This window comes from Micromonospora sp. NPDC002717, assembly GCF_040295705.1.
GTDB lineage: Bacteria > Actinomycetota > Actinomycetes > Mycobacteriales > Micromonosporaceae > Micromonospora.
In genome coordinates this window covers 1-42285 of the sequence record NZ_JBEOVW010000044.1, presented here as the reverse complement: position 1 = coordinate 42285, position 42285 = coordinate 1, and the positions used below count along the sequence as shown (strand labels likewise).

The window sequence follows — 42285 nt, the reverse complement described above, 5'->3', positions numbered from 1 at the left end:
ACCGGCCCGGCCAACGCCGCACCCACCCGCGACACCAACACCCCGAAACCCGGATCACCCGCCACATCCACCCGCAACACACCACCCGACGACAGGCCCACCACCACCTCACCCTGGGCCGTCCACCGCGCGAGAACCGCCACCAGCCCCGCCACCACCACCTCGCCGGTCGTCCCGGCAGGCAACGACGAGGACAACGCCCGGAACACCGACGCCGCCCGAGCCGGCCACACCGCCGGCCGACGCAGATCACCCACCAGCTCCAGAGCCCCGGCGTCCACCGCACCGGCCACGGCCTGTGCACGCTCGAACCCGACAGACATGAGCTCAACCTCCGATTGAAAAGGGGGGTGACCGGAAACACGTGGCCGGAGCGGCCGGTCAGCCGATGTGCCGTACGCCGGACGGCACGGTGTGACGCGCGGGTGCCGGGCGTCGTGGGACGCCGGTACCGCTCACGGCGACGCCCCAGCGGCGTCCGATCGGCCGGAGGTGTGGCCATGGCGCGGGAACAGCCGTGTGATCAGGGCGGGGTCACCGCCCGGCTCTCGGACCGCTGCCACGTCGCGGATCGGCGGGAGCAGGTCGGTGTCCGATCCGGTCACCCGCGCCTCCCGTCCATCTGGGCGCCGCGCACCCACGATCGTCCCCGATCCGTTGCGGTGGAAGGGAACGACGAACCAATGGGGCCCGACCCTACGAAGCCCTGTGGAGGGGAGTACACCCCTAGAGCTACGCCCCGTCGACCCCTAGTGCCTCAGCCGGAATTCGCGGCCAAGGCGGCCGGAGGTCTGTTCGGCGTGGCGGCGGCATCGGCGGGGGTGCGGTGCCGGCGCCGTCGAATCGGCCATTTGAGCTGGTCAGTGTGCGTCAGTCGTAGTTTGTCGGCGAAATTGCCCACGGCGACGTCCGTCCACCGTGGAGCATCGGTGGCGCGCGAAACGGTTGGTACGCGATCGTCCAGACGCAACTATGTGTGATCCCGTGGTCCTTCCGAATGCAGCTATTCGGTCAATCATCGGACGAGGGTCCCGCTCGGAGAGTCGGCGATCGCGGCGGCGAAAAGGGCCGCCGGTGCTCGGCTGACCGGCCCATCCCGAGGCAATGAGAACTGACTATGCTTTCTCGATCATGGCCCAGTCGGTGACTGGCATTCTCAGACACCGCCTGATGGTGTGCACCTCGCCAACGCAGCGCTGACCACAAGCCAGCCCGCTACCTGGCCGGTCCAGCCTGATACCCGTCCAGCCGGTGCACGCGGCACGCCCGACTCTCGTGGCCGAGCGGCCCCACCCCGACCCGGGAGCCTCCCGACGTCCACGTTCTCCGCTGTTCGTGGTCGTGTCGCACCCGGACTTCGTGCCACCCCGAGGCCCCACGTGGGCCGGCATGTCAGGAGATTCGATGGATGAGCCCATCCAGGTACAGGTGTTCGCTCCCGATGGCGTGTTGCTCGCCCGGCCACCGGATCCGGTGGCGACCGCCGGCAGCCGCTATCTCGCCGGCGCGGGAGCCGCGCTGTACAACGGCCTGGACATGATCACCGGACTCCACCTGACCCTGCCGCACCAGGCAGCGGCCATCTGCAGCACCGGATCGAGTGCGGACAAGTCGCTGCGCCTGCTCAGTCGGTGTGGTCTCAAGACGCCGACCGATCTGCGTGAATTCCGTTCCGGCGTGCAGGCGATGCAACTCGCCCGGGAAGCCGCCGATCGGGGCGAGGTGCTGGAGTTCCAATTCCCTCCGCACGATCCGCAGCTCCGGGAGGCGCGAGCCCGGGTGTCGCCGGATCTGCTGGCCCGCCTCAACAACAAGACCGTGCTGGAATCACTGATCGCACCGGAATACCTGCCCCGCCGCCAGGTCGCCACCCCCGCCGAGGTGCGGCGGATCGTGCAGCAGGACCGCCGACCGGCCGTCGTGAAACCGGCCGGTGTCGAGGTGTACAGCGGAATCGCCATCTTCACCAGGCGGTTGCAGGACCGGTTGAACCGGTCACTGTTCAACCAACTGGAACAGGTGAGCGATCGGTGGATCGTCGAGGAGGAGGTTCCCTTCCGGACGATCTGGGGACTCCAGTTCGGCGTGACGGAAAGCGGGTCGGTGCAGTACTTCGGCGCGTCCGTACACCTGCCGCAGCCCACCTCGACGTGGGTCGGCTGTGTGATGGACGACGACGACCAGCCACCGGCGGAGCTGATCGAAGCGCTGACCGTAGGGGTCCGGAAGGCCAGTGCGCTCGGATACCGGGGCTACTGCGCGTTCGACGCCGGCATCAGCCGGGACGGCGAACTGCGGGTCATCGACCCGAACTTCCGGGTCAGCGGAGCCACCGCATCCGTGCTGCACCGCAGCTCGCTGCTGGGCCAGCACCCGTGCGCGATGACCACGTTCTTCTCGCTCGCGCCCGGCCTCGACGCCGAGCCGATCCTCGCCCCATTCATCGATCGTGGGCAGTTCGTCGTGTTCATGCACCACGACCCGGCGGAGACGGACAACGGCGCGCAGCCGGCCACCATCGTCGGCATGGTCGGCGCCTCGGACCGGTACGCCTGCGGCGTGCTGGTCGCGCAGATCCAGCGCGCGCTGAGCGGTTGACGAGCCGCCCCCGGGTCGCGGAAGCGGCCCGGGGGCACCGTCACCTGTCCGGCCGACGACCGGTACGCCGGCCGGTCCGGACCTGACCCCGGCTTCCCGTCGTGGGGCGGCGACAGGGCGGCAGCGCGCTCTGCTCCTCGGCCGTCACATGCCGGTGAGGGCGGCGCGGACGGCGGCCTCGGGTACGTCGGCGACCAGATCGGGGCCGGCCGGGCCGTCCAGCACGAACGACAGGCCGGATGTGGCCTTCTTGTCCCGCCGCATCAGCGCGACCAGTTCGTCGTGGTCGACGCCGGCGGGCAGCGCCGTGTCGAGGCCGTAGTCCGCCACCACGTCCCGGTGCTCGGCCACCCGGTCGGACGGGATGCGGCCGAGGGCGCCGGCCAGCCGGCCCGCGAAGACCGTGCCGACGCCGACCGCCTCGCCGTGTCGCAGCCGGAAGTCGGTGGCCCGCTCCAGTGCGTGCCCCAGCGTGTGTCCGTAGTTGAGGATGTGCCGCAGCCCGGAGTCGCGTTCGTCGGCGGCCACCACCGACGCCTTCAGCGCGACGCAGGCGGCGATCTGCTCCGCCACGGGCCGGTCGCGCAGCTCGCCGGCGCCGATGAAGTGCGCCCGGGCGATCTCCCCGTACCCGTTGCGCCACTCCCGCTCCGGGAGCGTGCCGAGGTGCTCGGTGTCGCAGAGCACCGCCCGGGGCTGCCAGTACACCCCGACGAGGTTCTTGCCCTCCGGCAGGTTGACCGCGGTCTTTCCGCCGACGCTGGCGTCCACCTGGGCGAGCAGCGAGGTCGGCAGGTGGATCACCGCGACCCCCCGGTGGTAGAGCCCGGCGGCCAGCCCGACCACGTCCGTGGTGGTGCCGCCGCCGCAGGAGACCACCGCGTCGGCACGGGTCAGCCCGAAGTCGGCGAACGCCCGGCAGAGCTGCTCAACGGTGGCCAGGTTCTTGTCGTGCTCGCCGTCGCGGGCCGGCACCACCCGGTGCGGCACCCCCGGGTCGGGTGTCCACTCCGGCGGCCGGGCCGAGACCACCACGACCCGCCGCGCGCCGATCCGCGCCACCTCCGCCGGCAGCCGGTGGCGCACGCCAGGGCCGATCAGCACCGGGTACGCGCGCTCGCCGAGCGCCACCTCGATCCGGGCCGGGTCGGCGGGGGCGGGACGGTCAGGCGCGGGCGCGTGCATGCGGTTGCTGTCTCCTCTGGTGCGGGACGGGGGCCGGTGCTCCGACGGCGGGGCGGTCGCGGACCATCGACAGGCGCAGCGCCAGCGCCGCCAGCGAGTCGACGTCCGGCCCGATGCCCCACCGCTCGTGGGTGAGTTGCGCGTGGTGCGCGAGCAGGAAGCCGCGCGGCGCTGCCGGGTGCTCCCGGTCGACCACGTCGGCCACCCGGTCCAGGTAGAGCTGCCACGCGGCGGCGATCTCCCCGCTCAGCGGCAGGTCGCCGGCCGCCAGGACGATCTTCTCCGCCTCGGCGTCCGCCTGCGCGGCCAGGTCCCGCCGCTGCGCCCCGGTGAGCCGCTGGCTGCGGTCCTGCCAGTGCAGGAAGAGGAACGCCAGCCGGTCGGCGGGCGGCACCAGCCCGGTCAGGTGCCGCAGGTGTGCCACGGCCAGCGGCAGTTCGACACCGGCCAGCCAGGGGGCGTCCCCGCCGAGCAGGGCCAGGGCCAGGTCGCTGCCCGCGGACGCGAGCGGGCCGCCCCGGGCGGCGTCACGTACCGCGTCCGGTGCCGGGGCGAAGGACACCCGCGGGTCGTACGCGAGCAGCCGCGCCCGGACCGCGTCGAGCGCGGCCGGGGCACCGTGGAACCCGAGGCTGAGCCACCGCCCGGTGGACGTGTCGGGCAGGTCGAAGAACCAGCCCGTGCCCGGATCGGCGCGGCGGGCGGCGGTGACGAGGTCGGTCAGGACCGTGCCGACCAGCTCGGGCACCCGCGCGTCCGGGCGTCCGTCGGCCGGCACGGCCAGGCGGGCGAACAACCAGCAGCGTTCCAACGACGGCACCTCGGCTGACGGGCGGGTGGAGCACGGGGCTCGACGGTCTGCGGGGGTCGCCCCATCATCGGCCTGCGGTGCGTCCCGCCATCGGATCGGCGGCCGGATCTGGGGACGACTTAGGGGGTGACAGGGGTAGGTTGCCGGCGGGGCGCTGGGAAGACTTGGGCCGTTACGGCGAGCGAGGTCTACGCCGCGGACGAGGGAGTCTCGCCGACGGACGGAATGTGGTGACATGCTTCGGAGCGACCTGATCCAGCCGTTGCCCGATCTGCTCGCGGCCCATGCCGCCAGCTTCGGCGACAAGGTCGCGTTCCGCGACGACCGCAGAGCGGTCGGGTACGCCGACCTCTACGCGCGGACCCGCCGACTGGCCGGGCACCTCGCGGCGTCGGGCGTCGGGCGGGGCGACCGGGTGGCCTTCTGCCTCGGCAACCGGGTGGAGACGGTGGAGACGTGGCTGGCCGTCACGCGGGCCGCCGCGGTCGGCGTACCGCTGAACCCGCGCAGCACGGACGCGGAGCTGGCCCACCTGCTGGACGACTCCGGCGCGGTCCTGGTGGTCACCGACCCGCAGCACCTCGACCAGGTGCTGCGGCTGCACGTCGAGCGGCCGGACCTGCGGATGGTGGTCACCGGGGACGGCCCGATGCCCGACGGGGTCACCGCCTGGAACGAGCTGGTCGACACCGAGCCCGGTGCGGACGCCCGCGACGACCTGGGCCTCGACGAGGTCGCCTGGATGCTCTACACCTCCGGCACCACCGGTCGGCCCAAGGGCGTGCTCTCCACCCAGCGCACCTGCCTCTGGTCGGTCGCCTCCTGCTATGTGCCGATCCCCGGACTCACCGCCGCCGACCGGGTGGTCTGGCCGCTGCCGCTGTTCCACAGTCTCTCCCACATCGGGTGCGTGCTCAGCGTGACCGCGGTCGGCGCCACGGCCCGCCTCGTGGACGGCTTCTCCGCCGACGACGTGCTGCGCGCGGTCGACGAGGACGAGGCCACCGTGCTGGCCGGCGTGCCGGCCATGTACCACCACCTGGTCACCGCCGCCCGGGAGACCGGCTTCCGCGCCCCGGCCCTGCGGGTCTGCCTGGTCGGCGGGGCGATCACCACCGGCGCGCTGCGGCGGGCGTTCGAGGAGGTCTTCGACGCGCCGCTGCTCGACGCGTACGGCAGCACGGAGACCTGCGGTTCGATCGCCGTCACCCGGCCGGACCGGCCCCGCGTCGAGGGCTCCTGTGGGCTCGCGGTGCCGGGCGTCGACGTGCGCCTGGTCAGCCCGCAGACCGGCCTGGACGTGCCGACCGGCGCCGAGGGCGAGGTCTGGGTGCGCGGGCCGAGCCTCATGCTCGGCTACCACGGCCTGCCGGAACTCACCGCCGCCGCGCTGCGCGACGGCTGGTACCGCACCGGCGACCTGGCCCGGCGCGACGCCGACGGCAACATCTTCGTCACCGGGCGGCACCAGGAGCTGATCATCCGGGGCGGCGAGAAGATCCATCCCGCCGAGGTGGAGGAGGCGCTGCGCGCGGTGTCCGGCGTCGCCGACGTGGCGGTGACCGGCCGCCCGCACGACGTGCTGGGCGAGGTGCCGGTGGCGTTCGTGGTGCCGGAGCCCGACGGTTTCGACCCCCGGGCGGCGTACGCGGCCTGCCGGGAGAAGCTCTCCTATTACAAGGTCCCGGAGGCGCTGTACGAGATCGCGCGGGTGCCCCGCACGGCATCCGGCAAGGTCACCCGCCGGCTGCTGCTCGACGGGCCGGCCCGGCTGCGCGCGGTCAACGGCAGCCACCACGAGACGCTGAGCCGGCTCGCCTGGCAACCGCTGGACCTGACCGCCGTACCGCCGGTCGAGGCGCCCGTCCCGACGGCGGCCCTGGCCGCCGCCCCGGCCCGCCACTGGGCGGTCGTCGGGCCCTCGGGCGCGGCACTGGTGGAGGCGCTGCGCGCGGCGCCGACGGGGGACCGGTTCCGGTCCCACCCCGACCTCGCCGCCCTGCGCGCGGCCCCGGACGCGCCCGACGTGACCGTGCTGGCGGTCGACCCGGCCGACGCCGTCCCGGCGGACCTCGCCGACCGGCTGCGCGGCTGGCTCGACGACGACCGCTTCGCCGGCACCCGGCTGGTGCTGCTGACCGCCGCGTCCGCCGGGACCGACCCGACGGCCGGCGCGGTGCAGGCCCTCGGGCGCTGCCTCCAGGCCGCCCACCCGGACCGGATCGTGCTGGTCGACCACGACGCCGACGCGACCTCGATCGCCCTGCTGCCCGCCGTGGTGGACGCCGGCGCCGCGCAGGTCGCGCTCCGCGCCGGGGCCGCCCGGCACGCGGTCCTCGCGCCCGCCCCCGCGACCATGCCGGCGCGGCCGGCAGCGGTCGCCGACCCGGCCCACCCGGTCGTGGTCACCGGCGCCGACGGGCCGACCGGCGCGGCGCTGGCCCGACACCTCGTCGCCGCGTACGGCGTCCGCCGGCTGCGGCTGCCGCACGCGGGCGCCACGGCCGCGGCCGCGCTGGCGGACCTGGCCGCCGAGCTCACCGCCGCCGGCGCCGAGGCCGTCGCGCTGCCCGCCGACCGGGCGGGCGACGAGCCGGCCGGCGCGGTCTTCCTCTGCCCGTCGGAGGACGACCTGGCCGACGACGACGCCGCCGACCGGCTGCTCGGCCTCGCCGGGACGCTGGACGCCGGCACCCGGCACCCGGCCGCCGCGTTCACCGTCCTCGCCCCGTCCGCCCTGCTGCTGGGCGCCGCCGACCGGGAGCAGGCCGCGTCGGCCGTCGGCGCCCTGCACGCCCTGGCCGCCCGCCGCCGGGCCGCCGGCCTGCCGGCCCGGCTCGTCGGTACGACCGCGCGCGCCGACCGGGAGCCGTTGACGCCGCCCACCGCCGGGGAACCGACCGGTGACCTGCCGGCGGAGGTGCGCGCCGACCTCGCCGCGTTCGACGTGGCCCACGACGGCGACGAACTGGTCCTGCTCGCCCGTCCGGCGGGTCACGCCGACGCCGCGCACCCCGCCTTGCGTACGCCCGTCGGGGCCGACCAGGACGCCGTGGACGACCGGGAGGCCGCCGAGCTGCGCCGCCGGCTGGCCGGGCTGACCACCGCCGAGGGCGACCGGATCCTGCTCGACCTGGTCCGCGCCGCCACGGCGGAGGTGGCCAACCTGCCCGGACCGGCCGCGGTCCGCCCGGGCCGGGCCTTCAAGGAACTCGGCTTCACGTCGGTCAGCGCGGTCGCCCTGCGCGACCGGCTGGCCCGGGCCACCGGGGTACGGCTCTCCGCCACGGCCGCGTTCGACCAGCCCAGCCCGGAGGCCCTCGCCCGGCATCTCGCCGCCCGGCTGCGCGGGGCCAGCCCGGAGCCCGGCACGGTCCCTGAGCGGCCCGCGCCGTCGTCCACTGTCGACGACCCGGTGGTCGTCGTCGCCATGGCCTGCCGGCTGCCCGGCGGCGTCGGCTCTCCCGAGGAGCTGTGGGAGCTGGTCGACCAGGGGCGGGAGGGGCTCACGGAGTTCCCCGCCGACCGGGGCTGGGACCTGGCGCACCTGTTCTCCGACGACCCCGACCGGCCCGGCACGTCGTACGTGAGGGTGGGTGGCTTCCTCACCGACGCTGCCGACTTCGACGCCACCCTGTTCGCGATCAGCCCCCGCGAGGCGCTGGCCATGGACCCGCAGCAGCGGCTGCTGCTGGAGACGTCCTGGGAGCTGTTCGAGCGGGCCGGCATCGACCCGACCTCGCTGCGCGGCAGCGCCACCGGCGTCTTCACCGGCGTCATGCACCACGACTACGCGGCGAACCTGCGGCAGGCGCCGCCCGGCACCGAGGGCTACCTCGGCGTCGGCACCGCCGGCAGCGTCGTCTCCGGCCGGGTCGCGTACGCGCTGGGGCTGGAGGGGCCGGCGGTCACCGTCGACACGGCGTGTTCGTCGTCGTTGGTGGCGCTGCACCTGGCCGCCCAGGCGCTGCGCGCCGGGGACTGCTCCCTCGCGGTGGCCGGCGGCGTGGCCGTCATGGGGACCCCGCAGGCGTTCGTCGAGTTCAGCCGGCAGCGCGGGCTCGCCCCGGACGGCCGGTGCAAGGCGTTCGCCGAGGGCGCCGACGGCACCGGCTGGTCCGAGGGCGTCGCGGTGCTGCTGCTGGAACGGCTCTCCGACGCCCGCCGGCGCGGGCACCCCGTCCTCGCCGTGCTGTGCGGCTCGGCCGTCAACCAGGACGGCGCGTCCAACGGGCTGACCGCCCCCAACGGCCCCGCCCAGGAGCGGGTCATCCGCCGGGCGCTCGCCGCCGCCGGCCTCGCCGCCGCCGACGTGGACGTCGTCGAGGCGCACGGCACGGGCACCCGGCTCGGCGACCCGATCGAGGCGCAGGCGCTGCTCGCCACGTACGGCGCGGGCCGCGGCGACGCCGAGCCGCTGCGGCTGGGCTCGCTGAAGTCCAACCTCGGCCACACCCAGGCCGCCGCCGGCGCCGCCGGGGTGATCAAGATGGTGCTCGCCATGCGGCACGGGACGATGCCCCGCACCCTGCACGTGGACGCCCCGACGTCCGAGGTGGACTGGTCGGCCGGCGCCGTCGAGGTGCTCACCGAGGCCCGCCCGTGGCCCGACGTGCGGCGGCCCCGCCGGGCCGGCGTCTCGTCGTTCGGCATCAGCGGCACCAACGCCCACGTCATCGTCGAGGCGCCCCCCGCCGACCCGGCGACCGACGGGCCGCAGCCGCGGACCGGGTCCGCCGACGGCCCTCGGACGCCCGTGCCGTGGCTGCTCGCCGGCGCCTCCGACGAGGCGCTGCGGGACCAGGCGGCCCGGCTGCTGACCTGGCTCGACGGGCCCGGGGCGGACGCCGACCCGGCCGACGTCGGGCATGCGCTCGCCACCACCCGCGCCGCGCTGGAGCACCGGGCCGTGGTGCTGGCCGGCGACGCGGCCGCCGCCCGCGCCGGGCTGACCGCGCTGACCCGGGGCGAGCCGGATCCGGACGTCCCGGCGCTGCTGACCGGCCGGGTCGTCGACGGCCAGCTCGGCCTGCTCTTCGGCGGGCAGGGCGGCCAACGCCCCGGCATGGGCCGCGAACTGCACGCGGCGTACCCCGTCTTCGCCGACGCGTTCGACGCCGCCTGCGCCGAACTCGACCGTTGCCTCGCCGGCCACGCCCCGCACCCCGTCGCGGACGTGGTGTTCGCCCCCGAGGGCAGCGACCTGGCCGAGCAGCTCGACCAGACCCTCTACACCCAGCCGGGGCTGTTCGCCTTCGAGGTGGCCCTCTACCGCCTGCTGGAGTCCTGGGGCGTACGCCCCGACGCGGTGCTCGGGCACTCCGTCGGCGAGCTGGCCGCCGCGCACGTGGCCGGTGTGTTCCCGCTCGCCGACGCGGCGGCGCTCGTCGCCGCCCGGGCCCGGCTCATGCAGCAGTTGCCGGCCGGGGGCGCGATGGTCGCCGTCGAGGCCGACGAGGCCGAGGTGGCCGCCCAGCTGACCGACCGGGTGGGCCTCGCCGCCGTCAACGGCCCGACCAGCGTGGTCGTCTCCGGGGACACCGACGCCGTACTGGCCGTCGCGGCCACCCTGCGCGCCGCCGGGCGGCGGACCAGCCGGCTGCGGGTGTCGCACGCGTTCCACTCGCCGCGCATGGAGCCGATGCTCGACGCGTTCCGCGAGGTGGCGGCCGGCCTCACGTACCGCACCCCGCACCTGCCGGTGGTGTCCAACCTGACCGGCCACCCCGTCGACCCGGCGCGGCTCTGCTCGCCCGACTACTGGGTGGCGCACGTGCGGGGCACCGTCCGCTTCCACGACGGCGTGCGGGCCCTGCACCGGCAGGGGGTCACCACCTTCCTGGAGCTGGGCCCGGCCGGCGTGCTCACCGCCATGGCCCAGGACTGCCTCGCCGCCGACGCCGACGAGCTGGCCTTCGTGCCCGCCGTACGCGGCGGCTCCGACGAGCCGGCGGCGCTGCTCGCCGCAGTGGCGCGGCTGCACGTGCGGGGTGTCGCCGTGGACCGCGCCGCCCTCGCCGGCCCCGGCCCGCACCGCCCGGTCGACCTGCCCACGTACGCCTTCCAGCGCCGGCACTACTGGCTGCCCACCGGGGCCGCGGCCGGCGGCCCGGTCGGCGTCGGGCTGGCCGACGCCGGGCACCCGCTGCTCGGCGCGGTGCTGCCGGTCGCGGGCACCGGGGAGGTGGTCTGCACCGGCCAGGTCTCCGCGGCCACCCAGCCGTGGCTGGCCGTCCCCGGCGACGGCGCGCCGGCGCTGCTGCCCGCCACCGCGCTGCTGGACATGCTCACCCACCTCGGCGAGCAGCTCGGCACCCCGACCGTGGAGCGGCTGCGCGTCCCCGAGCCGGTGCCGCTGCCCGCCGAGCTGACCGTCGAGGTGCAGGTCGGCGTCTCCGCGCCCGACGAGCAGGGGCGCCGTACGGCGCGCTGCCACGTCCGGCCCGGCGACGGGCAGCCGTGGCGGGAGGTCGCCGAGGCGGTGCTCGGCCCGGTCGACGCCGAGAGCGGGCACAGCGTCCTCGCCCCGGCCTGGCCGCCTGCCGGGGCCCGGCCGGTGGACCTGACCACCCCGCGGTCCCGGGCGGTCGCCGGGGAGCTGACCCGGGCCGCGTGGGTCGCCGCCGACCGGCTCTTCGTCGACGTACGCCTGCCCGAGGACGCCCGGGACCCGGACGCCGAGCGGTACGGCGTGCACCCGCTGGTGCTGGACGCGGCCCTGCGCCTGATCCCGCTCGCCGACTTCGCGCCCGGCGCCGACGTCGCGCCCTCCGCCGACCCGGACGCCGTGCCCGACGGCGTTGAGGCCGCGCCCACCGTCCGGCTGGTGCCCACCGACTGGACGGGGGTACGCGTCCACGCCACCGGCGCGCACGCGCTGCGCGTCAGCCTGGCCCCCGCCGGGGCGGACGCGGTGACGCTGAGCGCCGTCGACGACGCCGGCGCACCCGTGCTCGACGCGGACCGGATCGTGCTGCGGTCCGTGGAGCTGCCGCCCGCCGACGCGCCGACGCCCGCGCCCGCCCCCGCCGGCCTGTACGCCGTCGACTGGCTGCCGGCGGCGTTCCCGGCGACGCCGGCGCCCTCCTGGACGCTTGCCGACGACACGCCCCCGGACGGGCCGCTGCCGCCGCTGCTGGTGCTGCGCGTCGGCGACGGCGAGCCGACCGCCCCGGTGCCCGACCGGGCGCACGCCGTCGGCCTCGCCGTCCTCGACGTGCTCCAGCGCTGGCTGGCCGACCCCCGCGCGGAGACCACCCGGCTGGCCGTGGCCGTCCGCGACGCCGACCCGGTGCACGCCCCGGTGGCCGGGCTGGTCCGGGTCGCCCAGGCCGAGCACCCCGACCGGTTCCTGCTGCTCAGTCTCGACGCCACCGACGACGCCACCGTCCGGGCGGCGCTGGCCGTCGCCGTGGACGAGCCCGAGGTCGCGGTCCGCGACGGGCGGGCGTCGCTGCCCCGGCTCCGCCCGGTCGAGCACCCGCCGGCCGGCACGCCGGCCCCGGCGCTGGCCGGCGGCACGGTGCTGGTGACCGGCGGCACGGGCGGGATCGGCCGGCACGTCGCCGCCCACCTCGCCACCGTGCACGGCGTCGCCGAGCTGGTGCTGCTCAGCCGTACCGGCCGGGCCGCCGACTGGACCGCCGACCTGGCCGACGCCGGCGTCACCGTCCGGGTGGTCGCGGTCGACGTGGCCGACCGGGCGGCCCTCGCCGAGGTCGTCGCTTCGCTGGCCGACCGGCTGGTCGCGGTGGTGCACGCCGCCGGGGCCACCGACGACGCGCTGCTCACCGACCTCGACCCGGCCCGCTGGGAGCGGACCCTGCGGTCCAAGGTGCACGGGGCCTGGCACCTGCACGAACTCACCGCCGGCCTGGACCTGGCCGCGTTCGTGCTGTTCTCCTCGGCCGCCGCCGTCTTCGGCAGCCCCGGCCAGGGCAACTACGCGGCCGGCAACGCGTTCCTCGACGCGCTCGCCGCGCACCGCCGCGCGCACGGACTGCCGGCGACCGCCCTGGCCTGGGGGCTGTGGGCCACCGAGGACGGGATGGCCGGCCGGCTCACCCCGGCCGACCTGGCCCGGCTCGCCCGGGGCGGCACCCGCCCCCTGGACACGGCCGCCGGCCTGGCGCTGCTCGACGCCGCGCTGCACGCCGACCGGCCGGCGCTGGTGCCGGTCGGGCTCGACCTGGCCGCCGTCCGGGCCTCCGGCGAGGTGCCCGCCCTGCTGCGGGCGCTGCTGCCCCCGCCACCCCGCCGGGCCGTCAACGCGGGCGCCGCGCCGGCCGCCGCCGCGGGCTTCGCCGACCGGCTGGCCGAGCTGGCCGAGCTCGACCGCGCCGCCCTGCTGCTGGAGCTGGTGCGCACCCGGTGCGCCACCGTGGTCGGGCACACCGGCCCGGAACAGGTCGAGCCGCGCCGCCCCTTCAAGGAACTCGGCTTCGACTCGCTGATGGCGGTGGAACTGAGCAACCGGATCACCGCCGTCACCGGCGTCCGGCTCGCCCCGCACGCCGTGTTCAACCACCCCACCCCGGAGCTGCTCGCCGCGCACCTGCACGCGCGGCTGCTCGGCACCGCCGCCGCCGAGGTCACCGACGCCACCACCGTCGCCCTGGACGAGCCGGTCGCCATCGTCGCCATGGCCTGCCGGTTCCCCGGCGGCATCGGCTCCCCCGAGGAGCTGTGGCGGCTGCTCGACGCCGGCGGGGACGTCATCGGCGACCTGCCGGGCGACCGGGGTTGGCCGCTGGCCGACCTCTACGACCCGGTGCCCGGCACGCCCGGCCGGACGTACGTGCGGGCCGGCGGGTTCCTCACCGGCATCGCCGACTTCGACGCCGAGTTCTTCGGCATCAGCCCCCGCGAGGCCCTCGCCATGGACCCGCAGCACCGGCTGCTGCTGGAGACCTCGTGGGAGGCGCTGGAGCGCGCCGGCATCGACCCGGTCACCCTGCACGGCAGCCGCACCGGCGTCTTCGCCGGCACCCACGGCCAGGACTACGCGGGCCAGGTCGCCCCGGGGGTCGCCTCCGACGACGGTGAGGTCACCGCCGATGAGGGACACCTGCTCACCGGCACGGCCGGCAGCGTCCTGTCCGGGCGGGTCGCGTACGCGCTCGGGCTGGAGGGGCCGGCGGTCACCGTGGACACCGCCTGTTCGGCGTCGCTGGTCGCGCTGCACCTGGCCGTCCAGGCGCTGCGCCAGGGCGACTGCGACCTGGCCCTGGCCGGCGGCGTGTCCGTGATGTCCAGCCCGGCCGGGCTGACGGGGTTCAGCCGCCAGCGTGGCCTCGCCGCCGACGGGCGGTGCAAGGCGTTCGCCGAGGACGCCGACGGCTTCGGCATGTCCGAGGGCGTCGGGATGCTGGTCGTGGAACGCCTCTCCGAGGCCCGCCGCCGGGGCCACCCGGTGCTCGCCGTGGTCCGCGGCTCGGCGGTCAACCAGGACGGCGCGTCCAACGGGCTGACCGCCCCGAACGGGCCGTCCCAGGAGCGGGTCATCCGGGCCGCGCTGGGCGCCGCCGGGCTGACCCCCGCCGACGTGGACGTGGTGGAGGCGCACGGCACCGGCACTTCGCTGGGCGACCCCATCGAGGCGGAGGCGATCCTCGCCACGTACGGGCAGCGCCCGGCCGACGCCGCGCCGGTGCTGCTGGGCTCGGTCAAGTCCAACCTCGGGCACACCCAGGCCGCGGCCGGCGTGGCCGGGGTGCTGAAGATGGTCCTCGCCATGCGGCACGGCCGGCTGCCCCGCACGCTGCACGCCGAGCGCCGCAGCTCCCGGGTCGACTGGGACGCCGGGTCGGTGGAGCTGCTCACCGAGGTGCGCCCCTGGCCCCGGGCGGACCGGCCGGCCCGCGCCGGCGTCTCGTCGTTCGGCATCAGCGGCACCAACGCCCACGTGATCGTCGAGGCCGTCGCCGACCCGGCACCGGCCGGGGAGGCCGCCGGGCCCGCCCCGGAGCCGCCCGTCCGGCCGACCACGGAGGCGGTGGCCGGGACGACGCCGGAAACCGCCGCCGGGACGCCCCGCGCGCTGCCGTGGCTGCTCTCGGCGCGTACCCCGGAGGCGCTGGCCGGGCAGGCCCGTCGGCTGCGGGCCCACCTCGCCGACCGGCCCGACCAGCACCCCCTCGACCTGGCCTGGTCGCTGGCCACCGGTCGGAGCACCTTCGACGCCCGGGCGGTGCTCGTCGGCGCCGACCCGGACCGGATCTCCGCCGCCCTCGACGCGCTCGCCGACGGCCGGCCCGACCCGGCCGTGGTACGCGGCGACGCCCGGCCCGCCGGCAGGTGCGTCTTCGTCTTCCCCGGCCAGGGCTCCCAGTGGCTCGGCATGGGGCTGGACCTGCTCGACCAGTCCCCGGTGTTCGCCGAGCGGATGGCGGCCTGCGACGCGGCCCTGCGGCCGCACCTGGACTGGTCGCTGCTGGACGTGCTGCGCCGGGCGCCCGGCGCGCCCGGCCTCGACGAGGTCGACGTGGTGCAGCCCGCCCTGTTCGCGATGATGGTGTCGCTCGCCGAGCTGTGGCGCTCGTACGGCGTCCAGCCGGCCGCCGTGGTCGGCCACTCCCAGGGCGAGATCGCCGCCGCCTGCGTCGCCGGGGTGCTCTCGCTGCCCGACGCCGCCCGGGTGGTGGCGCTGCGCAGCCGCGCACTGCGGGCGCTCGCCGGGCACGGGGCGATGGCCTCCGTCGCCCTGCCCGCCGACACGGTCCGGGACCGGATCGCCCGCTTCGGCGACCGGATCGCGGTGGCCGCCGTGAACGGCCCGGCCGCCGTGGTGGTCTCCGGCGAGCCGGCGGCGGTGGAGGAACTCCTCGCCGAACTGGCCGCCGAGCAGGCCCGGGTCCGCCGGATCGCGGTGGACTACGCCTCCCACTCGGCACACGTGGAACGCATCCGCGACGAGCTGGCCGAGGCGCTCGCCGGCATCGCCCCCGGCCCGGCGGCCGTGCCGCTGTTCTCCACCACCGACCTGCGCTGGCTCGACGGCGCGGAGATGGGCCCCGACTACTGGTACCGCAACCTGCGGCAGCCGGTCGAGCTGGAGCGGGCCGTCCGGTCGCTGGCCGACCAGGGGCACGACACGTACGTCGAGTGCAGCCCCCACCCGGTGCTCACCGTCGGGATCGAGGAGACCCTCGCCGACCACGACGGCGGGACCGTGGTGGTCGGCTCGGTGCAGCGTGACCAGGGCGGCCACGACCGGTTCCTGCTCTCCCTGGCCCAGCTGCACGTGGCCGGGGTGCCCGTCGACTGGCGGCCCGCGCTGGCCGGCGGCCGGCGGGTCGACCTGCCCACGTACGCCTTCGCCCACCGCCGCTACTGGCCCCGGCCGGTCGCCGGCCCCGGCGACGTCGGCGCCGCCGGCCTGGACGCCGCCGGGCACCCGCTGCTCGGGGCGTCGGTGGCGCTGGCCGAGGCGAAGGGACACCTGTTCACCGGGCGGCTGTCGACCGACGCCCAGCCGTGGCTCGCCGACCACCGGGTCACCGACAGCGTGCTGGTGCCCGGCACCGGCCTGGTGGAACTCTGCCTGCGCGTCGGCGACGAGATCGGCCACCCCGTCCTCGACGAGCTGGTCATCGAGGCCCCGCTGACCCTGCCCGCCAACGGCGCCACCCAGGTGCAGGTGGCGGTCGGCGCGGCCGGCGACGACGGACGCCGCCCGGTGACCCTGCACTCCCGGCCCGCCGACGGCCCGGCCGGCAGCCCGTGGACCCGGCACGCCAGCGCGACCCTCTCCGCCGCCCAGCCCACTTCGCCGCCGCAGCTCACCGCCTGGCCGCCGCGCGACGCCCGCCCCGTCGACCTGACCGGGTTCTACGCCGGCCTCGCCGCCGACGGGTACGCGTACGGGCCGGCGTTCCAGGGGCTGCGCGCGGTGTGGACCAGCGGCGACGAGGTCTACGCCGAGGTGGAGCTGCCGGCGGCCCAGCGGGTCGACGCCGACCGCTACGGCCTGCACCCGGCCCTGCTCGACGCCGCCCTGCACGCCGCCCACTTCGGCGGCCTGGCCGAGGCGGGGGCCGGCCGCCTGCTGCTGCCGTTCGCCTGGAACGGCGTCACCCTGCACGCCACCGGCGCGACCGCGCTGCGGGTCCAGCTCACCCAGGTCGGGCCGCACGCCATCGCGGTGACCGCCGCCGACCCGACCGGCGCCCCGGTCGCCGACGTGACCGCCCTGACGATGCGGCCGATCTCGGCCACGGAGCTGGCCGTCACCGACGACCGGGCCACCCGGGACGCCCTGTTCCGCGTCGACTGGACGCCCCTTCCGCCGGCCGACGGGGTCGCCCCGGTCGCGGCCGTGGCGGTCGCCCCCGGCCTCGACGGGTTCCCGCTCCACGCGGGGCTGGACGGGCTCGCGGCCGCCGTCGACGCGGGGCTGGACCTGCCCGGCGCCGTGCTCGTGCCGCTCGACACGGAGCCCGCGCAGCCGGCCCCCCGGGCGGCCCGCCGCGCCGCCGTCGCGGCCCTCGACCTGGTCCGGCGCTGGCTCACCGAACCCCGCTGGGCGGCCTCGCGGCTGCTGCTGGTGACCCGCGGCGCGGTGGCCGTGCACGGCGCCGGCGAGGTCACCGACCCGGCCGCCGCGGCGGCGTGGGGGCTGGTCCGCTCCGCCCAGTCGGAGAACCCGGACCAGGTGGTCGTCGTCGACGTCGACAGCGACGGGATCGACCCCGACCAGGTCGCCGCGCTGCTGGCCGCGGCCGAGCCGCAGGCCGCCGTCCGCGGCGGCGTCGCGTACGTACCGCGGCTGGCGCGGGCCGGCTCGGCGGGCGAACTCACCGCGCCGCCCGCCGCCGCGTGGCGGCTGGACGCGCCGGTGCGCGGCAGCCTGGAGAACCTCACCCTCAGCCCGACCGACGCCGCCGACGCCGTCCTCGGGCCCCGCGAGGTCCGCGTCCGCGTCCGCGCCGCCGGCCTGAACTTCCGCGACGTGCTCAACGCGCTCGGCCTCTACCCGGGCGACGCGGGGCCGCTCGGCGGCGAGGGCGCCGGCGAGGTCGTCGAGGTGGGCGCCGAGGTGACCGACCTGCGCCCCGGCGACCGGGTGTTCGGGGTGTTCGTGGGCTGCTTCGGGCCCGTCGCGGTCACCGACCGCCGGTTGCTGGCCCCGATGCCGGCCGGCTGGTCGTACGTGGCGGCCGCGTCCGTGCCGGTGGTCTTCCTGACCGCGTACCACGGCCTGGTCAACCTGGCCGGGCTCGGTCGGGGCGAGTCGGTGCTGGTGCACGCGGCGGCCGGCGGCGTCGGCATGGCCGCCGTGCAGCTCGCCCGGCACCTGGGCGCCGAGGTGTACGCCACCGCCAGCCCCGCCAAGTGGGACGCCCTGCGGGCGATGGGCATCGACGACGACCACCTGGCCTCGTCCCGCACCCTGGAGTTCGAGACCCGGTTCGCCGACGCCACCGGCGGCCGGGGCGTCGACGTGGTGCTGGACTCCCTGGCCCGCGAGTTCGTCGACGCCTCCCTGCGGCTGCTGCCGCGCGGCGGACGGTTCGTCGAGATGGGCAAGACGGATATCCGGGACGCCGCCCGGGTCGCCGCCGACCACCCGGGCGTCGACTACACCGCCTTCGACCTGACCCTCGAGGACCCCGACGAGGTGCAGCGCATGCTCGTCGTGCTGCTGGGGCTCTTCGAACGCGGCGCGCTCGCCCCGCTGCCCACCCAGGTGTGGGACGTGCGGCAGGCGCCGGAGGCGTTCCGCTACGTCAGCCAGGCCCGGCACGTCGGCAAGGTGGTGCTCACCATGCCCCGGGCCTGGGACCCCGACGGCACCGTGCTGCTCACCGGCGGCACCGGCACCCTGGGCCAACTGGTCGCCCGGCGACTGGTCGAGACACACGGCGTACGGCGGCTGCTGCTGGTCAGCCGCCGGGGCGACCAGGCCCCGGGCACGGCCGACGCGGTCGCCGAGCTGCGGGCCCTGGGCGCCGAGGCCACGGTGGTGGCGGCCGACGTGTCCGACCGGGACAGCCTGGCCCGGGTGCTGGCGGCCGTACCCGCGCGGTACCCGCTGACCGCGGTCGTGCACCTCGCCGGGGTGCTCGACGACGGGGTGGTCACCGCCCTGACCCCGCAGCGCGTCGACACGGTGTTCGCGCCGAAGCTCGACGCCGCGTGGCACCTGCACGAACTGACTCGGCACCTCGACCTCGCCGGATTCGTGCTGTTCTCCTCCGGCGCCGGCGTCTTCGGCGTACCCGGCCAGGCGAACTACGCGGCGGCCAACGCGTTCCTCGACGCGCTCGCGCTGGCGCGCCACGCCGAGGGGCTGCCGGGCCGGTCGCTTGCCTGGGGCCTCTGGGAGCAGGCCAGTGAGATGACCGCCAAGCTGGACCGGACCGACCCCCGGATCACCGCCCGGGACGGGCAGCTCGCGATCCCGTCCGACCTGGGCATGGCCCTGTTCGACGCGGGCCTGCGGGCGGCCGAGCCGGTGCTGGTGCCCACCAGGATCGACGTCGCCGCGCTCGGCCAGGTCGACCGGCCCCCGGCCCTGCTGCGCGGGCTGACCCGGCGGGAACGGCCCAGCGCCCGGTCGGCCGCCCCGGCCGCCGGCGGCCGTACCCTCGCCGACGAACTGGGGGCCCTGGCCGGTCCCGACCGGCACACCCTGCTGGTCGACCTGGTCCGCGAGCAGGCGGCCAGCGTGCTCGGGCACGGCAGCCGCGCGGCGGTCGCCCCCGGCCGGGCGTTCAGCCAGATCGGCTTCGACTCGCTGACCGCCGTCGAGCTGCGCAACCGGCTCACCACGGCGACCGGCCTGCGCCTGCCGGCCACGCTGATCTTCGACTACCCGGACCCGAACGCGCTGGCCGCGTTCCTGCTCGCCCAGCTCGCGCCGGACACCGGCCCCGACGTTCCGCCGGTCCTCACGGACCTGGAGAACCTGGAACGCTCGCTGACCGAAGCCAGCGTCGAGCCGGAGCTGCACGCCCAGATCGGCTCCCGGCTGGAGGTGCTCATCGCCAAGTGGCGGACGATGCGCGCCGGCTCGGGCGGCGACCCCGACCTCGACATCGACCTCGACCGGGCCAGCGACGACGAGATCTTCGACCTCATCGACGCCGAACTCGGCCTCTGACAGCCGCCCGGCCGCCCCGGACGGCGCAAGCCGTCCCCACGACACCGTGTCCGACCGACCCCGCGAGGAACCGATACCGATGCTGATGACCGACGTGCTGATCGTGGGCTACGGCCCGGTGGGTGAGATGCTCACGATCCTGCTGGCGCAGCGGGGCCTCACCGTCACGGCGGTCGAGCGGTGGGCCATCCCGTACAACTTCCCGCGCGCCGTGTCGTACGACGGCGAGGCGAGCCGGATCCTGGCCGCCGCCGGGGTCGCCGACCGGCTTGGCCCGGTGGTGGAGTCGTCGGGCGAGTACACCTTCAAGAACGGCTTCGGGCGGACCCTGCTGCACGTCAAGGTGACCGGCGAGGGCCCGATGGGCTGGCCCGACTCGGTCTCCTTCTACCAGCCCGGCCTGGAGGCGCTGCTCGCCGAGCGGGGAGCGGAACTGCCGGGCGTCACGGTGCTGCGCCCGTACCAGGTGACCGGCCTGGCCGAGCACGACGACCGGGTCGAGGTCACCATCGCCGGGCCGGACGGCGAGGAGGTCCGCGCCGCCCGCTGGGTGATCGGGTGCGACGGGGCCAACAGCTTCGTCCGGGAGCACCTGGGCAGCGGCGTCACCGACCTCGGCTTCACGTACGACTGGCTGGTCTGCGACGTGGTGCCGCACGAGGCCCGCGAGTTCAAGCCGAACAACCTCCAGGTCTGCGACCCGGCGCGCCCCCGCACCGCCGTGTCGGCCGGCCCCGGACACCGGCGGTGGGAGTTCATGCGGGTGCCGGGGGAGAGCCGGGAGGAGTTCGAGAGCGTCGAGAGCGTCTGGCGACTGCTCGGCCTCTTCGACATCACGCCCGCGAACGCCACCCTGGAGCGGTACGGCGTCTACACCACCCAGGCGTGCTCGGCCGACCGCTGGCGCTCCGGCCGGATCCTGATCGCCGGCGACGCGGCGCACGTCATGCCGCCGTTCATGGGGCAGGGAATGAGTTCCGGTTTTCGGGACGCGATCAACCTCGCCTGGAAGCTGGACCTGGTGCACCGCGGCCTGGCCGACGAGGCCCTGCTGGACACCTACCAGGAGGAGCGCTGCGCCCACGTGCAGCACGCCATCCGGATGTCCATGGACTCGGGCACGGTGATCTGCGAGACCGACCGCGCCGCCGCGGCCGGCCGGGACTCCGTCATGCTCGCCGAACTGCGCCGCCGCACCGCCCGCCCGCGTACCCGTTCCCTGCTGGAGCCGCTGGCGGGCGGGGTCCTGCACCACCGGGGCGACGAGGCCGGTGCCGGCGTACCGATGCCGCAGGGACGCGTCGAGGTCGACGGCCGCGCCGGGCTCTTCGACGACGTCGTCGGCACCGGCTTCGCCCTGCTCTGCGCCGAGGACCCGGACGGCCTGCTCGACGCGGACGCCCGGGCCTTCCTGGATTCGCTCGACGCCCGGGTCGTCCGGGTCGTTCCCGCCGGCGCGCCCGCCCCCGAATCCGGCGCCGCGCCGACCGCGTACGACCTCGACGACGTGTACCTGCCCCTCCTCAAGCGGTACGACGCCGTGGCGGTGCTCGTCCGGCCCGACTTCTACGTCTTCGGCACGGCCGCCGACCCGGCCGGTGTGCCCGCGCTCGTCGAGGACCTGCGTCGGCAGGTCCGGCGCGGCTGATCAGCATTCCACCCACCGGAAGGAACACCACATGTTCGAGAACCTGAAGATCGCCGGCCGGGCGATCCGCACGGTCTTCACCGCCGACCCGATCACCCGGGTCCGGCGCTTCTACGAGATCCAGTCACCCGACGTGGAGTTCGCGGCGCGCCGCACCCACTACATGAACGTCGGCTACTGGGAGGACGGGGTCACCGACCTCGACACGGCGGCCGAGGCGCTGGCCGACAAGCTGGCCGACGCCGCCGGGCTCAAGCCCGACGACACCGTCCTCGACGTCGGCTTCGGCTACGCCGACCAGGACTTCAAGTGGCTGCGCGAACGCCGGGTCGCCAAGGTGTACGGCCTCAACATCACCCCGCACCACGTCGAGGCCGCGCAGCGCCGGGCGCAGGAGGAGGGCTTCGCCGACCGGACCGACTTCCGGCTGGGCAGCGCCACCGAACTGCCCTTCGAGGACAACACCTTCGACCGGGTCGTGGCGCTGGAGTCCGCCTTCCACTTCTACCCGCGCAGCGCGTTCTTCGCCGAGGCGCTGCGGGTGCTCCGCCCGGGTGGCGTGCTGGCCACGGCCGACATCATCCCGGTCAGCGCCAACGTCGTCCGGGCGGCCATCCAGTCGGGCCCGCTGAGCTTCGTCAAGTTCAGCATCCCGAAGGAGAACTGGCACGACCGGGACACGTACCGGCAGGAGCTGGTCGAGGCCGGCTTCGCCAACCCGCAGGTCGAGTCGATCAAGGACCAGACCTGGGAGGGCTGGCGGGCGTACATGGCCGACCGGACCAACGACCCCGAGTTCCGCGCCGTCGTCAAGCCCGCCGTGCGCAAGAGCATGGCCGCGCACTGGAAGAACCAGGACCTGATGAAGCGCGAGCTGGCGCAGCTCGACTACGTGATCGCGGTGGGCCACAAGCGGTGACACCCCACACGGCCGAGGGGCCCGCCGACCGGTGGTGACACCGGTGGACGGGCCCCTCGGCCGGTCGGGATCAGATGGCCGGCGCCGCGGTCAGGGCCGTCGAGATGGCCCGTAGGACCGCCGCCTGGTGCTCGGCCAGGAAGAAGTGCCCGCCCGGGTAGACCTTCAGGTCGAACGGCCCGGTCGTGTGGGTCGACCAGGCGCGGGCCTCTTCGACCGTCGTCTTCGGGTCGTCGTCGCCCGTGAAGACGGTGATCGGGCAGCTCAGCGGCGGACCCGGCCGGTAGGTGTAGGTCTCCGCGGCCCGGTAGTCGCTGCGGATCGCCGGCAGCGCGGCCCGCAGCATCTCCTGGTCGCCGAGGACGGCCGGGTTGGTCCCGCTCAGCTTCCGGACGTCGGCCAGCAGGCCCTCGTCGTCGAGCAGGTGCACGGTCTCGTGCCGCGCCTGCGACGGCGCGCGGCGGCCGGAGGCGAACAGGTGCGCGGCCGCACCGCCGTCCTGCTCGATCAGCCGGGCCAGCTCGAAGCCGACGCTGGCGCCCATGCTGTGCCCGAAGATGGCCACCGGCTCGTCCAGCCAGGGCCGCAGCACGGTGAAGACCTCCCGCGCGAGCTGGTGGAGGTCACCGATGCACGCCTCGTGGCGCCGGTCCTGCCGGCCCGGGTACTGGATCGCCAGCACCTCGAAGCCGGGCGAGAGGCTGCGGGAGACGGGGAAGTAGAAGCTGGCCGACCCGCCGGCGTGGGGCAGGCAGACCAGCCGCCGGGCGCCGCCCGGCGCCGGGTGGAAACGTCGCACCCACAGGCCGTTGTCGGTATCTGGCGTGGTCATCCTCGGCGGTCCTTCCCGGCGGCTGGAGTTCCCGACCGGGCCGTACGCAGACCCGGTCGAGGCGACGCTAGTGCGACTGGTCGGCACCGGGACACCCCTAGCTGGCCGGACGCCTGGTTAGGGGTTGTCCGCGCTCGCGCACACCCAATAACTTCTCCCCGCAGATGGGGATCCTCGTGGCTCTCGGCCGAGCGAGCCGAACGACAGATACAGGTGTCGCCTGAGACTTCTGCGCATTCGTACCGTCGCTTACGTCGAGTCTCCGCCGTGCATCGCGATGGGCTGGGTTGATGGACACCGAAGACAAGCTCCGGGAGTACCTGAAGAGAGTCACTGCCGATCTGCGGCGGACCCGGCAACGGCTCCGTGACGTCGAGGCCGACGCGCAGCAGCCGATCGCGATCGTCGGCACCGGCTGCCGGTTCCCCGGCGGGGTGCGGACGGCCGAGGAGCTGTGGGACCTCGTCGCGGCCGGCGGGGACGCCATCGACTCCTTCCCCACCGACCGTGGCTGGGACCTGGACGCCCTCTACGACCCTGGGCGGTCCCGGCCGGGCACCTCCTCCGTGCGGGAGGGCGGCTTCCTGCCCGACGCCGCCGAGTTCGACCCCCGGCTGTTCGGGGTCTCGCCGCGTGAGGCCCTCGCCATGGACCCGCAGCAGCGGCTGCTGCTGGAGACGTCCTGGGAGGCGGTCGAGTCCGCGGGCATCGACCCCACCAGCCTGAAGGGCGCCCGCGTCGGCGTCTTCGCCGGCATGACCCACAACGGTTACGCCCACCCACCGGAGACGCCACCTGCGGGGGTGGAGGACTACCTGGGCCTCGGGAACGCCGGCAGCATCGCCTCCGGCCGGGTGGCGTACTCGTTCGGTTTCGAGGGGCCGGCGGTGACGGTGGACACGGCGTGTTCGTCGTCGCTGGTGGCGCTGCACCTGGCCGTGCAGGCGCTGCGGTCGGGCGAGTGCGACCTGGCGCTGGCCGGTGGCGTGACCGTGATGCCCACCCCGGCGGTGTTCGTCGACTTCACCCGGCAGGGCAACCTCTCGCCGGTGGCCCGGTGCCGGGCGTTCGCCGACGCGGCGGACGGCACGGCGCTCGCCGAGGGCGTGGGCGTGCTGCTGGTGCAGCGGTTGTCGGACGCGCGGCGGGACGGTCGTCGGGTGCTGGCGGTGGTGCGGGGTACGGCGGTGAACCAGGACGGTGCGTCGAACGGCCTGACCGCGCCGAACGGCCCGTCGCAGCAGCGGGTGATCCGGCAGGCGTTGGCGTCGGCGGGGTTGTCGGCGGGTGACGTGGATGTGGTGGAGGCGCACGGTACGGGCACCACGTTGGGTGATCCGATCGAGGCGCAGGCGTTGCTGGCGACGTACGGGCAGGGCCGGGACGAGCCGCTGCTGCTCGGATCGGTGAAGTCGAACATCGGCCACACGCAGGCCGCCGCCGGAGTCGCGGGCGTAATCAAGATGATCTCGGCGATGCGGGCGGGCGTGGTCCCGGCGACCCTGCACGTCGACGCGCCGTCGTCCCACGTGGACTGGTCGTCGGGTGCGGTCGAGCTGGTGACCGAGTCCCGGGCGTGGCCCAGTGTGGAGCGCCCACGGCGCGCGGGCGTGTCCTCGTTCGGCATCTCCGGCACGAACGCGCACGTGATCCTGGAGCAGCCGGAGCCCGACGCCGATCCCGAGGTCGCAGCGGAGCCGGGGTCCGTCCCGGCAGATGCCGGGCACGCGCTCGCGGGGTTGCCGGTGCCGTGGGTGGTGTCGGCGCGGTCGGAGCGGGGCCTGGCGGGTCAGGCGGCGCGGTTGGCGTCGTTCGTGGGGGGCCGGTCCGACCTCGCGGTGGCCGACGTGTCCTGGTCGTTGGCGACGTCGCGGGCGGCGTTGGAGCACCGGGCGGTGGTGTGGGGCTTGGACGCCGACGAGCTGGTGGCCGGCCTGTCGGCTGTGGCTGAGGGCCGGCCGGCGGTGTCGGGTGTGGTGTCGGCGGGTCGTCGGGCGGTGTTGTTCACGGGTCAGGGTTCGCAGCGCGTCGGCATGGGTCGTGAGTTGCACGACGTGTTTCCGGTGTTCGCGGCGTCTTTCGACGCGGTGTGTGGAGAGATCGATCCGCATCTGCCGCGTCCGTTGCGTGAGGTGGTGTTTGCCGAGCCGGGCAGTCCCGAGGCCGGTTTGTTGGATCAGACGGTGTTCGCGCAGGCGGGGTTGTTCGCGGTCGAGGTGGCGTTGTGGGAGTTGCTGTCGTCGTGGGGTGTGCGGGCGGACTTCCTGGCGGGTCACTCGATCGGTGAGGTGACGGCCGCGTATGTGGCGGGGATGCTTTCCCTGACCGATGCGTGTGTGTTGGTGGCGGCGCGGGGCAGGTTGATGCAGGCGTTGCCGGCCGGTGGGGTGATGGCGGCGGTCGGCGCGTCGGAGGGCCTCGTCGTCGAGCTGATCGATCTCACGGGTGCGGCGGTGGATGTCGCGGCGGTGAACGGTCCGGCGTCGGTGGTGGTGTCGGGTGCCGCCGGCGAGGTGGCGTCGGTGGTGGCGGCGTCTCGTGAGCGGGGGTGGCGGGTCAAGGAGTTGTCGGTCAGTCACGCGTTCCACTCGCGCCTGATGGATCCGATGCTGGACGAGTTCGCCTCGGTGGTGGCAGGGCTGGGCTGGCAGGCGCCGCGGATCCCGATCGTGTCGAACGTGACCGGGGCCGTGGCCGACGCCGGGGAGATCACCGATCCGGGTTACTGGGTGCGGCACGTACGCCAGCCGGTGCGCTTCGCCGACGCGGTGCGGACCCTCCACCAGCAGGACGTGACACAGTTCCTGGAGGTGGGCCCCGACGCCGTACTGACCGCGATGGCGCAGGACTGCGTCGACGCGACCGGCGACGTCCGGTTCACCGCCACGCTGCGCGCCGGTCACTCCGAGGCCGGCACGCTACGCACCGCCCTGGCCGAGCGGTACGTCACCGGCGGCCACGTCGACTGGGCCGGGTACCTCGCCGGCACCGGGGCCCGGCCCCGCACGGTCGACCTGCCCACGTACGCCTTCGACCACCAGCGCTACTGGCTCAACGCCACCACCAGCAACGGCGTGGGGGCACCCGGCCTCGGCGTCCGCGCCGTCGACCACGCGCTGCTCGGCGCCGCCGTACGCGTGGCCGACGACGACGCACGGGTCTTCGGCACCGAGCTGTCCGCGCGGACCCACCCGTGGCTCGCCGAACACGTCGTCTGGGACTCGGTGGTGGTGCCCGGCGCCGCCCTGGTCGAGATGGTCCTGCACGCGGGCACGCAGGTCGGCTGCGACGCGCTGGACGAGCTGACCCTGGAGGCGCCGCTGGCGCTCGCCGAGCAGGGTGCGCGGGCGGTGCAGGTGAAGCTGGGGACGGCGGACGACGAGGGACGCCGACCGGTCACCATCCACTCCCGCCCGGCGGCCGACCCCGACGGGGAGTGGGAGCGCCACGCGACGGGCGTCCTCGCACCCGCCGCACCGCAGCCCGACGCGTCCGATCCGGCGCCCTGGCCGCCCACCGCCGCCCACGGCGTCGCCGTCGACGCGATCTACACCGAGCTGTCCCGCCTCGGCGTCGAGTACGGCCCGCTCTTCCGCGGCCTGCGCGCGGTCTGGCGTACCGACGACGAGGTGTGCGCCGAGGTGGCGGTGCCCGACGGCACCGAGGTCACCGGCTTCGGCATCCACCCTGCCCTGCTCGACGCGGCGCTGCACGTCGTCGGCCTGCTCGACGAGGACGGGGAGGCGTCCGGCGTACGCCTGCCCTTCGCCTGGACCGGCGTCACCCTCGCGGCGGTCGGCGCGACCGCGCTGCGGGTGCGCGCCCGGCGCAGCGGCGGCGGGGTCACCCTGACCCTGGCCGATCCGGCCGGCGCCCCCGTCGCCCGGATCGGCTCGCTGGTCTCCCGCCCGGTGACCGCCGACCAGGTACGCGGGGCCGGCGCGGGCGTCGACTCGCTGTTCGACGTCGCCTGGCAGGCGGTGCCGCTCGGTGGCCCGGCGGCCGCCCGCGCGGTGCTCCTCGGCGACGCTCCGTCCGGCCCGGCCGGCCTCACCACGATCGGGCTCGCCGAGCTGGCCGAGGCGGTCGACTCCGGCCGGCTCGACCCGGACCTGGTGCTGCTTCCGGCGTACGCCGACGACGAGCGTGCCCCCGTCCCCGCCGCCACCCGCACGCGGCTCGCCGCCGTGCTGACCGCCGTCCAGGGCTGGCTCGCCGACGACCGGCTGGCGGACCGGCGGCTGGTCGTGCTGACCCGGGGCTCCGTCCCCGCCGACGACGCCGACCGGGCGACGGACCTGCCCGGCGCCGCGGTCTGGGGACTGCTGCGCTCGGCCCAGGCGGAGCACCCCGACCGTCTCGTGCTCGTCGACCTCGACGAGGCGCAGCGACCGGAGCCCAACGGGACTGCCGGCACGGTCGAGCTGGTGGCCCGTGCGGTCGCCACCGGCGAACCCCAGCTCGCGGTCCGGGGCGACCGGGTGCTGGCGCCCCGGCTCACGCCCGCCGTCCTCGACCCGGCGTTGGGCGCCGAACCCGACCCCGACGGTACGGTTCTGGTCACCGGCGCCACCGGCGCCCTCGGCGGCCTGCTGGCCCGACACCTGGTCGCCGCGCACAAGGTGCGCCACCTGCTGCTGGTCAGCCGTCGGGGGCCGGACGCCCCCGGCGCGGCCGAACTGCTGGCCGGGTTGGCCGCGCTGGGCGCGCAGGCCCGGCTGGTGGCCGGCGACGTGGCCGACCGGGACACGGTCGCCGCCCTGCTGGCCGACATCCCCGCCGAGCACCCGCTCACCGGGGTGGTCCACGCCGCCGGCGTCCTCGACGACGCGGTGGTGTCGGCGCTGACCCCGGAGCGGATGTCGACGGTGCTCGCCGCCAAGGCCGACGCCGCCTGGCACCTGCACGAGCTGACCCGGGGGCGGAACCTCCCGATGTTCGTCCTCTTCTCGTCCGTCGCCGGCGTCCTCGGCGGCCCCGGGCAGGGCAACTACGCTGCCGCGAACGCGTTCCTGGACGGCCTCGCCCACCACCGGCGCGCCTCCGGCCTCGCCGCCACCGCCCTGGCCTGGGGCCTCTGGGCCGCCGACAGCGGGATGACCGGCGCCCTCGACGCCGCCCAGCGGCAACGGATGAGCCGCAACGGCCTCAGCCCGCTCGACACCGACCAGGGGCTGCACCTGTTCGACGCCGCCCTGCGCGGCGGTCGCCCCCAGATGGTGCCGGCGCTGCTCGACCTCGCCGCGCTGCGCCGCCAGTCCGACACCGGTCAGCTTCCGGCGCCGCTGCGGGGCCTGGTCCGGGCCCGGCGGCGCGTCGTCGACGACGGTGGCGACGGCGGGCCGTCCTTCGCGCAACGCCTCGCCGGCACGCCGGAGGCCGAGCGCGGTCGGCTGGTGGAGGAACTGGTCAAGGCGCAGGTCATCGAGGTGCTCGGCTACCCGCCGGCCACCGTCATCCCGTCCGGGCAGACGTTCACCGGCCTCGGCTTCGACTCGCTGACCGCCGTGGAGCTGCGCAACCGGCTGACCGCCGCCACCGGGATCCGGCTGCCGGCGAGTCTGATCTTCGACTGCCCCACGCCCGCCGCGCTCGCCGACTTCCTGCTGGCCGACGCCGCGCCGCCCGCGCCCGCGTCGAGCCTGCTGGCCGAGCTGGACCGGCTGGAGGCCGCGTTCGCCGCGACCGGGCCGGACGAGCTGGAACGACTGGCCGGCGACGACGAGACGCGGACCGCCGTCGCGGTTCGCCTCCGGGCGCTGGTCACCAGGTGGAGCGACGCCACCGACCGCCCGGCCGACGTCAGCCAGGCCATCGACGATGCCTCGGACGACGAACTGTTCGACTTCATCGACCAGAAGTTCGGCCGATCCTGACCACGAGTCCGCCGCTTGCCCCTAGCGACAGGTGATCACCCCGATGGCGAACGAAGCCAAGCTCCGCGAGTACCTCAAGCGCGTCACCGCTGACCTGCACGAGACCAGCGAACGCCTGAGGGCCGTCGACGAGCAGAACCACGAGCCCATCGCGATCGTGGGGATGAGCTGTCGCTACCCGGGCGGGGTGCACAGCCCCGAGGCGCTGTGGCGGTTGGTCGAGTCCGGCGCCGACGCCGTCACGGAGTTCCCGGCCGACCGGGGCTGGGACGTGGAGAACCTCTACGACCCCGACCCGGACGCGCACGGCAAGTCGTACACCCGGGAGGGTGGCTTCCTGCACGACGCCGGCGAGTTCGACGGCGGTTTCTTCGGCATCTCCCCCCGCGAGGCCCTGGCGATGGACCCGCAGCAGCGCCTGCTGCTGGAGGTCGCCTGGGAGGCGGTCGAACGGGCCGGCATCGCCGCCGACTCGCTCAAGGGCAGCCGCACCGGCGTCTTCACCGGCGTCATGTACCACGACTACGTGTCCCGCCTGAACGGCGTGCCGGAGGAGGTCGAGGCCTTCGTCGGCACCGGCAACCACGGCAGCGTCGTCTCCGGCCGGATCGCCTACACGTTCGGGTTCGAGGGCCCGGCGGTGACGGTCGACACCGCCTGCTCGTCCTCCCTGGTGGCGCTGCACCTCGCCGTGCAGGCGCTGCGCTCCGGCGAGTGCACCCTCGCGCTGGCCGGCGGCGTCACCGTCATGTCCAGCCCCGACACGTTCATCGGGTTCAGCCGCCAGCGCGGCCTGTCCCCGGACGGGCGGTGCAAGTCCTTCGCCGCCGCCGCCGACGGCACCGGCTGGAGCGAGGGCGCCGGGCTGCTGCTGCTGGAACGGCTCTCCGACGCCCACCGCAACGGGCACCCCGTGCTCGCCGTGGTGCGCGGCACCGCGGTCAACCAGGACGGCGCCTCGAACGGCCTCACCGCGCCGCACGGCCCGTCGCAGCAGCGGGTGATCCGCCAGGCGCTGGCCAACGCGCGGCTCTCCCCGGCCGACGTGGACGCGGTGGAGGCCCACGGCACCGGCACCCGCCTCGGCGACCCCATCGAGGCGCAGGCGCTGCTCGCCACGTACGGCCGGGACCGGGCCGACGACCAGCCGCTGTGGCTCGGCTCGATCAAGTCCAACCTCGGGCACACCCAGGCCGCGGCCGGCGTCGCCGGCGTGATCAAGATGGTCATGGCGATGCGGCACGGCGTCCTGCCGAGGACCCTGCACGTCGACGAGCCGTCCCCGCACGTCGACTGGTCGGCCGGCGCGGTGAGCCTGCTCCGCGAGCCGCGCCCGTGGCCACGCGGGTCCCGGCCGATGCGCGCCGGCGTCTCCTCCTTCGGCGTCAGCGGCACGAACGCCCACGTCATCGTCGAGGCCGCCCCGCCCGCGCCGCAGCCGACCGCCGGCACCGACGCCGTCGCCGGACCCGACCCGCTGCCGTGGGTCGTCTCCGCGCGCAGCGCCGCCGGGCTCACCGCCCAGGCCGACCGGCTGCGCTCCTGGCTCGCCGACCACCCCGACGCCGCGCCGGCCGCGGTGGGCCGGGCCCTGGCCGCCGGACGGTCCACCCTCGAACACCGGGCCGTGCTGCTCGGGACCGACCGGGACGAGCTGGTCGCCGGGCTCGCCGCGCTGGCCGATGGCGTCCCGGCCGCGTCCGTGCGGCGCGGGGTCGCCAGCCCCACCCGCGTCGCGGTGCTCTGCACCGGCCAGGGCGCCCAGCGGGTCGGCATGGGCCGGCAGCTGTCCGCCGCCTTCCCGGTCTTCGCCGCGGCCTTCGACGCCGCCTGCGCGGAACTGGACCGGCACCTCGACCGGCCCCTGCGCGAGGTCCTCGACGGTCCCGCCGACGTGCTCGACCGCACCGGCTACGCCCAGGCGGCGCTGTTCGCCGTCGAGGTGGCCGCCTACCGGCTCGTCGAGTCCTGGGGCGTCGTGCCCGACTTCGTGGCCGGGCACTCGGTCGGCGAGGTGGCCGCCGCGCACGTCGCCGGCGTGCTGTCGCTGCCGGACGCCGCCCGCCTGGTCGCCGCCCGGGGCAGCCTGATGCAGGCGCTGCCCACCGGCGGCGCGATGGTGGCGGTCCGCGCCACCGAGGCCGAGGTGCGCCAGCACCTGGAGGCCGCCGACGAGGCGGCCGGGGCGGGGCTGGCCGCCGTCAACGGCCCGGAGTCCGTCGTCGTCTCCGGCGACGAGGACGCCGTGCTGGCGGTCGCCGAACACTTCGCGGCCCTCGGCCGGCAGACCAGGCGACTGCGGGTCAGCCACGCGTTCCACTCCGCCCGGATGGACCCGATGCTCGACGCGTTCGCCGACGTGCTCGGGCAGTTGACCTTCGCCGCCCCCCGGATCCCCGTGGTCTCCACCGTGACCGGCGGGGTGCTCACCCCGGACGAGGTCGGCTCGCCGGCGTACTGGCTGCGCAACGTCCGGGAGACGGTCCGCTTCGACGCGGCCGTGACCGCCCTGCGCGAGCTGGGCGTGGGCGCGTACGTCGAGGTGGGCCCCGGCGGGGTGCTCTCCGCGCTGACCCAGGAGATCGTCGGGTCGGACCAGGCGGTCTGCGCCCCGGTGCTGCGCGCCGACTCCGACGAGGCGGCGACCGCGCTGGCCGCCGCCGCCACCGTCTGGGCCCGGGGCGTGCCGGTGGACTGGGCCGCCCTGTTCGACGGCCCGCCCGTGCCGGTCGACCTGCCGACGTACGCGTTCCAGCGCCAGCGCTACTGGCTGCTGCCCCTGCCGCAGGCCGCCGACGTGACCGCCGCCGGGCTGACCCCGACCGGCCACCCGCTGCTCGGCGCGGTGTTCCGGTCGGCCGACGGCGACGAGGTGACGCTCACCGGCCGGCTGTCGGTGGAGAGCCAGCCCTGGCTGGCCGAGCACGCCGTACGCGACGTGGTGCTCTTCCCCGGCACCGGTGTCGTGGAGCTGGCGTTGCGGGCCGGCGCGGAGGTCGGCGCGGACCGGCTCGCCGAGCTGACCCTGGAGGCGCCGCTGGTGCTGCCGGAGACCGGCGGCGTCGACGTGCAGGTCGCCGCCGAACGGGCCGGCACCGACGCGTGGCAGCTCACCGTCCACGCCCGCCGCTCCGGCACCGACGACCTGTGGGTCCGGCACGCCACCGGCCTGCTCACCCCGGGACCGGGGGAGGACGCGACCCCGCTGACGGCGTGGCCGCCGGCCGGCGCCGCCGCCCTCGACGTGTCCGAGCTGACCGGCCGGGCGGCGGACGCCGGATTCGCGTACGGCCCGACCTTCTCCGGGCTGCGCGCCGCGTGGCGGCTCGGCGCCGACGTCTACGCCGAGGTCGCGCTGCCCGAGCCGGCGGCCGGCGAGGCCGGCGGGTACGGGCTGCACCCGGCGCTGCTCGACGCCGCCGTGCAGGCGGTCGGGCTGGGCATCGTCGACCCCGGCCAGGCCCGGCTGCCGTTCTCCTGGTCCGCCGTCACGCTGTCCGCCCACGGCGCCGACACGCTGCGGGTACGGCTCACCCCCACCGGCCCGGACACGGTGGCCATGCTGGTCGCGGACGCCGCCGGCGAGCCCGTCGCCCGGATCGGGTCCCTGGTGCTGCGGCCCCTGCCGGCCGGAGACCTGTCCTCCGGCGGGCCCTCCTGGCGTCGCTCGCTGTTCCGCCTCGACTGGCCCCGGCACGCCGGCAGCGCCGGCGCGCCCGACGACACGACCTGGGCCGTGCTCGGCGACCGCCCCGCGCCACTGCCGTCCGGCGTGGCCGCCGCCCGGCACCCCGACCTCGACGCGCTGGTCGACGCCGGGGTGCCCGACGTCGTGCTGTTCCCGGTGGCCGGTGCCGCCGCGACCGGCCCCGACCCGGTCCACGGCCTGCTCGCCGAGGTCCTCGGCGTGCTCCAGGGCTGGCTCGCCGCCGAGCCGCACACCGGCGGATCCCGGCTGGTCGTGCTCACCCGCGGTGCCGTCGCCGTGGACGACGCCGCCGAGGTGGAGGACCTGGCCGGCGCGGCCGTCTGGGGTCTGCTCCGCTCCGCGCAGGCCGAGCACCCCGGCCGGTTCCTGCTCGTCGACGTCGACGACCCGGACCGCTCCGCCGCCGCCCTCGCCGGCCTGCTGTCCGCCGAGGAACCGCAGGCGGCCGTGCGGAACGGCGTGGTCCGGGTGCCCCGGCTCGTCGCCGCCACCGAATCCGACGCCCCGGCCTCGTCGCCGGACCCGGACGGCACGGTCCTGGTCACCGGCGGCACCGGCGCCCTGGGCGCACTGACCGCCCGCCACCTGGTCACCCGGCACGGGGTCCGCCACCTGGTGCTCACCAGCCGGCGTGGGGCCGACGCGGACGGCGTCGCCGACCTGCTCGCCGAGCTGGCCGACCTGGGCGCGACCGCGACGGTCGAGGCGTGCGACGCCGCCGACCGGGACGCCCTGGCCGCGCTGCTGGACCGGATCGACCCCGCCCACCCGCTGACCGGCGTGGTGCACACCGCCGGCGTGCTCGCCGACCGCACCCTGACCTCGCTCACCGCCGAATCCCTCGCCGAGGTGCTCCGGCCCAAGGTGGACGCCGCCGCGCACCTGCACGAGCTGACCGCCGACCTGGACCTCGGCCTCTTCGTCACGTACTCCTCGGCGGCGGGCGTGACGGGCAGCCCCGGCCAGGCCAACTACGCCGCCGCCAACGCCTACCTCGACGCGCTCGCCCACCGGCGACGGGCCGCCGGCCGCCCGGCGCTCTCCCTGGCCTGGGGGCCGTGGGCCGAGTCGGGCGGCGGCATGACCGCCGGCCTCGACCGGGCCGACGCCGACCGGCTGGCCCGCGCGGGCGTGCGCCCCCTCCCGCAGGCGGACGGCCTCGCCCTCTTCGACGCCGCCCTGCTGACCGGCCGGCCGGTGGCGGTGCCGATGACGCTGGACGGCCCGGCGCTGCGCACCCAGGCCGAGGCGGGCACCCTGCCGCCCGTTCTGCGCGGGCTGGTCCGGGCGCCCCGCCGCCGCGCCGCGCGGACCGGCCCGGCCGGGACCGCCGCCCTCACCGGACAGCTGGCCGGGCTCGACCGCGAGGAGCGCGCCGCGGCCCTGCTGCGGCTCGTCCTCGACCAGGTCGCGGCGGTGCTGGGGTACGCCGACGCGTCCGCCGTCGAGGCCGCGCGTCCGTTCACCGACCTGGGCTTCGACTCGCTGACCGCCGTCGAGCTGCGTAACCGGCTGGGTGCGGTCACCGGCCTGCGGCTGCCGGCGACCCTGGTGTTCGACCACCCGACGCCGCTCGCCCTGGCCGACCACCTGGACGCCGAGACCGGCGCGGACGCCGACCCGCTGCCGGCGGCGGTCGCCACCGTCGCGGCGCTCGACGAGCCGATCGCGATCGTCGGGATGAGCTGCCGCTACCCCGGCGGCGTACGCTCCCCGGAGCAGCTGTGGGACCTCCTCGCCGCCGGTGGGGACGGCATCACCGACTTCCCCGCCGACCGGGGATGGGACCTCGACGAGCTGTACGACCCGTCCGGCACGCGCCGGGGCAGCAGCTACGCCCGCGAGGGCGGCTTCCTGGCCGACGCCGGTGACTTCGACGCCGACCTGTTCAAGATCTCGCCGCACGAGGCCCTCGCCATGGACCCGCAGCAGCGGCTGCTGCTGGAGACCTCGTGGGAGGCGATCGAGGACGCCCGGATCGACCCGCTCGCGCTGCGGGGCCGCCCCGTCGGCGTGTTCGCCGGCATGATGTACCACAACCACGCCGCCGGGCTGGCCGACGTGCCGGAGACCCTCGACGGCTACCTCGGCGTCGGCACGGCGAGCAGCGTGCTGTCGGGCCGGGTGGCGTACTCGTTCGGTTTCGAGGGGCCGGCGGTGACGGTGGACACGGCGTGTTCGTCGTCGTTGGTGGCGCTGCACCTGGCCGTGCAGGCGCTGCGGTCGGGCGAGTGCGACCTGGCCCTCGCCGGCGGCGTCACCGTCATGGCGACGCCCGAGACGTTCATCGACTTCTCCCGCCAGCGGGGCATGTCCCCCGACGGCCGGTGCAAGTCGTTCTCGGACGACGCGGACGGCACGGGCTGGTCCGAGGGCGTGGGCGTGCTGCTGGTGCAGCGGCTGTCGGATGCGCGGCGGGACGGCCGCCGGGTCCTGGCCGTGGTGCGTGGCACGGCGGTGAACCAGGACGGTGCGTCGAACGGTTTGACGGCGCCGAACGGTCCGTCGCAGCAGCGGGTGATCCGCCAAGCCCTCGCGAACGCCCGGCTGACCGTGGCGGACGTGGACGCGGTGGAGGCGCACGGCACGGGCACGACGTTGGGTGACCCGATCGAGGCGCAGGCGTTGCTCGCCACGTACGGGCAGGACCGGGACGACCACGACGCGCTGCTGCTGGGTTCGGTGAAGTCGAACATCGGTCACACGCAGGCGGCGGCCGGTGTGGCCGGCGTCATCAAGATGATCCTGTCGATGCGGCACGGGGTGGTCCCGGCGTCGCTGCACGTCGAAGAGCCGTCGTCGCACGTGGACTGGTCGTCGGGTGCGGTCGAGCTGGTGACGCGGGCGCGTGAGTGGCCGGCGGTGGGGCGTCCGCGCCGCGCGGGCGTGTCCTCGTTCGGCATCTCCGGCACCAACGCCCACGTGATCATCGAGCAGGGCGAGCCGGAGCCCGTCCGGGCGCCTGTCGTGCCGGTGAGGGTGCCGGTGCCGTGGGTGGTGTCGGCGCGGTCGGAGCGGGGCCTGGCGGGTCAGGCGGCGCGGTTGGCGTCGTTCGTGCGGGACCGGTCCGACCTCGCGGTGTCGGATGTGTCGTGGTCGTTGGCGACGTCGCGTGCGGCGTTGGAGCACCGTGCGGTGGTGTGGGGCTCGGACGTGGACGAGTTGATGGCGGGCCTGTCGGCTGTCGCCGAGGGCCGGTCGTCGGTGGCTTCGGGTGTGGTGTCGGCGGGTCGCCGGGCGGTGCTGTTCACGGGTCAGGGTTCGCAGCGGGCCGGCATGGGCCGTGAACTGTACGAGGCGTTCCCGGTCTTCGCGGCGTCCTTCGACGCGGTGTGCGCGGAGATCGATCGGCATCTGCCGCGTCCTCTGCGGGAGGTGGTGTTCGCCGAGCTGGGCACTGCGGACGCCGCTCTGCTGGATCAAACCTTCTTCGCGCAGGCGGGGTTGTTCGCGGTTGAGGTGGCGTTGTGGGAGTTGTTGTCGTCGTGGGGTGTGCGGGCGGATTTCCTGGCGGGTCATTCGATCGGTGAGGTGACCGCCGCGTACGTGGCGGGGATGCTGTCGCTGCCGGACGCGTGTGCCCTGGTGGCGGCGCGGGGTCGGTTGATGCAGGCGTTGCCGGCCGGTGGGGTGATGGCGGCGGTCGGCGCGGCCGAGGCTGCGGTGCGCGAGGTCATCGAGGCGTCGGGTGCGGCGGTGGACGTCGCGGCGGTGAACGGTCCTGCGGCGGTGGTCGTCTCGGGCGCCGCCGATGAGGTCGCCTCGGTGGTGGCGACCTCTCGTGAGCGGGGTTGGCGGGTCAAGGAGTTGTCGGTCAGTCACGCGTTCCACTCGCGGTTGATGGATCCGATGTTGGACGAGTTCGCGTCCGTCGTGGCGGGGCTGGGCTGGCAGCCGCCCCGGATCCCGATCGTGTCGAACGTGACCGGCGCGGTCGCGGACACGGCGGAGGTCACCGACCCGGGCTACTGGGTGCGGCACGTGCGGCAGGCGGTGCGGTTCGCCGACGGGGTGGCGGCGCTGCGGGAGCAGGGCGTCGACACGTTCCTGGAGGTCGGTCCGGACGCCGTCCTCACCGCCATGGTGGCGGAGATCGTCGCCGACGTGCGGCGGATCCCGACGTCGCGGCGGGACCAGGCGGAGGTCGACGCGCTGACCTCGGCCGTCGGGCAGCTCTGGGTCGCGGGTGCCGCGGTGGACTGGGCGGCGTACCACGGCCAGGCCGGTGCCCGGCCGCGCGTGGTCGACCTGCCCACGTACGCCTTCGATCATCGACGTTACTGGATCAATGCGGCGACGCGGTCCTACCGGCCCCCGGCCGCCGGGCGTACCGCTGCCGACGAGGACTTCTGGCGGGCCATTGAGGCGGAGGACGTCGCGAGTCTCGCCGAGAGCCTGGCCGTCGACGCCGACGCCCCGCTCGCGGCCGTGCTACCGGCGCTGTCCACCTGGCGACGTCGCCGGGACGCCGCGGCCGCCCTCGACTCGTGGCGCTACCGGGTGGCGTGGCAGCCGCTCACGGACGAGCCCGCCCGTGCCGAGGCGACCGAGTTCCTGCTCGTCGTACCGGCCGACGCGGGCGCGGCCGTGACGGACTGGGTGACCGCCCTCGGCGTCGACGGCGCGCGGGTCGTCGAGGTCGACGCCGCCTGCGACCGCAAGCGCATCGCCCACGACCTCGTCGAGGCGTCGGCCGGCCGCGACGGCGACCCGCTGCCCGTGCTCTCCCTCCTCGCGATCGACGATCGGCCGTACGCCGGGGCCGCTTCCGTTCCGGCCGGGCTCGCCGGCACCGTCGCGCTCGCCCAGGCGCTCGGGGACGCCGGGGTCGCCGCCCGACTCTGGATCGCCACCCGCGGCGCGGTCTCCGTCGGGTCCCGCGACCGGCACGTCGACCCCGTGCAGGCGATGGCGTGGGGCTTCGGCAGCGTGCTGCGGGCCGAGCACCCGCACCGCTGGGGTGGGCTCGTCGACCTGCCCGAGCAGCCGGACCAGGGTGTCGTACGCAGGCTCCGTACGCTGATCGGCGGCACCGGCCGGGAGGACGAGGTCGCCCTGCGCCAGGCCGGTGCCCACGCCCGCAGGCTGGTTCGCGCGACGGACCGCGACGCCGGCCCACACCGTTTCCGGACGCCGCGCGGCACCGTGCTGATCACCGGCGGCACCGGCGCCCTCGGCGGCCACGTCGCCCGTGCGCTGGCCGGCGATGGCGCCGAACACCTCCTGCTCGTCAGCCGGCGCGGTCCCGAGGCGCCCGGCGCCGCCGCCCTCGCCGAGGAACTCACCGCGCTCGGCAGCAGGATCACCGTCGCGTCCTGCGACGTCGCCGACCGGGCCGCGCTCGCGGTCCTGCTCGACTCGATCCCCGACGAGCTTCCGCTGACCGCGGTCGTGCACACCGCCGCCGCCCTCGACGACAACGTGGTCGACGCGGTGAGCGTCGACCAGCTCGCCACCGCGCTGCGGGCGAAGGTCGACGCCGCGCGCAACCTGGACGAGTTGACCCGGGGCAGGGACCTCTCCGCGTTCGTCCTCTTCTCCTCGCTCGCCGGTCTCCTGGGTGCCGCCGGCCAGGCCACCTACGCGCCCGGCAACGCCTTCCTCGACGCCCTGGCGCAGCGGCGTCGCGCGGAGGGGCTGCCGGGGACCTCGCTCGCCTGGGGCCTGTGGGCCGACGGCGGCGTGAGCGCCGGCGAGTTCGAGCAGCGGCTGAGCCGCACCGGGTTCGGCGCGATGGCGCCGGAAACGGCCGTGCGGGCCCTCACCCGGGCGCTCGACCGCGACGAGACGTACCTCGTGGTGGCCGACATCGACTGGGCCCGGGTGGCCGCCGCCGGCGGCCGACGGCACGCCCCGCTGGTCCGGGACCTGCTGGCCGCGGCCGGTCCGGCGGCAGCCCCCGACGCCCCCGCCCCGGCGGCCGACCTGCGCCTTCGCCTGTCCGGAATGTCCGGCACGGAGCAGATGCACGCGCTCCGCGAGCTCGTCCGTGCCGAGGTCGCCGCCGTGCTGGGCCACGAGTCCGCCGAGCGGGTGGCGCCGGATCGGGCGTTCCAGGACCTGGGCTTCACCTCGCTGGCGGCGGTCGAGCTGCGCAACCGGCTCGACGCGGCCACCGGCCTCGCGCTGCCGAGCACGCTCGCGTTCGACTACCCGAACTCGACCGTCCTCGCCGGGCACATCCACGCCGAGCTGCTCGGCGGGCAGGCCCTTCCCGGCGCCACCGCGTCGACCGGCCCCGTCGTGGGCGACGACCCGATCGTCATCGTCGGCATGGGCTGCCGGTTCCCCGCCGGAGCCGAGTCCCCGGACGGGCTCTGGGAGCTGCTGACGGCCGGCGTCGACGCGATGTCCGGATTCCCGACGAACCGGCACTGGGACCTGGAGTCGCTGGCCGACCCCGGCTCCGAGGGGAACGGCCACTCCTACGTCACCCGAGGAGCCTTCCTGGCCGACGCGGGCGGCTTCGACGCGGAGTTCTTCGGGATCTCGCCCCGTGAGGCCCTCGCCATGGACCCGCAGCAGCGGCTGCTGCTGGAGGTCACCTGGGAGGCGTTCGAGGACGCCCGGATCGAACCCCTCGCGCTGCGCGGCAGCCGCGTCGGGGTGTTCGCCGGCACCAACGGACAGGACTACGAGACCGTCGTGCGTCAGGCCGGCGAGTCCCTCGCCGGGTTCGGCGCGACCGGTGCCTCGGCGAGCGTGCTGTCGGGCCGGGTGGCGTACTCGTTCGGTTTCGAGGGGCCGGCGGTGACCGTGGACACCGCGTGTTCGTCGTCGTTGGTGGCGCTGCACCTGGCCGCGCAGGCGCTGCGGTCCGGCGAGTGCGACCTGGCGCTGGCCGGCGGTGTGACGGTGATGGCGACTCCCGGCGCCTTCATCGAGTTCTCCCGCCAGGGCGGGCTGTCGGCGGACGGCCGCTGCAAGGCGTTCGCCGAGTCGGCGGACGGCACCGCGTGGGGCGAGGGCGTCGGCGTCCTGGTCGTGCAGCGGCTGTCGGACGCGCGGCGGGACGGTCGTCGGGTGCTGGCGGTGGTGCGGGGTACGGCGGTGAACCAGGACGGTGCGTCGAACGGGTTGACGGCGCCGAACGGTCCGTCGCAGCAGCGGGTGATCCGGCAGGCGCTCGCGTCGGCGGGGTTGTCGGCCGGGGACGTGGACGTCGTCGAGGCGCACGGCACCGGCACGACGCTCGGTGACCCGATCGAGGCGCAGGCGTTGTTGGCCACGTACGGGCAGGGCCGCGGCGAGGCTGCGCCGCTGCTCCTCGGCTCGGTGAAGTCGAACATCGGTCACACGCAGGCGGCGGCCGGCGTGGCCGGCGTCATCAAGATGATCCTGGCGATGCGGGCCGGGGTGGTGCCGGCGTCGTTGCACGTCGACGCGCCGTCGTCGCATGTGGACTGGTCGTCGGGTGCGGTGGAGCTGGTGACGCGGCCGCGTGAGTGGCCGGCGGTGGGGCGTGCGCGTCGCGCGGGTGTGTCGTCGTTCGGCATCTCCGGCACGAACGCGCACGTGATCCTGGAGCAGCCGGAGTCCGCGCTGGAGCTTGAGCCGGCACCTGCGGCGGTGGAGTCCCTGGCCGGGTCGGATTCCGTTTCGGCGCCTGTCGTGCCGGTGAGGGTGCCGGTGCCGTGGGTGGTGTCGGCGCGGTCGGAGCGGGGTCTGTCGGGTCAGGCGGCGCGGTTGGTGTCGTTCGTGCGGGGCCGCTCCGACCTCGCGGTGTCGGATGTGTCGTGGTCGTTGGCGACGTCGCGTGCGGCGTTGGAGCACCGTGCGGTGGTGTGGGGCTCGGACGTGGACGAGTTGATGGCGGGCCTGTCGGCTGTCGCCGAGGGCCGGTCGTCGGTGGCTTCGGGTGTGGTGGCGGCGGGTCGTCGGGCGGTGTTGTTCACGGGTCAGGGTTCGCAGCGGGCCGGCATGGGCCGTGAACTGTACGACGCGTTCCCCGTGTTCGCCTCGGCCTTCGACGAGGTGTGCGGGCATCTGGATGACCTGTCGCCGCGTCCGCTGCGGGAGGTGGTGTTTGCCGAGCCGGGCAGCTCCGAGGCCGGTTTGTTGGATCAGACGGTGTTCGCGCAGGCGGGGTTGTTCGCGGTTGAGGTGGCGTTGTGGGAGTTGCTGTCGTCGTGGGGTGTGCGGGCGGATTTCCTGGCGGGTCATTCGATCGGTGAGGTGACTGCTGCCTACGTGGCGGGGATGCTGTCGCTGCCGGATGCGTGTGCGTTGGTGGCGGCGCGGGGTCGGTTGATGCAGGCGTTGCCGGCCGGTGGGGTGATGGCCGCGATCGGCGCTGCGGAGCAATCGGTCGCCGAGTTGATCGCGGAGACCGGTGCGGCGGTGGACGTCGCGGCGGTGAACGGTCCCGCGTCGGTGGTGGTATCGGGTGCCGCCGACGAGGTCGCCTCGGTGGTGGTGGCCTCTCGCGAGCGGGGTTGGCGGGTCAAGGAGCTGTCGGTCAGTCACGCGTTCCACTCGCGGCTCATGGACCCGATGTTGGACGAGTTCGCCTCGGTGGTGGCGGGGCTGGACTGGCGGGTGCCGCGAGTGCCCGTGGTGTCGAACGTGACCGGCGCGGTGGCGGATCCGCTGGAGCTGGTGGATCCGGGTTACTGGGTGCGGCACGTGCGGCAGGCGGTGCGGTTCGCCGACGGGGTGGCCGCGCTGCGGGAGCAGGGCGTCGACACGTTCCTGGAGGTCGGCCCGGACGCGACGTTGACGGCGATGGTGGCGGAGATCGTCGGCGACGGGGTGGTGCGGCGGATTCCGACGTCGCGGCGGGACCAGGCGGAGGTCGACGCGTTGACCTCGGCCGTCGGGCAGTTGTGGGTCGCGGGCGTCGCCGTCGACTGGGCGGCGTACCACGGCCAGGCCGGTGCCCGGCCGCGCGTGGTCGACCTGCCCACGTACGCCTTCGACCACACCTGGTACTGGCCCGAGGCGGCGCCCTCGGCCCGTCGGGACGCCCACGCCGATGCCCTCGACGGGCGGTTCTGGGCGGCCGTGGAGTCCGGCGACCCCGACCGGATCGGCGGCGAGTTGGGCGTCCACGCGGACGAGCCGTTCAGCGAGGTCCTGCCGAAGCTCGCGCAGTGGCGGCGGGCCGCCCGGCAGCAGTCCGTCGTGGACTCCTGGCGGTACCGGGTCGAGTGGCGGCCGGCCGCGGTGGCCGGGCGTGCGGGCCTGACCGGCACGTGGTTGGTGCTGATCCTCCCAGGCCAGGAGGACCACCCGCTGCTGGCCGGGCTGTCGGCGCGGGGCGCCGAGGTGGTCCCGGTGGTGCTGGACGAGTGGGACCGTGACCGCATCGCGCGCCAACTGACCGAGGCGCGGGAGACCCGTGGACCGGTCGCCGGCCTGGTCTCGCTGATCTCGCTCGCCGGCGCGGGCGTGGTGGAGGCCATGACCGTGGCGCAGGCGCTGGCCGTGGCGACGGTCGACGCTCGCTTGTGGTGGCTCACCTCCGGTGCGGTTGCGGTGGACGACTCGGAGACCCTGGGCGACCTCTCCGCTGGTGCGGCGGTGTGGGGTTTGGGTCGGGTGGTGGGTTTGGAGTTGCCGTTGCGGTGGGGTGGGTTGGTGGATGTGTCGGGTGTGTGGGATG

The 42285-nt window shown here is 75.7% G+C and carries 10 protein-coding genes; 6 read left to right on the top strand and 4 right to left on the bottom strand.

Features of this window, described 5'->3' with window-relative positions; all coding sequences use genetic code 11:
- On the bottom strand, nt 1–323 hold a 323-nt coding region (locus tag ABT006_RS32805; RefSeq protein ID WP_350712364.1), incomplete at its 3' end, for a hypothetical protein.
- 1081 nt (nt 324–1404) lie between these two features.
- On the opposite strand from ABT006_RS32805, the gene ABT006_RS32800 reads away from it, so the two are divergent.
- Nucleotides 1405–2598, top strand: a complete 1194-nt coding sequence (locus ABT006_RS32800; protein WP_350712363.1) for an ATP-grasp domain-containing protein — start codon at nt 1405–1407, stop codon at nt 2596–2598.
- A 144-nt stretch (nt 2599–2742) separates the two neighbouring features.
- On the opposite strand, the gene ABT006_RS32795 is transcribed toward ABT006_RS32800, so the two are convergent.
- Both ABT006_RS32795 and ABT006_RS32790 read right to left on the bottom strand, forming a co-directional pair.
- On the bottom strand, nt 2743–3783 hold the full coding sequence (locus tag ABT006_RS32795) for a 3-dehydroquinate synthase family protein (protein ID WP_350712362.1): 1041 nt from the start codon (nt 3781–3783) through the stop codon (nt 2743–2745).
- Nucleotides 3764–4603 carry a hypothetical protein gene (locus ABT006_RS32790; RefSeq protein ID WP_350712361.1) on the bottom strand — a complete coding sequence of 280 codons (840 nt, stop codon included), beginning with the start codon at nt 4601–4603 and terminating at the stop codon, nt 3764–3766. The genes ABT006_RS32795 and ABT006_RS32790 overlap by 20 nt, the downstream gene beginning before the upstream one ends.
- Nucleotides 4604–4829: 226 nt before the next feature.
- Here ABT006_RS32790 and ABT006_RS32785 point away from each other — a divergent pair, with 226 nt between their 5' ends.
- From ABT006_RS32785 to ABT006_RS32775, 3 genes are all read left to right on the top strand, one after another.
- A complete protein-coding gene (locus tag ABT006_RS32785; protein ID WP_350712360.1) occupies nt 4830–19697 on the top strand; it encodes an SDR family NAD(P)-dependent oxidoreductase in 14868 nt (4955 codons plus the stop codon).
- 79 nt (nt 19698–19776) lie between these two features.
- The gene (mhpA, locus tag ABT006_RS32780; RefSeq protein WP_350712359.1) at nt 19777–21345 is read left to right on the top strand and encodes a bifunctional 3-(3-hydroxy-phenyl)propionate/3-hydroxycinnamic acid hydroxylase MhpA; all 1569 of its coding nucleotides are present in this window, start codon (nt 19777–19779) and stop codon (nt 21343–21345) included.
- A 31-nt stretch (nt 21346–21376) separates the two neighbouring features.
- Complete coding sequence (locus tag ABT006_RS32775) at nt 21377–22264, top strand: methyltransferase domain-containing protein (protein WP_350712358.1); 888 nt, start codon at nt 21377–21379, stop codon at nt 22262–22264.
- Nucleotides 22265–22334: 70 nt separating this feature from the next.
- Here ABT006_RS32775 and ABT006_RS32770 read toward each other — a convergent pair whose 3' ends face one another.
- Nucleotides 22335–23096, bottom strand: coding sequence for a thioesterase II family protein (locus ABT006_RS32770; protein WP_350712357.1), 762 nt, complete (start codon nt 23094–23096; stop codon nt 22335–22337).
- 287 nt (nt 23097–23383) lie between these two features.
- Between ABT006_RS32770 and ABT006_RS32765 the strand changes: the two genes are divergently transcribed.
- Together ABT006_RS32765 and ABT006_RS32760 are read left to right on the top strand one after the other, a co-directional pair.
- Entirely contained in the window at nt 23384–28972 is a 5589-nt protein-coding gene (locus ABT006_RS32765; RefSeq protein ID WP_502891048.1) for a type I polyketide synthase, read from the top strand.
- A 43-nt stretch (nt 28973–29015) separates the two neighbouring features.
- A partial coding sequence (locus tag ABT006_RS32760; protein ID WP_350712355.1) for a type I polyketide synthase occupies nt 29016–42285 on the top strand: 13270 nt, incomplete at its 3' end.

Bases quoted from the DNA above. Each gene is read 5' to 3' on its own strand.
- ABT006_RS32800 (WP_350712363.1), top strand. From the start codon at position 1,405: ATGGATGAGCCCATCCAGGTACAGGTGTTCGCTCCCGATGGCGTGTTG.
- ABT006_RS32795 (WP_350712362.1), bottom strand. From the start codon at position 3,783: ATGCACGCGCCCGCGCCTGACCGTCCCGCCCCCGCCGACCCGGCCCGG.
- ABT006_RS32785 (WP_350712360.1), top strand. From the start codon at position 4,830: ATGCTTCGGAGCGACCTGATCCAGCCGTTGCCCGATCTGCTCGCGGCC.
- mhpA (WP_350712359.1), top strand. From the start codon at position 19,777: ATGCTGATGACCGACGTGCTGATCGTGGGCTACGGCCCGGTGGGTGAG.
- ABT006_RS32775 (WP_350712358.1), top strand. From the start codon at position 21,377: ATGTTCGAGAACCTGAAGATCGCCGGCCGGGCGATCCGCACGGTCTTC.
- ABT006_RS32770 (WP_350712357.1), bottom strand. From the start codon at position 23,096: ATGACCACGCCAGATACCGACAACGGCCTGTGGGTGCGACGTTTCCAC.